The organism is Pseudomonas taiwanensis DSM 21245 (genome assembly GCF_000425785.1).
Taxonomy (GTDB): domain Bacteria; phylum Pseudomonadota; class Gammaproteobacteria; order Pseudomonadales; family Pseudomonadaceae; genus Aquipseudomonas; species Aquipseudomonas taiwanensis.
On record NZ_AUEC01000025.1, the window covers coordinates 54,452 to 110,784 of the forward strand.

Below are 56,333 nucleotides of genomic sequence, written 5' to 3' on the forward strand. Positions count from 1 at the left end.
GCCTGTACCTGGACGGCGGTGCCGACGGCGAAATCCTGCTGCCCAGGCGTTACATTCCCAAGGACACGCCGACCGAGGTCGATGACTGGCTCAATGTGTTCATCTACCTGGACAGTGAAGACCAGCTGATCGCCACCACCGAGCAGCCCAAGGTTCAGGTGGGTGGCTTCGCCAGCCTCAAGGTCAAGGACATCAACAATGCTGGCATCTTCTTCGACTGGGGCCTGTCCAAGGACCTGCTCATGCCTTATTCGGAAGAGTCGCGGCCATTGAAAATAGGCGACTACTGCGTGGTGCATGCTTACCTGGACAAACGCACCCGCCGTATCACCGCTACCGCCCGGCTGGATCGCTACCTGGACCGCACTCCGGCGGACTATTCGGTCGGTCAGCCGGTCGAGCTGCTGGTGGCCGGGCAGACGCCCATGGGCTACAAGGCCATCATCAATAACCGCCACTGGGGCCTGATTCACAAGAACGAGGTATTCAAGTTCCTGCGTTCGGGCATGCATGTGGAAGGCTTCATCAAGGAGGTGCGCCACGACGGCAAGATCGCCTTGAGCCTGCAACCGGTCGGCAAGGCGCTGGGCGATGACTTGCAAGAGCAGATCATGGCGCGTCTGGAGGCAGAGGGCGGGGTACTGGCCGTGTGCGACAAGAGCGCACCGGAGGTGATCAGCCAGCTGTTCAACGTCAGCAAGGGCAACTTCAAAAAGGCCATCGGCGCGTTGTTCAAGCAAGGCCGGATCGTCATCCATGACGATCGCATCGAACGGGCCTGATCAGGCCTGGACGAATGCCTTGAAATCCAGCTGCTCGCCGCCCGGGCGGGTGTCGCGCAGTAGCGAGTCGCGGTCGGCGCTCAGGGCCAGGCTGATGGTCGAGCGGCGCTTACCGGGGTTGCGCACTTCCATCTGCTCCTGATGGGCACGCAGGAAGTTGGTCGGCACCTTCAGGTGCTGCAAGTCGTCGTTTTCCGGGGTGTGCAGCAGCAGGTTGACCCAGTCGGGCTGGCCCTTGCGCAGCAAGGCTACCGGTACTTCGAACCACCACAGGTTACGTTTGCGATCGAGGATGGCGAACAGGGTATTGGTGCTGTTGAGCACCGGCTTGTCCAGCGCCTGGTTACGTCGGGCGATGGCGGCGGGTTTGTCGAGTTTCATGCAGGTTCCTGCGGGTTGACGCGTGATAAGGCCTGCATTGTGAGGGGTGGCCGGTAGCGGGGCAAGGTTTGATGGCCCTATCGCTTTCAGCAGTCGGCCTGCTGGCGACAGGGCCAATGGGTTCAGCGACTCAGTGGCCGGCTCAACTCCGACGTCGCACCCTCGGCGGTGGTTACCGTCGCGGTGAAGCTGAGGAGCTCCGCGGCGTTCTCCAGCGTCTGGGCAAATGTCGCCTTGCCGTCCTTGTCACTGCTCACCAGTACCTGGCCAAGATACTGCTGCGCCTCGGTTCCGTTGGCCTCGGCATTCCCGAACACCTCGACCCGCAACAGGCTGGATGCCGGCCCGCTAACTTCGCCTTGCAACTGTTCGCCTTGCAGGGCAGTCAGGCGGGGGGCTGGCTGGTTGTGGTTGGGCAACGGCTGGCATGGCTTGGGTTGGCCATTGCCATCGCAAATGATGGCCTGGTCTTTCTTCGCCAGGTCTGCACCTATCCCTCGTGAACCTACGTACAGCGCATGGGCCTGGGCCGGTACGCCAAAGACGATTGCACCGGTGCGCTGGTCAGGCACGCACGAGCCGCCGGCCTCGCAGCGGCGAATGTCCTGGCTGTTGCCCCAGATCCGATTGGCGGTCAGGCGGGTGGCGGTGACGTTCGGCTCCGGACGCAGCGCCACACCAATGCGGTTGCCGTGAATCAGGTTGCCATCGAGGATGTTGCCGTCGCCCGTGACGCTGACACCGTTGGAGTTGCCTGTGAAGGTGTTGGCACCGAGGTAGTTGCGGTTGCCCCAGTTGATCTGCAGCCCGTCGGAGTAGTTCTCGAAGCGGTTGCGTACCACGCTGTTGTCGTTGCCCAGCAGAATCTCGATGCCCTGGGACGGCTCCGGGTTGGCGGGTGTGGAGCGGAACAGGTTGTCGGCCACCAGGTTGAAGGCCGCGCCCCGGGTGAGCTCCAGACCGTCGCCGTTGTCGACCAACTGGTTGCGCAGCACCTTGTTGTTGACCGTAGTGGTCGCTGTCGGATTGCCGGCACCGTCGTCGCCGGTGAGCATGATCCCGGCCCCGCCTTTGTTGGCCACGATGCGGTTGTCTTCGATGACGTTGCCACTGGCGCGATTGACCAGGATGCCGATGCAGAAGTTACGCACTTCAAGACCGCTCAGGTGCACGCCTTGGGTGTCTCGCAGCACCAGGCCGGGGTGGGTGGTGGTACGCACATTGGTGCCGTATTGGCCGGGCAGGGCGCCGGGGCAGGTGTGAACGCCCTGGTCCTTGATATAGCCGGAGCCGTCGATGGCGATGTATTGGCCGTCTTGGGCCCACGACAGTCCAGTGATGCGCACCGGGCCCTTGATTTCCGGCAGCGGGCGAGTCGGACGGATGACATAGGGTGGTTTACCCACCGGGGCAATGTCGATCCGGTAGCGGCCAGGGTTCTGGTTGCTGGTCTCGATCGCCCAGCGCAGGCTGCCGGGCTGGCCATCGTCGTTGTAGCGGTCGACGCGAAGGGTTTCGCTGCTGGCCGGTGCGGCGGCAAGAGCGGGCAGGGGGAGCAGCGGCAGCAAGGCGGCCAGGAGGGGCATCAAACGCATGGGGCGGACCTTCCGAAAACGATTGTTCTTATCGAAGGCAGCCTGCTTGGGGTTGCCATTCGCCGGTGATTCTAAGGGGGCAGGGGCGGCGCTGCGCAGAGCCTGGTGGCCAATTCGGTGCGGTATTCGCCCCGAATCACCGCCCGGCACGCCGTGTGTGAATCCGGTGAAACTCTTGCAGAAGACGACCGGTCAACCCACTGTCGACACGATTCACGTGTCTCCACTTGCAGGAGATTTGCCATGAGCGGCACTAAAGACAAAGTCAAAGGTATGGCCAACGAAGCCATGGGCAACGTCAAGCAAGGCGTCGGCAAGGCGACCGACAACGAGAAGCTGCGCGCTGAAGGCAAGGCCCAGGAGCTCAAGGGCGAGGCGCAGCAGGTGAAGGGGGACGTCAAGGACGCGATCAAGAAGCCCTGAATGAGCCCTGAATGATCGTGCCTTGGCTGGCCTCATCGCCGGCAAGCTGCACCTGCAGGGCCCTGCATGGGGCCCTGCAGGCGATTATTTCTGAAAGTCGGCAGGGAGCGGTACATCAGTTGCGTGGTCTATTAGACTTTCCCCTGTACTGATCAAGCGGCGAAAGGAGACGCTATGATTTTCCCCGACCTGCGCGGCCTGCCCCTGCACCGCGTGCTGGTGCGTACCGTCAGCGAATTTCTCGATGACGAGATGTCTACCTATGCCTCGGCGCTGGCCTACCAGATGCTGTTTTCGCTGTTCCCTTTCCTGCTGTTCTTGATCGCCTTGATCGGTTTTCTGCACCTGCCGGACTTTTTCTCCTGGCTCCGCCTGCAATCGGAACTGGTGTTGCCGCCGCAGGCGCTGGAACAGGTCAACCCGGTGATCGACCAACTGCAGCAGTCCAAGGGCGGCTTGCTTTCAGTGGGTATCGTGATCGCGCTGTGGACTGCCTCGGCTGGCGTGCGCCTGATGATGAGTGCAATGAACGCCGCCTACGACGTGCCCGAGGGACGCCCGGTCTGGAAGCGCATTCCGCTGTCGATCATCTACACGGTGGGCATCGCTGGGATGCTGCTGGCAGCGGCGGCGTTGATGGTATTGGGGCCGCAGGTCATGGAGTGGATTGCCGCCCAGATCGGCATGCAAGAGGTGATCGTCACGGTGTGGACCATCCTGCGCTGGCCGGCGATCATCATCCTGATGATGGTGGCGGTGGCGCTGATCTATTACGTGATGCCGGACGTGAAGCAGAAGTTTCGCTTCATCACGCCAGGTTCGGTGCTGGCGGTGGTGGTGTGGATCATCGCTTCCCTGGGCTTTGGTTACTACGTAAAGACCTTCGCCGACTACAACGCGATGTACGGCAGTATCGGTGCAATCATCGTGCTGTTGCTGTATTTCTATATCTCCGCAGCCGTGCTGTTGCTGGGGGCGGAAATGAACGCCGTGATCGAGCACATGTCGACAGAGGGCAAGAACCCTGGCGAAAAGGATTTCGGCGGTGACAAGTCCAGGGAGACCCTGACAGTGCTGGGCCATGAACACCCGATATCGAGCGAGCCTCGACCTTCCGAGCCGACACCCCGATGATCCGCGACATTCTCAAGATGGGCGATGAGCGCCTGCTACGCATCGCCCCACCGGTGCCTGACGAACTGATCGGCAGTGCCGAACTGCAGCAACTGATCGACGACATGTTCGAGACCATGGCCCATGTAGGCGGCGTGGGTCTGGCCGCGCCACAGATAGGCATCGACCTGCAACTGGTCATCTTCGGATTCGAGCGCAGCGAGCGTTATCCGGATGCCGAGCCAGTTCCGCAGACCATCCTGCTCAACCCGGTGATCACGCCCATGTCGACCGAGATCGAGGACGGCTGGGAAGGCTGTCTGTCGGTGCCCGGCCTGCGCGGGGTGGTGCCGCGCTACAAGCATATTCGTTACGAAGGCATCGACCCTCAGGGCAATCCGATCAACCGCTTTGCGGACGGTTTTCATGCCCGCGTGGTGCAGCATGAGTGCGATCACCTGATCGGGCGGTTGTACCCCTCGCGCATTCAGGACTTTGCCAAGTTCGGGTTCACCGAGGTGCTGTTCCCTGGGCTGGATGCCAGCGACGACTGACCGCGCACCATGGCCACCAGGCGTTTACTGCGTTGGTAGCGCGCCAGCCGAGCGGCGAGGGCTTCTGGCAACTGGGCGGCGGTTTCGAAGGCCAGGTGTTGATAGAAGGGCGCCAGGTCGGGGTGGCAGAATAGCCAGATCGGGCCGCGTCCGCCTGCCAGTGCGGCATCGATCAATTGCCCCGCCACGCCCTGTTTGCGCTGCTGCGGGGCGACGAAAAGCCCTGTGAGCCAATGGCCATTCTCGACGGGCGCCAAGCTCAGCCCTGCGATGATTTCGGTACGCCGGGCTACCCACAGTTCCCCATCGCTGGCAGCCCGCATGCGTGAGCCGTGCTGGCGGTAGAAGTGGTCGAGCAGGCGGCGCTCGAGGGCGGTCAGTTGGGTGCAGTGCAGCAGGGGCATGCGCATTCCAAAGTCGAGTCGAAAAACGGCCGGGATGGCTCTACGCCAGCCTCTTGAGGCGATTTTGTCGCAGATTGTTGCAAATCCTGCAAGGGTGAATGTCTGACTTCGGGGTTCAACTATTCAAAGGCGGGAGTAGACTTTCAGACATCCCCCAGCAGTATGACGAAGCGGGATCGGTACTTCGTGTCATCTTCGTTGGAGATGACAACTTCTCCGCGCCATTGACGGCATATTGAAGTCAATCGATCAGCTTGATTGCTTTAAAGGCCAACTCACATGAAACCATTACTGATTCTTGCATTGGTCGGTATGTCCTCGTTCGCCCTTGCCGATGAGGCCAAACCTGTCTCCACCGAGCCTGTCGCCCAGCAGTACGACTATTCCATGAACCTGGACATCAAACGGGTGATCAGTCTGTCGACCCTTCCGAATGTCTGCGAAGTGGTGCCGGCGACCATGACCTATGAAGACCATCAGGGCCAGGTGCATACCATTCAGTACCGCGCCATGGGCGAGGGCTGCCAGCAAGGCTGATTGCCCCGACCCTTCGCGGCCAAGCCTGCTCCCGCGGACCGAACTGGGTCTGCGGGAGCGCAAGCCCTCAGCCTGCCAACACGCGACACACCCGTTCCAACCCCTCCTTCAGTTCAGCACGGCTACCCGCCGCCGACAGGCTGATACGCACCGCCTGCTCCTGGCCCGCGCCCACGGCGAATACGCTCGCCGGCACGATCTCCACGTGCTGTGCGCGACACTGCGCTACCACCCTGTCAGCCCCTCGTGAAGCGGCCACCCAGGCATGGGGGGCAGGTTCGCTGGCGTTGCACAAGGCACTGCCCAGCACCTTGCGCGCCAGGCGCCAGCGCTCGCAGACTTCCGTGCGCTGCCAGGCCAGGCGTCGGGCTGCCGTACCGTCTTCGATCCACTGGCAGGCAACCTGCAGGTTCAGGGGCGAAATCGACCAGTGACTGGCCTTGGCGTGGGGGTCGACCTGCTCCAGCAGGCGAGGGTCGGCTACGATCCAGCCCAGCCTCAGTCCCGCGGCCACCGTCTTGGACAGGCTGCTGATCAGGACGCCGTGCTCGCCCAACAGCGGGTAGAGCGGTGGGCGGTCGCTGAGGGCGCCATAGACATCATCCTCGATCACCAGCAGTCCCAGGCGTTTGACCACCTCGGCAATTGCCTGGCGGCGCGCGTCGTCCATGCAGGCGCCGGTGGGGTTGTGCAGGGTCGGTGTGGTCACCAGTACCCGTGCGCCGCTGGCACGGGCAACCCGGTCCAGTTCATCTGGCCGTAGGCCCTGCGTGTCCAGCGCCACACCGTGCACCGGCAAGCGCAACTGGCGGCACGCCGCCTTGATGCCCGGCGCGGTCAAAGCCTCGAGCATGACCGGCTCGCCGGCCTGGCAGAGCGACTGCAGCAGCAAGGTGAGCCCGTGCTGGGCGCCTGCGCACAGGAGCAACTCGTCAGCCGCCAGTGTCAGGCCGCGATTGGCCAGCCAGCGGGCGCCTTGGAGCCTGCCCAGCAGCAACTGCTGCGGCCCGAGGTAATGGTCGAGCAATTGGCTCTGGCGCTGTGCCAGCAAGGCTTGCAGGCTGAGGTGCAGGTCCTGGTTGGTCGGGTCGGCCACCGGCACATTGGTCGACAGGTCGATCAGCGTGCCGTGCGGGTCATGCTGCTTGAGGCGAAACAACGTCGCTTCCTGGCTACCGGCCAGCACGTAAGTGCCACGGCCGACCTCGCCCGCCACCAGGTGGCGAGCGGCGGCTTCACGGTAGGCCTGCTGCGTGGTGCTGGGATTCAAGCCCAGTTTCCAGGCCAGACGACGCTGGGGAGGCAGGCGATCGCCGACCTTGAGCGTTCCACATTCGATGGCGCTGGCGATGGCGTCGACCAGCGCCAGGTAACGGGGGCGGCCATCCTCGACGAGTTCAGGAACCCACATGAAATTGCTGCCCATGCAATATAAGGATTTACCCATACAATGCCCGGCGCATAGGATCGGATCAACCTCTTGACCCTAAAGGATGACCGTCATGTTCGACCTAGCCGCCCTGCGTGAAGCCGCTGAATTCGTCCACCAGCATATCCCCGCCACCGCGCAGCATGCCTGGCCTTTGCTGGCTGCCCGGCTGGGGTGCGAGGTATGGGTCAAGCATGAGAACCATGCGCCTACCGGGGCATTCAAGGTGCGCGGCGGGCTGGTGTACGTGCGCTCGTTGCTGGCCTGCGGCAACCCACCCCAAGGCCTGGTCACTGCGACCCGTGGCAACCATGGCCAGAGCATGGCGATGGCGGCGCGACGGGCAGGCTTGCCGTTGGTGATCGTGGTACCGGAGGGGAATTCCAGGGAGAAGAACGCTGCCATGCGAGCACTTGGCGCCGAGCTGGTCGAGCACGGCGCGGACTTCGACGTGGCCCGCGAAGAGGCCAGCCGAATAGCCGCGGCGCGTGGCTATACCATGGTGCCCGCGTTCCACCCGGAGCTGGTGCGCGGGGTGGCGACCTACGCCCTGGAGCTGTTCGAAGCGGTGGCTGAGCTGGACTGCGTGTATGTGCCGATCGGCATGGGCTCGGGCATTTGCGGGCTGATCCAGGCGCGCAACCTGCTTGGCTTGAAGACCGAGATCGTAGGTGTGGTTTCCAGTGCGGCCGATGCCTATGCACAAAGCTTCGAGCAAGGACGCATCGTTACCACCGCCACTGCCAATACTTTCGCCGATGGCATGGCCTGCCGGGTTCCCAATGCCGATGCCCTCGCCCTGGTGCGCGAGCATGCGGCACGTATCGTGCGCGTGGACGACAGTGAAATCGCCCAGGCGATGCGCCTGTACCACGAAGCGACCCACAATACCTCCGAAGGTGCTGGAGCCGCGCCGCTGGCAGCGTTGATGCAGGAGCGGGGCAGGCAGGCTGGCAAGCGTGTGGCGGTAGTGCTCAGTGGGGCGAATGTGGACCGCGATCTGTATGCGCGGGCTCTGGCTGGCATCGAGCAACTCTGAGCCCATGGCAGGTCCAGGGTATTCAAGGGCAAGCCAATCTGGCTTGAGCAAGCGCCATGGCTTCCCATACAGTGCGCCAGTGTGCGCGCCGTGAACGCGCCTGTCTTCAACCTGTAGTCGAGTTTCCGATGCCTTTCTCCAACGGTTTTCTTCTGAGCCTGTCCCTGTGCCTGGATATCGGGGTGGCCAACATCGCCATGATCACACTCGCCATGCAGCGTGGTTTTCTCCAGGGCTTCTGGCTGGGCCTTGGCACTTGCGTGGGCGACTTGATCTATGCCGTGGCGGCGTTGGCCGGGATGACCGTTCTGTTGCAGTTCGAAGCCGTGCGCTGGGCCTTGTGGCTAGGGGGCTCGGCCTTGCTGGTGTGGTTCGCGCTGAAGATGTTGCTGGCAGCCTGGCGTGGCGGGCACATGGAGGCGCGAGGGCAAGTGGTGGTGGAATCGGGCTGGCGGGAGTTCCTGCGGGGGATCTTCCTGGCCATGTCGTCGCCCAGCGCCATCCTGTGGTTCGCGGCAGTGGGCGGGGTGCTGATTTCCCGTTCCGGGGGCGGTACTGCGCTGGAGGCGGGGTTGTTCCTTGGTGGCTTCCTCGCTGCAGGCCTGGTCTGGTGCCTGACCCTCTGTGGTATCGCCAGTCATGGCGGACGCCTGCTGGGCGACCGCTTGTTGACCTGGTCCTACCTGCTGTCAGCGGCGATCTTTTGTTATTTCGCGGTGTATGTGGTCGTTTCCGGCTACCGCGAATTCATCCTGGCAAGCCCCCCCTTGTAAACCGTCGAGCCTGGGTGCGAACGGACAGCCGGTGGCAGGGCAGGGGCATGGGTCAAGTGCCAGGTGACGGATCTGCGCTACGCTATCGAACCAGCACGGGCCAGGCATGCTTGCCTGGGCTCGATCAATGAGGTGATGGACATGAGCACACTACCGATTCCCCCCGTACGCTACGAGGATGGCCGGGCGCTGACGCTTGTGGGTTTGTGCGAGCGTTTCAACCTGAGCAATCTTGCTGGGCTGCCCTTGCTGTGGCAGCGTTTCGTCGAACACGGTGGCGATACGCCGTGGCTGCTCGGCAAAGACAGTTACGGCGTGTGCTATCACCCCGACGAACGTGGCGGTTTCGACTACCTGGCGGCGGTCGAACTGAGTACCGACAGGACCCTTGCGCCAGGATTCACGACGCTGGCACTGGCACCGCAGCATTACGCTGTGTTCGAACATCATGGCAGCCTGCAAGCGCTGAAGGGGACCTTCCAGGGCCTGTTTGCCTGGTTGGCCCAGTCCGGCCTGCAGCAGGCCGATGCGGCGCTGTTCGAGCGCTACCCGGCAGGTTTCGACCCGACGGACCCAAACGCTGCGATGGAAATCTGGGTGCCGTTGCAACGCAAATAAATTCATCGCCCTGTCGATTTCCCCCGCTACCGTTCGACCAAGAGGTGAAGGCGCAGGAGATACCTGCGCCAAAATGCTCATGACCGAGCGCAGGAGTTCGCCGATGAACAGCGCAGCTGAAACCGAAATCCGTCAACTCATCGACACCTGGATGCAGGCCGTTCGCGACCGCGACCTGGATGGCATTGCCGCGCCCTATGCCGAGGATATCGTCGCCTTCGATGCCATCAAGGAACTGCAGTTCAAGGGCAAGGCTGCCTACCGGGCGCACTGGGAAATGTGCATGGGCTTTTGCACCGGGCCGATGATCTTCGAGTGTGCCGAACTCACCGTACACGCAGACGGTGACCTGGGCGTGGCCCACTGGCTCAACCGTTGCGGGCCATCGGACGATGAAAACCAATGTGGCTTCATGCGTGCCACGGTCGCCTATCGTCGGCGCGCCGGGCAATGGCAGGTTATTCACGAGCACTGGTCGGCGCCGTTCGACATGGAAACGCAAAAAGCACTGTTCGATCTCAAGCCCTGAGTCGATATCGCCAAACGCACTGCGCCCATCCCCTGGAGGCGACCATGAAATACCTGTGCCTGGTCTATTGTGACGAAGGGCTGTTGCACAGCCTGCCCGACAGCCCCGAAGACGCCGAATGCATGGCTTACGCACAGTCATTGCAGCACTCCGGGCGCATGCTGGCGGCCGAGGCACTCAAGCCTGTGCAGACCGCCACCACGGTACGCATGCGAGGCGGCCGCATGAGCCTGACCGATGGGCCGTTCGCCGAAACCAAGGAGCAACTGGCGGGTTTTTACCTGGTGGATGCCCGGGACTTGAACGAAGCCTTGAATATCGCCAAGGGTATCCCGGCGGCGCGGGTCGGCAGCGTGGAAGTGCGACCGGTGCGTGATCTGCAACCCTGACCTGAGCGGAGTACAACAATAATGACGCTGGCACCCCTTGCAGAAGCGAAACACGAACTTTCCATCAGCCGCCTGATCGATGCCCCGCCGGCCAAAGTGTTTCGTGCCTGGACCGAACCTCAATGGTTGATGCAGTGGTGGGGGCCGCACGGCATGACCACCCCGCAGTGCGAGATGCAGCTATGGGTGGGCGGCTTGTTCCGGACCCTGATGCGCGCACCCGATGGCAGCGAGTTCCCGACCCAGGGGGTGTTCCTCGAAATCGCAGCACCCCGACGCCTGGTGTTCACCGATGCCTTCGGACCGGGTTGGGTACCGTCGGACAAGGCATTCATGACAGCGGTGGTGACCTTCGACGAGGAACAGGGCAAGACCCGCTACACCGCACGCGCCTGGCACTGGAGTGCAGCCGATAGCCTGGCCCATGAAGAGATGGGCTTTCATCAGGGCTGGGGAGAAAGCCTGGACCGGCTGGTGGAGGTTGTGACTCAGCGGATGCCGGACTGATGGTCGAGCTTGCGCAGGTCCGTGCCGAAGTCGAAGCGGTGTACCGGCGCGATTCACGGCGCATCCTGGCCACCCTGATCCGCTTGCTCGGTGACTTCGACTTGGCCGAGGAGGCCATGCACGAGGCCTTCTTCATCGCCGTCGACCGTTGGCGGCAGGCGGGCATTCCCGACAACCCGCGGGCATGGCTGGTGTCGACCGGTCGTTTCAAGGCCATCGATGCCCTGCGCCGGCGTGCCCGTTTCGACCGCTCCCAGGCAGACCTCATCATGCTCATCGAAGGCCAGGTTCAGGACCCCAGTGAGGACGCGTTGCTCGCCGACGACCGCTTGCGGCTGATCTTCACCTGTTGCCACCCGGCGTTGGCTGCCGACGCTCAGGTACCCTTGACCCTACGTGAAGTCTGCGACCTGACCACCGAGCAGATTGCCCGGGCCTTTCTGCTAAGCCCAGCGACGATTGCCCAGCGCATCGTGCGCGCCAAGGCGAAGATCCGCGATGCTGGCATCCCTTACCAGGTCCCGGCGTTGAACGAACTGCCCGAGCGTCTGGAAAGCGTGCTGCGAGTGATCTACCTGGTGTTCAACGAAGGCTATTCGGCGTCATCCGGTGCATGGCTGCTGCAACAGGAACTGACCGATGAGGCGATCCGCTTGGGGCGGCTGCTGGTCGATCTGTTACCCGACCCTGAGGTGATCGGCCTGTTGGCCTTGATGCTGTTGCAGGCATCAAGGCAGCAGGCGCGCAGCGATGCCCAAGGCAACCTGGTGTTGCTGGAACAACAGGACCGCCGCTTGTGGAACCACCAGCAGATCGCCGAAGGCTGTGCCCTGGTGCGTCAAGCGCTGCGCAGCCGGGCTTTTGGCGCTTATACCTTGCAGGCTGCGATTGCCGCGGTGCATGCCGAAGCTACCTCGGCAGAGCAGACCGACTGGGCCGAGATTGTCGGGCTTTACGATGAACTGCTGCGGCGATGGCCGTCGGCTGTGGTTGGGCTCAATCGCGCGGTGGCGCTGGCCAAGCGCGATGGGCCGCAGGCCGGACTGCGGGCGCTTGAATCGGTGCTGGCCGACGGGGCGTTGCAGGACTATCACCTGGCGCATGCGGCGCGGGCTGAACTGCATCAGCAGTTGGGGCACGTGGAGCAGGCTCGCGCGGCCTGGAAGCAAGCACTGTCGCTAACGCGGCAGGAGCCAGAGCGGCGGCATATAGAAAGTCGCCTGCGCTCGCTTGGGTGATGGCGTTGCTGGACTTATCGCCGGCAAGCCGGCGCCTACAGGTCGAAACGATGAGGGTGTAGGCGCGGGCTTAACGGCGATGAGGCTATCGCAGACTTACCCGATCAGCAGGCCACGAAGTTCGGCGGCGACACCAGATCGACGGTCTGCTGCTTGCGCGGCGCCAGGATCTCGGCCTCACCCTCGACCACCAGTTCATCGTTCTGGTTGTACACGTTGGTGGCGATGCGCACCTTGAACTTAGGCAGCTTTTCGAGGATTTCCAGGCGCACGGTCAGGGTATCGCCAATTTTCACCGGCTTCTGGAAGCTCATTTTCTGGCCCAGGTAAATGGTGCCAGGGCCAGGCAGGGTGCAGGCCACCGCGGCGCTGATCAGGGCGCCGCTGAACATGCCGTGGGCAATGCGCTCGCGGAACATGCTCTTGGCGGCGAACTCGGCATCCAGGTGGACCGGGTTGTGGTCACCTGACATCGCGGCGAACAGCTGGATGTCGCGTTCTTCCACGGACTTTTCGTAGCTGGCCTTCTGGCCGACTTCAAGGGCTTCGTAAGGCGTGTTGGTGACCTGGGTCATCGGGGCTTCCTTAATGGACGGACGAGGCGGCTTTCATTCACTGCGGGCAGGGCGGTCCAGGACCAGCGCTTGTTCCAGCCAGCCGAGCAGATCGGCGGTAACCTCGTCACGATTGGTTTCATTGAGTACTTCGTGCCGCGCCTGAGCATACACGCGCAGTTGCACATGTCGATTGCCGGTCGCGCGCAGCGCGTCAGCCAGATGGGTGAGACGCTTGCCAGCACTCACCGGATCACATTCGCCGCCCATGACCAGTATCGGCAGGTTCGGGTCGATCTGCGCCAGGTGCTTGGCCTGGCTGATCTGTGCCAGTCCCTGCAGCAGATCGAGCCACAATTGGTTGGTGCAACGGAAGCCGCACAGCGGGTCATTCACATACAGGTCGACTTCCGAAGGGTCGCGGCTGAGCCAGTCGAAGGCGGTGCGATTGGGCTTGAACGCTTTGTTGAACGAGCCGAACGACAGCCAGTCGATCAGCGCGCTCTTGCCCAATGGGCCTTGGCGCCAGGCTTCCAGGCGGGCGATCAGGCGCGCCGCGCGATACAGCGCCGCTGGCTGGAAATTGGAGCCGCTCAGGATCGCCCCCTGAAGGCTGGCGCTGTGGTGCAACAGGTAAGCCTGGGCGATGTAGCTGCCCATGCTGTGTCCCAGCATGAACAGGGGGGTACCGGGGTATTGCTGGCCGATGTGCTGGGTAAGCACGCCCAGGTCGTTGAGTACGGCATTCCAGCCATGTTGCTTGGCGAACAGGCCAAAGTTACCCCCTTCGGCAGTACGGCCGTGGCCCCGCAAATCCGGTGCGAACAAGGCAAAACCTGCGTTGCACAGCGCTTGGCCCAGGCGCTGGTAGCGGCCGGCGTGCTCGGCCATGCCATGCACCAGCAGCACGGCGGCCTTGACCGGCGTGGCCGGCAACCATTGGTGCACATACAGGCTGCAATGCTCGCTGGCGGGGAGCCAGAAGGCGTCGTAAGGCATGGCGGGTCCTTTGCGCGGGGGTCAGAGCACAGTTTATGCACAACCGGCCAGATTGCAGGAAGGGCACAAATAAGATTCACAATGTTAATGGCGACACTTGGCGTGTATGCCACCTTGAACTTACCTGTTAACGTCAGATCAATGCCGTTTCGCCTCCGGGCGGAAGGGGCAAGGGACTAAAGGACAACGCGCCACATCGCGGGTCAAGGCAGAGGAACAATAATAAATGCAAGCCGAATTCTGGAATGACAAACGCCCGGCGGGCGTGCCATCCACCATCGACCTCAATGCTTACAAGTCTGTCGTCGAAGTCTTCGAGCGCTCATGCAAGCGCTTTGCCGACCGTCCGGCGTTCAGCAACCTGGGAGTGACCCTGACTTACGCAGAGCTGGAGCGGCACTCGGCAGCCTTCGCCGCCTGGCTCGAGCACCACACCGACCTGAAGCCGGGCGATCGCATCGCCGTGCAGATGCCCAACGTCTTGCAGTACCCCATCGCCGTGTTCGGCGCGCTGCGGGCCGGCCTGATCGTGGTGAACACCAACCCGCTCTACACCGAACGCGAGATGCGCCATCAGTTCAAGGACTCCGGCGCCCGTGCGCTGGTGTACCTGAACATGTTCGGCAAGCGTGTGCAGGAAGTGTTGCCCGATACCGCCATCGAGTACCTGATCGAAGCCAGGATGGGCGACCTGCTGCCTGCAGCCAAGGGCTGGTTGATCAACACCGTGGTCGACAAGGTCAAGAAGATGGTGCCGGCCTATCGGTTACCTCAGGCCGTGCCGTTCCGCCAGGTACTGCGCCAGGGGCGCGACCTGACCCACAAGCCGGTGGAGCAGGGGCTGGACGATATCGCCGTGCTGCAGTACACCGGTGGCACGACCGGGCTGGCCAAGGGCGCGATGCTGACCCACGGTAACCTGGTGGCCAACATGCTTCAGGTGCTGGCCTGCTTCTCCCAGCATGGCCCGGATGGCCAGCGCTTGATCAAGGACGGGCAGGAAGTGATGATCGCGCCGCTGCCGCTGTACCACATCTATGCCTTTACCGCGAATTGCATGTGCATGATGGTCACCGGCAACCATAATGTACTCATCACCAATCCGCGTGATATCCCTGGCTTCATCAAGGAGTTGGGCAAGTGGCGTTTCTCGGCGCTGCTGGGGCTGAACACGCTGTTCGTGGCATTGATGGACCACCCAGGGTTCAAGAACCTCGACTTCTCCGCACTGAAGGTCACCAACTCTGGCGGTACGGCCCTGGTCAAGGCCACCGCCGAGCGCTGGGAGAGTCTCACCGGCTGCCGCATCGTCGAGGGCTATGGCCTGACCGAGACTTCGCCGGTTGCCAGTACCAATCCTTATGGCCAGATGGCGCGCCTTGGCACCGTGGGAATTCCGGTGGCCGGCACGGCATTCAAGGTCATCGACGATGACGGCAACGAGTTGGCGCTGGGCGAGCGGGGCGAGCTATGCATCAAGGGGCCGCAGGTGATGAAGGGTTATTGGCAGCAACCTGAAGCCACCGCCCAGGCCCTGGATGCGGAGGGCTGGTTCAAGACCGGTGACATTGCGGTGATCGACCCGGATGGCTTCACCCGCATCGTTGACCGCAAGAAGGACATGATCATCGTCTCGGGTTTCAATGTTTACCCCAACGAGATCGAAGACGTGATCATGGGGCACCCGCAGGTAGCCAACTGTGCCGCTATCGGCGTGCCGGACGAGCGCTCGGGGGAGGCGGTGAAACTGTTCGTAGTCCCTCGGGAAAAGGGGTTGAGCGTCGACGAACTCAAGGCCTACTGCAAGGCCAACTTCACGGGCTACAAAGTGCCCAAGCACATCGTACTGCGAGATTCACTACCGATGACCCCTGTGGGTAAGATTCTGCGGCGGGAGCTGCGTGACATCGCCTGATTCCAGGGTGGCCTCTTCGCGGCAGAACCCGCTCCCCTGGGTAATGGTGGGGCGGGTTTACCCGCGTATGCCGTGGAGCCGCTCTAGAATGCACCTTCATGCGCACTTTGCGACATTTTGGATAAATACTCTAAAAATGACCTGTATCGTTCATTGAGTCATTTTTGTGACCATTGAGGCCGTTTTGGGCTCTAGGCGACCCTATTCAAAGCTGTTACTCTCGGCGCGCTTCCAGGTGATTCGGTTTGCAATGAACCGTCATCGCATATCAATAATAAACGCATCTACGCGTAAATGAACTTCGCTGTTGCTGAAGGAGTGGGCTTCCATGATCGAAAATTTTTGGAAGGATAAGTACCCAGCCGGGATTACGGCGGAAATCAATCCTGACGAATTCCCCAACATCCAGGCGGTACTGAAGCAATCCTGCCAACGCTTTGCAGATAAACCGGCCTTTAGCAACCTGGGCAAGACCATCACCTATGGCGAGTTGTATGCGCTGTCTGGCGCCTTTGCCGCCTGGCTGCAGCAGCATACCGACTTGAAACCGGGTGATCGCATTGCCGTGCAGTTGCCCAACGTCTTGCAGTATCCGGTCGCGGTATTTGGCGCCATGCGTGCCGGCCTGATCGTGGTCAACACCAACCCGTTGTACACCGCGCGGGAAATGGAACACCAGTTCAACGACTCCGGCGCCAAGGCGCTGGTGTGCCTGGCCAACATGGCCCACCTGGCCGAGAAGGTCGTGCCCAAGACCCAGGTCAAGCACGTCATCGTCACCGAAGTGGCCGACCTGCTGCCGCCGCTCAAGCGCCTGTTGATCAACAGCGTGATCAAGTACGTGAAGAAGATGGTGCCGGCATACAACCTGCCGGGCGCGGTGCGCTTCAACGACACCTTGGCGCTGGGCAAGGGCCAGCCGGTAACCGAAGCCAATCCACAACCTAACGATGTGGCCGTGCTGCAATACACTGGCGGAACCACCGGCGTGGCCAAAGGGGCGATGCTGACTCACCGCAACCTGGTGGCCAATATGCTGCAGTGCCGCGCGCTGATGGGCTCGAATCTGCACGAAGGTTGCGAGATCCTGATCACCCCGCTGCCGCTGTACCACATCTATGCCTTCACCTTCCATTGCATGGCCATGATGCTGATCGGCAACCACAACGTGCTGATCAGCAACCCGCGTGACCTGCCCGCCATGGTCAAGGAACTGGGCAAGTGGAAGTTCAGTGGCTTCGTGGGCCTGAACACGCTGTTCGTGGCCCTGTGCAACAACGAGGCGTTCCGTGCCCTGGACTTCTCGGCGCTGAAGATCACCCTGTCCGGTGGCATGGCCTTGCAATTGAGCGTGGCCGAACGCTGGAAGACCGTTACCGGCTGCGCCATTTGCGAAGGCTACGGCATGACCGAAACCAGCCCGGTGGCGGCGGTCAATCCGGCGGACGCCAACCAGGTCGGCACCATTGGCATCCCGGTGCCGTCGACCCTGTGCAAGGTCATCGACGACAATGGCCAGGAACTGCCGCTGGGCGAAGTGGGCGAGCTGTGCGTCAAGGGCCCGCAAGTGATGAAGGGCTACTGGCAGCGGGAAGATGCCACCGCCGAGATCCTCGACAGCGAGGGCTGGCTGAAGACCGGTGACATCGCGTTGATCCAGCAAGATGGCTACATGCGCATCGTCGACCGCAAGAAGGATATGATCCTGGTCTCGGGCTTCAACGTGTACCCCAACGAACTGGAAGATGTGCTCGCCAGTTTGCCGGGCGTGCTGCAGTGCGCGGCCATCGGCGTGCCGGACGAGAAGTCGGGCGAGGTGATCAAGGTGTTCATCGTGGTCAAGCCAGGCATGACCCTGACCAAGGAGCAGGTGATGGAGCACATGCGTGCCAATGTCACCGGCTATAAGGTGCCGCGCTACATCGAGTTCCGGGATGCGCTGCCGACCACCAACGTGGGCAAGATCCTGCGGCGTGAGCTGCGCGATGAAGAGTTGAAGAAGCAAGGGCTGAAGAAGATCGCCTGAACGACTTCTCTGGCCACTTCGCGGGTAACCCCGCTTCCACAGGTATCGCAAGAGCCCTGTTGAAGCGGGTTTATCCGTGCATGCTTCAGCGCATTTTTTCCAGCATCTGGTAGTACCACATCCCCGCCGCCAACAGCGGATTCCCCAGCAGATCGCCCATTGGCACCCTGATGTGCTTGCACGCTGCGAAGGTGTCGAACTTTTCGAGCGTTCCTGTCAATGCCTCGGCCATGATCTCGCCCATGATGTGGCTGGTGGCGATGCCATGCCCGGAATAACCCTGGCAGTACCACACGTTGTCCGAAAGCTTGCCCAGCTGTGGAATGCGGTTGACCACGATGCCCATGGCGCAACTCCACTGGAACTCGATCGGGATGCCCTTGAGTGCCGGGAAGGTCCGCTCGATGCAAGGGCGCAGCTCGCCCTCGATATCACGCGAATCCTTGCCCGAATAGTTGGCGCCGCCGCCGAACAGCAGGCGCTTGTCAGCCGTCAGACGGTAGTAGTCGAGCACGAATCGGCAGTCGTACACCGCCAGGTCTTGCGGGTTGATCTGCTCGGCCAGCTCGCCCAACGGCGCGGTGGTGACGATGCCGCCCATGGCTGGGAAGATCTTGCCCTTGAGCTGGCGCTTTTCCAGCTTGTGGTAGACATCGCCGGCCAGCATCACCTGGCGGGCCTCGATCCTCCCTTCGGCGGTGACCACCGCCGGACGCGGGCCATGGACGATCTCCAGTACCTCGGAGTTTTCGAAGACCAGAGCACCCAGGCTGTGGGCGGCACGGGCTTCGCCCAGGCACAGGTTGAGCGGATGCAGGTGCAGGTTGCGTCGGTTCTTCAGCGCACCCAGGTACAGCGGGCTTTGCAGGTGTCGGGAGACGGCCTGGCGGTCGAGCAGTTGCACCTGGTCCCCCATGCCACGACGTTGGGCTTCGGCTTCGAACCCGCGCAGTTCTGCCATGTGCGAGGGCTTCATGGCGGCATGCAGGTGGCCACGCTTGAGGTCGCAATCTATTCGATAGCGCTCGACGCGCTGTTCGATGATCTGGTGCCCTCGCCAGCGCAGGTGCCAGATGAAGTCGTCGACCTCGCTGCCGAGGCGTTTGCGCATCTGCGCGCGCATGGCCTCATCACCGGACAGGCTGCCGGTGACCTGGCCGCCGTTGCGCCCACTGGCACCCCAGCCGATGCGATTGGTTTCGACAATGGCAACTTTCAGGCCACGCTCGGCCAGCTCCACGGCGGTGGCCACGCCGGTGAACCCGCCGCCGATGATGGCCACGTCGACCTCCACCGTGCCCTTGAGGGTCGGGTACTGCGTGTGGTCGTTCAACGTGGCGCTGTAATAGGACGGCGCGCGCTGGGCTGGCCCGTTCTTCACTGCTGCGTTCATTGGGTGTTCCTTGTTCTTCAATAGGGTAGGGCTCAGGCCTGGTGCAGGTACCAGCGCCAGTCCTGTTCGCTGACTTCGGCCATGAACTGGCGATACTCGGCGCGTTTGACCTTCAAATAGACCCCCAGGAAAGCCTCGCCCAGCGCTTCGCGAGCCCAGTCAGAGCGTTCCAGACTGTCCAGTGCGGTCAGCCAGTCGGTGGGCAGGAATTCGGTGGCCTGGGCATAACCGTTACCTTCGATCGGCGCACCGGGGTCCAGCTGCTCGCGAATACCACGGTGGGTGGCAGCCAGAATGGCCGCCGCGGCCAGGTAAGGGTTGGCATCTGCGCCGCATATGCGGTGCTCGACATGCCGGCTGTTGGCCGGGCCGCCTGGCACGCGCAGGCTCACGGTGCGGTTGTCCACCCCCCAGGTGGGGGCCAGCGGCGCATAGCTGTTGGCCTGGAAGCGTCGGAACGAGTTGGCATTGGGGCAGAACAGCAACAACGACTCGCGCAAGTGGCGCAGCATGCCGGCCACGGCCTGGCGCAAGAGGGGGGTGCCGGCCTTGTCGTCGCTGGCAAACAGGTTGTTGCCAGCGCTATCGGCCAGGCTCAGGTGCATGTGCATGCCCGTGCCGGCCAGTTCGGCGAATGGCTTGGCCATGAAACAGGCCTGCATACCATGGGCGTGGGCCACACCCTTGACCAGGCGTTTGTAGCGCACAGCCTGGTCCATGGCGGTCAGGGCGTCACCGTGTTCCAGGGTGATTTCCACCTGGCCGGGCGCGTACTCGGAAATCGCGGTACGTGCCGGAATGCCCTGGGCTTTGCAGGCGGCGTACAGGTCGGCCAGGAACGGCTCGATCTGCTCCAGTTCACGCAGGCCGTAGACCTGGGTGGTACGCGGTCTGCCGCCATCGGCATCCAGCGCCGGTTGCGGGCGTCCTTGGGCATCGCGCTTTTGGTCAAGCAGGTAGAACTCCAGCTCGCAGGCCATCACCGGGTAATAGCCGTCGGCCTTCAGCGCATCGAGGGTGCGCAGCAGTACATGACGGGGGTCGGCAACGCTGGCAGGCAAGCCCTCGGTAGGGTGCATGCTGACCTGCACCGCGGCGGTCGGTACGCGGCGCCAGGGCAGGCGCACCAGCGAGCCGTCCAAGGGGTAGGCGCGGCAATCGATGTCGCCGACATCCCACACCAGCCCGGAGTTTTCCACGTCGTCGCCGTTGAGGGTCAGGCCAAGGATGGTGCTGGGCAGTGGGCGACCGCTGGCATAGACGGCCATCAGCTCATCGCGGTGCAGCAGCTTGCCGCGGGGCACGCCATTGGCGTCGAGGATGAACAGTTCGAACAGCTCGATATCGGGGTTTTCAGCCAGGAAGCGGCTGGCCTGCTCTGGGTGTGCAAAGTGCATATTGGTTCGCTCATGGGCGCACAGGACCGCCGCGCATGCGGGCGGTCGAGCTGGGTCAATCGGCCGATAGGGGCCGGTTCGGATCAGTCAAGCGTGAGCGAAGTATCCGGTGGGCGTGCGTGACGGCAGTGCCACAGGGCCCAGAAGGCAAGGATGATGTGGACCAGCGGATTTTCACCGGCACAGCTTCGGGCCTTCGGCAGCGAAGGGCGGGAGGACGGTGGGGCGAGGAGCTGGACGCAAGTCATGCCTTCGATACTCACATGCGGCGTAAGGTTGATTAAAGCAGTGAATGGCAACCTTCACATCTGGCTTCGCTAAACATTCGCAGGCGCGCGGACGCCGCGATAGCCATCGGAGCCTGCTTACCGGCGCTGGGACCGGTGCAGACAGCAAACAACCGTCAAATCTGCGACAATCGCGCATCTCTCGCATGCCGATCATGAAAAAGCAGGCTCACCTGCACGATTAAAAAGCCCCATGACAGACCACGCCATCGACCAATTGCTGAAAAACCTCGACCACGCCATGATCGCCGACCGCCATCGACTGCGGCGGCAGATCCATGAGCTGCGCAAGCGCCCTGACGAAGCCAAGCTGGCGCAATGGGTGGAAAAGGTCCAGGCATCCTGCGCCCAGGTCACCGCACGCCAGCAGAGCGTGCCGCACATCCGCTACGACGACAGCTTGCCGATTGCCGCCAAGCGCGACGAAATCAAGAAAGCCCTGTCCGAAAACCAGGTGCTGGTGATCGCAGGTGAGACCGGCTCGGGCAAAACCACCCAGCTGCCGAAGATTTGCCTGGAGCTTGGCCGTGGCAGCCATGGCCTGATCGCCCATACCCAGCCTCGGCGAATCGCTGCGCGCAGCGTTGCCGCGCGGGTGGCAGAAGAGCTGGGCACGCCGTTGGGCGGGTTGGTGGGTTATCAGGTGCGCTTCGAAGACCAGAGCGACAGCAACACCTTGGTCAAGCTGATGACCGACGGTATCCTGCTCGCTGAAACCCAGCACGACCGCTTCCTCGAACGCTACGACACGATCATCGTCGACGAGGCTCACGAGCGCAGCCTGAACATCGACTTTCTCCTGGGCTACCTCAAGACGCTGCTGCACCGTCGTCCCGACCTGAAACTGATCATCACTTCGGCGACCATCGACCTGGAGCGCTTCTCCAAGCACTTCGACGGCGCGCCGATCATCGAGGTGTCCGGCCGTACCTACCCGGTAGAAACCTGGTACCGCCCGTTGACCAGCGAGCAGGACGAGGAAGGCAACCAGGTCGAGGACGATCTCACGGTCGACCAGGCGATTCTCGCTACCCTGGACGAGCTGGCCCAGCATGAGCGCAGCGAAGGCAAGGGGCCGGGCGATGTGCTGGTGTTCCTGCCTGGTGAGCGCGAGATTCGCGATGCCGCCGACATCCTGCGCAAGGCCCAGCTTCGCCACACCGAGATCCTGCCGCTGTATGCCCGGCTTTCCCCGGCCGAGCAGCAGCGCATTTTCCAGCCCCATACCGGGCGCCGGGTGGTGCTGGCGACCAACGTGGCCGAAACCTCGCTGACGGTGCCGGGTATTCGTTACGTGATCGATACCGGTACTGCACGCATCAGCCGCTACAGCTACCGCGCCAAGGTGCAGCGCTTGCCGATCGAGGCCGTGTCCCAGGCCAGTGCCAACCAGCGCAAAGGCCGCTGCGGCCGCGTCGAGCCGGGTATTTGCGTGCGTCTTTACAGCGAAGAGGATTTCAACGGCCGGCCAGCGTTCACCGACCCGGAAATCCTGCGCACCAACTTGGCGGCCGTCATCCTGCAGATGCTGCACCTGCGCCTGGGCGCCATCGATGCCTTCCCGTTCATCGAACCGCCGGATGGCAAGGCCATCAGTGACGGCTTCAACCTGCTGCAGGAGCTGTCGGCGGTCAACCGCGAGAACCAGCTGACGCCGCTGGGCCGCCAGCTGGCGCGCTTGCCGATCGACCCGCGACTGGGCCGTATGCTGCTCGAAGGCGCGCGCCAGGGCAGCCTGCAGGAAATACTGATCGTCGCCAGTGCATTGTCGGTGCAGGACCCCCGCGAACGCCCACCCGAGCGACAGCAAGCCGCCGACCAGGCCCATGCCCAGTGGAAGGATGTCGACTCCGACTTCGCTGCCCTGGTCAATCTGTGGCGCGGTTTCGAGGAGCAGCGCCAGGCGCTGACCGCCAACCCGCTGCGCAACTGGTGCCGGAAAAACTTCCTGAATTACCTGCGTCTGCGTGAATGGCGCGATGCTCATCGCCAGTTGGCGCTGATCTGCCGCGACCTGCAATTGGCGGTGAACAAGGATCCGTCGGACTATCAGCGGATGCACAAGGCCATTCTCAGCGGATTGCTGAGTCAGATCGGCCACAAGACCGAAGATGGCGACTACCAGGGCGCCCGCCAGCGGCGTTTCTGGGTGCATCCGTCCTCGGGGCTGGGCCGCAAGCGCCCGCAGTGGGTGATGGCCGCCGAACTGGTGGAAACCACCAAGCTGTATGCGCGGATGGTGGCCAAGATCGAGCCCGACTGGATCGAACCGCTGGCCACGCACCTGGTCAAGAAGAACCATTTCGAACCGCATTGGGAGAAGAAGCGCGGGCAGGTGGTGGCCTACGAACAGATCACCCTGTACGGGCTGATCCTGGTGGGCCGCCGTCCGGTGCACTTCGGGCCCATCGACCCGGTGGCTTCGCGTGAGTTGTTCATTCGTGAAGCGCTGGTTGGTGGCGAGATCCAGTCGCGGGCCAAGTGCCTGTCGGCCAACAAGCGCCTGCTCGAAGAACTCGACGAGCTGGAAGCCAAGGCCCGCCGCCGTGACATCCTGGCCGACGAAGAGACCCTCTACGCCTTTTATGAAGCGCGGCTACCGGCAGAGATCCACCAGACCGCAACCTTCGACAGCTGGTACCGCATGGGCAGCCAGAAGGACCCCAACCTGTTGATCATGCGCGAGGAAGACGTGCTGGCCCGTGAAGCCAGCGAGGTCACCGCAGCGCAATACCCCGACAGCTTGCAGGTGGGTGACCTGCGCTTGCCGTTGAGTTACCACTTCGAGCCAGGCCACCCGCGCGATGGCGTGACCGTGCGGGTGCCCGCGCCGTTGCTGCCGAGCCTGCCGGGCGAGCGCCTGGAGTGGCTGGTGCCGGGCTTGCTGGAAGCCAAGTGCGTGGCCTTGGTGCGTAACCTGCCCAAGGCCCTGCGCAAGAATTTCGTGCCGGTACCCGACTTCGTCAAGGCATCGCTTGCCCGCATGACTTTCGGCCAAGGCGCATTGCCCCAGGCGTTGGGCCAGGAGTTGCTGCGCATGACGGGCGCTCGGGTGTCCGATGAGGCCTGGGACGAGTCGGTGCGCCTGGTCGAAGGGCACCTGCGGATGAACATCGAAGTGGTCGATGGCCAAGGCAAGTTCCTCGGCGAAGGGCGTGACCTGGCCGAGCTGACGGCACGTTTCGCTGCCGCCAGCCAGGCAGCGCTGGCCGTACCGCGCAACGACAAAACCGAGCAGCCGGTGCAGGCCAAGGCTTTCAGCGAAGTGGCGCAAACCGCCCAGCAGAAGATCGCGGGGTTGTCGATGACGGTCTACCCGGCGCTGGTCGAAGCGAACGGCACCGTGCGCGAGGCGCGCTTCTCGACCTTGGCCGAGGCTGAGTTCCAGCATCGTCGCGCCCTCCAGCGTCTGTTGCTGCAGCAGTTGGCCGAACCCGCCAAGTACCTACGTGGCAAGTTGCCAGGGCTGACCGAGTTGGGCTTGCTGTACCGCGAACTGGGTCGTATCGAGGCGCTGGTCGAGGACATTCTGTTGGCCAGTCTCGACAGTTGCATCCTTGAAGGGGAAGACCCGCTGCCGCGCGATGGCGCCGCATTGGCCGGCCTGGCCGAACGCAAGCGCGGTAGCTGGGCCGAGCATGCCGAGCGTCTGGCCCGCCAGGCCCTGGAGGTGCTTAAGTTGTGGCACGGCCTGCAAAAGCGCTTCAAGGGCAAGATCGACCTCAGCCAGGCGGTGTCGCTCAACGACATCAAGCAGCAACTGAGCAACCTGGTGTATCCAGGCTTCGTGCGCGAAACACCGGGAGTCTGGTTCAAGGAGTTGCCGCGCTATCTCAAGGCCGTCGAGCTGCGTCTCGAGAAGCTGGGCGCCCAGGTGCAGAAGGACAGGGTCTGGAGCGGCGAGCTGGGCAACCTGTGGGCACAGTACAAGGCGCGTGCCGACAAGCATGCCCAGGAGGGCAAGCGTGACGAGCAACTGACGCTGTACCGCTGGTGGCTGGAAGAGTATCGCGTATCGTTGTTCGCCCAGCAGTTGGGCACCAAGGTGCCAATTTCCGACAAGCGATTAAGCAAACAGTGGAGTCAGGTAGAGGGCTAAACTTCCCTGTTTGTGGCACACTTGGGTGAATTTTTGGGCCGTTTAGCGGCCTATCGCGGGCAACCCGCTCCTGAAGGAGCGGGGTTTGGCCGCGACGAGTGTGTAACCCTTTGTCTTTAAGTTGGCACTAAAGTGCCATTATCTGTCATGTTTCCAGCCAGCGCCCCGTGGCGATGGCCTTTGACCAGAGGAACGACCGTGCATAACGTCGTGATCAGCGGCACCGGCCTGTATACCCCGGCCCAGAGCATTTCCAACGAAGAACTGGTGGCGTCGTTCAACACCTGGGCGCAGCAGTTCAACCACGATAACGCAGCGGCCATCGAGCGTGGCGAGGTCGAGGCAGCACCGCTTTCCGATGCAGCTTTCATCGAAAAGGCTTCGGGCATCAAGAGCCGCTTCGTCATGGACAAGGCCGGCATTCTCGACCCTTTGCGCATGAAGCCGCGGCTGCCGGAGCGTAGCAATGACGAGCCGTCGATCCTCTGCGAAATGGCCGTGGCCGCAGCCCGACAGGCCCTGAAGCGCGCCGGTCGTACGGCGGCGGATGTCGACGGGGTGATCGTCGCCTGCTCCAACCTGCAACGCCCGTACCCGGCAATCGCCATCGAGGTGCAGAAGGCATTGGAGATTCAGGGTTTTGCCTTCGACATGAACGTGGCGTGCTCCTCGGCCACCTTCGGCATCCAGACCGCCGCCAACAGTGTGCAACTGGGCCAGGCCCGGGCGGTGCTGATGGTCAACCCGGAAGTCTGCACCGGTCACCTGAACTTCCGTGACCGCGATAGCCATTTCATCTTCGGTGATGCCGCCACTGCGGTGCTGATCGAACGTGCCGACCAGGCTACCTCCAGCCACCAGTTCGAGATTGTCAGCAGCAAGCTGTGGACCGAGTTCTCCAACAACATCCGCAACAACTTCGGCTTCCTCAACCGCGCGGCGGAAGAAGGCGAGGGCGCTGCGGACAAATTGTTCATCCAGGAAGGCCGCAAGGTGTTCCGCGAGGTGTGCCCGAAAGTGGCCGAACTGGTTGGTGCTCACCTTCAAGAAAATGGCCTTCAGCCGAGCGATGTGAATCGCTTCTGGCTGCACCAGGCCAACCTGAGCATGAACCACTTGATCGTCAAGAAGCTGTTGGGACGTGAGGTCGCTGAAGAAGAGGCACCGGTGATTCTGGACCGCTATGCCAACACCAGTTCGGCAGGCTCGGTGATTGCCTTCCACCTGTATCAGGATGATCTGGCCCCAGGTTCGCTGGGCGTGCTGAGCTCGTTCGGCGCGGGGTATTCGATTGGTAGCGTGATTCTGCGCAAGCGTTGAGTCTTGGGCTGACGGAACCGGTCTCTTCGCAGGTCAACCCGCGAAGAGACCGGTGCATTTCTACCCGGCATGAAAAAGGCGAGAAATGCTGGATGGGGTCAGCATTTCTCGCCTGGACGTAGAGCGAACCCTTAGAACTTGGCTTCCAGGTCGACCTGCAGGGTGTCGACGTCAGCATTGCTGTTCGGCAACTGCGACAGGTCGGTCTTGGCCATCAGGTAGGTAGCGCCCAGCGAGAAGTTCTTGTCGATCTCGTAACCGACCTTGAACTTGTGGCCACGCGAGCCGGTGTAGCCGTTGCCGAAGTCGGAATCAGTGAACAGGCTGACCACGGCGTTGCGCTGCACATCGCGGTAGTTGTAGTCCAGGCTCCAGGCTCCGAGCTTGGTCTTCAGACCGGCCAGCCAGGCCTGGTCTTCGCCGTCGGTGCTCTCGGTGTTCTTCACGTACTGGCCGTAAGCCGACAGCGGGATGGCGAAGCCGGTAAAGTCGATCTGGCCGAAGCCTTCGACCAGGTTGAACTCGTTGGTGGTGTTGCCGAACGACTGGAGGATGGCGGCTTCCTTGTCGTTGTCATAGCCGTAGATGCTCGCACCCACGGTGACTTTTAGGGCATCGACCGGCGCGAACTTGGTCCCCAACTGGCCGTGGTAGACCTGGGCGTCGTGCTTGTATTGCACGCCGTCACCATCGACGTTGTCCTTGAGGGTGTACTGACCGGCGCTGGCGAACACTTCGGCGCCGCCCAGGTCGGTTTTGTAGGTGGCGGCGAAGCCTTCCGGGTTGATGTCGCTGTCCCAGATGATGTCGCCCATGCTCACCCAAGGCTGCTGCATCTTGCCGCCGATCAGGTGCAGGTTCGGCACGCCGGTAGGGTGCCAGTCCAGGTAAGCCTGGTCGACCCACAGCGACTTCTTGTCGAAGTAGTTGTCGAAGCTCTGATTGGTCGAGCGACGGTCGGCGCTGCTGCCAGTGGCGATACGCACGCCTGCGTCGACTTGCGGGTTGATCTCGCTGTAGAAGCCAACGCGGGCACGGACGCGCTGACGATCCTGGTTGCCGCTGCTGCTGTTCGGATCGTCGACGTTGACGTCTTCGTAGCGCAGGCGTACATCACCTTTGATCTGGGTCTTGGCGGCCCATGCCACTTTCTGTTCGAAAGAACTCAGGCGGTCGGACTGAGCTTTCTGGTCGGCCTTTTCCTTGGTTTCCTTTGCCAGGTCGCCCTGCAGTTCGTTGTACTGCGCCTGATTGATCGAGCCATTGGCGCGGAGCATCTCGAGCAGCTTGGCGTCGACAGCAGCACTGGCCGGAGTACTCAGAGCCAGCATCATGCCGGTGAGGCTCACTCCGGTAAGTGTAGAAACAAGACGCATAAGGTTCTCCCTACTGAAAAAAATGGGGGAGGCTCTGCGCCCGCCCCTATGTTGGCATGTCTTCGGAAAGGGCCTGAATAGACAGGTTCTGAGGTTCCGGAAAACAGGCGCAAGTATTGCGGGGGCGAATGACAGATTAATGTCTAATTAGTGGCACTGTGGTTAAGTAATTGAGAATGAAAGGATAAGCGGGGGCCTGCACCATTTGAGCGACAGTGCGTCTTTCCGAGATACTGGCCCCCTCAAACCGAGAGTCGATACCGTGACCAGCCTCTACAGCCTTGCCCATTTGCGTGACTTGCCAGCGGCCACCTGGGATGCGTTGGTGCCTGCAGGCCAGCCCTTTCTACGCCATGCATTCTTGAGTTCGATGGAAGACAGCGGCAGCGTCGCACCCAGCACCGGCTGGGCTGCCGAGCACCTGGTGCTGGAGCGTGATGGAAAGGTGCGGGCGCTGCTGCCGGCCTACCGCAAATGGCATTCGTTCGGTGAGTACGTGTTCGACCATGGTTGGGCGGATGCCTGTGAGCGAGCCGGGATCGCCTATTACCCCAAACTGCTCGGTGCCGTGCCGTTCAGCCCGGTCAGTGGCCCGCGCCTGCTCGCCAGCGCGCCCGACGATGGCCTGGTGTTGCTTCAGGCGTTGCCGGAGTACCTGGGCAAGGGCGGCTTGTCCGGGGCGCATATCAACTTTACCGAGCCCGCGCTGGATGAGCAGATCGCCGGCTTGCCGGGCTGGATGGAGCGGTTGGGTTGCCAGTTCCACTGGCGCAACCGGGGTTATCGGGACTTTCAGGACTTTCTCGATACCTTGAGTTCACGCAAGCGCAAGCAGATGCGCAAGGAGCGTGAGCAGGTGGCCGGGCAGGGCATTGATTTTCAGTGGTATCGGGGCGATGAACTGGACGAGGCGCGATGGGACTTCGTCTATCGCTGCTACGCCAATACCTACGCAGTGCGTCGGCGTGCGCCCTACCTGACGAGGGAATTCTTCAGCCTGTTGGCGGAACGTATGCCGGCGTCGGTGCAGGTCGTCATGGCTCGTCAGGGCGGGCGTGACGTGGCCATGGCGCTGAGCCTGGTCGGTGGTGACAGCCTGTTCGGTCGCTACTGGGGTTGCCTGGATGAATTCGACCGGCTGCATTTCGAGACCTGTTTCTACCAGGGCATGGACTTTGCCATGGCCCAGGGACTCCAGCGATTCGATGCTGGCGCGCAGGGGGAGCACAAGTTGATCCGAGGCTTTGAGCCTGTGTTGACGCGGTCGTGGCACTACCTGCTGCATCCGGGCCTGCGCCGCGCGGTAGAGGACTTCCTCGGGCAGGAACGGCTAGGGGTGAGGGCCTATGCCGAGGAAGCACGGGGCATGTTGCCGTATCGGCGGGATTGATCGCATCAGCTCTGTGGGCGCGGTCAGTCGACGCCGACGAATCCTCCGGTCTGGTGATGCCACAAGCGCGCGTACAGGCCCTGCTGTTCCAGCAGCTCGCTGTGGCTGCCACTTTCGACGATACGCCCCTTGTCCAGCACGACCAGCCGGTCCATTCGCGCGATGGTCGATAACCGGTGGGCAATGGCGATCACGGTCTTGCCTTGCATCAAGGTTTCCAGGCTTTCCTGGATCGCCGCCTCGACCTCCGAGTCCAGCGCCGAGGTGGCTTCGTCCATGATCAGAATAGGAGCGTTCTTCAGTAGCACGCGGGCGATGGCGATCCGCTGACGCTGACCGCCTGAGAGCTTGACCCCGCGCTCGCCGACATGGGCGTCGAAGCCGGTGCGACCCTGGGCGTCCGAGAGCTGCGGTATGAACTCGTCGGCGCGGGCGCGGCGCACGGCTTCGTGCAACGCCAGCTCGCTGGCATCGGGGCGGCCATACAGCAGGTTGTCGCGGATCGATCGGTGCAACAGCGAGGTGTCCTGGGTAATCATGCCGATCTGCGCCCGCAGGCTGGCCTGGCTCACTTCGGCGATATCCTGGCCATCGATGAGAATGCGCCCGCCCTGCACGTCGTAAAGGCGCAGCAACAGGTTGACCAAGGTGGATTTGCCAGCGCCGGAGGGGCCGATCAGGCCGATCTTTTCTCCTGGGCGAATGTCCAGGTTCAGCCCATCGATCACGTTGCGGCCCTTGCCATAATGGAAGTCGACGTCATCGAAGCGTACGGCGCCGCGGCTGACCTTCAGCGCGGGCGCATTGGGCTTGTCGGTGACGGTCACGGGCTGGGCGATGGTCTGCAGGCCGTCCTGGACCATGCCGATGTTCTCGAAAATGCCGTTGACCACCCACATGATCCAGCCTGACATGTTGACGATGCGAATCACCAGGCCCGTGGCCAGGGCGATGGCGCCGACAGTGATCAGCGACTGGCTCCACAGCCACAGTGCCAGGCCGGTGGTGGTGACCACCAGCAGGCCATTGAGGCTGGTGATGACGACGTCCATGCTGGTGATGACGCGGGAGGCCAGCTGGGTTTTCTCGGTCTGTTCGCGGATGGCGTCGCGGGCGTACTGCTGCTCGAAGTCGGTGTGGGCGAACAGCTTCAGGGTGGCGATGTTGGTGTAGCCATCGACGATTCTGCCCATCAGCTTGGAGCGGGCGTCGGAGGAAATTACCGAGCGTTCCTTGACCCGTGGCACGAAGTAACAGAGCGCGGCGATGTAGCAGGCGATCCAGGCCAGCAGTGGCAGCATGAGGCGCCAGTCGGCCTCGGCGAACAGCACCAGCGAGCTGATGGCGTAGATCAGCACATGCCATAGGGCATCCACCGCCTGCACGGCTGAATCGCGAAGGGAGTTGCCGGTCTGCATGATGCGCTGGGCGATGCGCCCGGCGAAGTCGCTCTGGAAGAAGTTCAGACTCTGCTTGAGCACATAGGTATGGTTTTGCCAACGGATCAGGCTGGTCATGCCGGGGTTGATGGTCTGGTGCACCAGCAGATCGTGCAGGCCGAAGAACAGCGGCCGCAGCACCAGGATCACCACCAGCATCCAGATCAGTTCGCCACTGTGCTCGCTGAAGAAGTTAGCATTGGCAGTGCCCTGGGCCAGGTCGATGATGCGGCTCAGGTAGCTGAACATCGCCACTTCGATGACCGAGGCGACCAGGCCGACCACCAGTAGGGCGAGGAAACTCGGCCATACCTGGCGCAGGTAGTACAGGTAGAACGGCCAGACCTGGCTGGGAGGCGCCTCGCTCGGCGCCTCGCGGAAGATATCGATCAGTTGCTCGAAACGGCGATACAGCATGGGTGACGGCACTCCTGTTCCATCCGACCCTCAGGCGGTTTCACGTCCCTGTGAAGCCTGGGGTCAGTCGATGCGTTTGGCGGACTTGATGTACACCGGGTCGGCCGGGACATCGCGCATGCCCTTCTTGATGGTGGTCGGCGAGTTGACGATCTGGTCGACCACCTCCATGCCCTTGGTGACCTTGCCGAACACGGCGTAGCCGCGGTCACGGCCAGGGTTGAGGAAATCGTTGTCGGCCACGTTGATGAAGAACTGGCTGGTGGCCGAGTTCGGGTCCGAGGTGCGGGCCATGGCCAGGGTGCCACGGGTGTTCTGCAGGCCATTGCCGGCTTCGTTGGTGATCGGCGCGCGGGTGCTCTTTTGCACCATCTGGTCAGTGAAGCCGCCGCCTTGGGCCATGAAGCCTGGGATCACACGGTGGAAGATGGTGTTGTTGTAGAAGCCGCTGTCGACGTATTCGAGGAAGTTCTTGGTACTGATCGGCGCCTTCTCGGCATTGAGCTCGATTTCGACCGGGCCGAAGCTGGTGTCGAGCAACACGTGAGGGGTCTTGTCGGAAGCCATGACGCTTGTGGCGAACGCGACCGAGCAGGCGGTGAGCAGGAGTTTTTTCAGCATGGGCTCAAAGATCCTTGAGAGGTTGAGGCGGCTGCAAGGAAGTGCAGCAGGGTCTGGTTGAAGACCTCGGGTTGATCGAGGGGTGTAGCGTGCCGGGAATCGTCGATGACTACCAGCTTTGCCTGGGGCATCAGGGCGACGTAGCGCTCTTTGAGTTGTATCGGGGTGTAATCCTGGTCGGCGGCGATCACCAGGGTAGGACAGCGGATCTGCCCGATGCGTTCCTGTACACCCCAGTCGACGATGGCGTCGAAGCTCTTGAGGTAGGCGCGTTTGTCGTTGCGAGCCCAGCGTTGGGCCATGGTTTGACGCAGCTCGGCTTGCTGGGGTTTGGGGAACAGCCGCTCGGCCAGGCCCTTGCCGACCGTTTCGACACTCAGGATGCGCGCCAGGCCCCAGCGCTTGAGCCACCAGATCCAGTCGCTGCGGGTACGGCGCTTGACTTCGGGGGCACTGTTGACGATGCACAGGCTGCGCAGCCATTGCGGATGATCGACAGCGAACTGGAAGCCGACCATGCCGCCCATGGACAGGCCGACGAAATGCACCGGCCCGGTCTGAAGGTGTTCGAGCAGGGCCAGCAGGTCGGCGCTGAAGGTGGCGATCTGGTAGCCGTCGCGGGGTTTGTCGGAGCGCCCGTGGCCCCGGATGTCCATGACAATCACGCGATAATGAAGGCTCAGCACGGGTACCTGCAGTTCCCAGTCCTGGCTGCTAGACCCCAGTCCGTGCAGCAACACCAGGGGGGCGCCCTGGCCATATTCCTCGTAATGCAGTGAGCATCCCTGGTGTTCGAAATAGGCCATGGGCGCGGTCCTCTCAGGCTTGTGGGGGGGCTGCGAAGGGCACGTCCAGTGGCGCGGTATCGAAGTTGCGCAGCAATTCGATGAGGATCTGCGTAGCCGGGCCCAGGGTCTTCTCTTTGCTCGAATAAAGGTAGAACAGTGGATGGCGGCTGCCACCCTGATCCAGTGGCAACGGCTTGAGCACGCCCTCACGCAGCTCCCGTTCGATCATGTGCCGTGGTAGCCAGGCGAAGCCCAGGCCGCTGCTGACGAAGGTCGCGGCGGTGCCCAGGCTGCCGACGGTCCAGCGCTGCTCGGCGCCCAGCCAGCCGACATCGCGCGGCTGGGCGCGCCCGGAGTCGCGGATCACCACCTGCAACTGGCTTTCCAGGTCCTGGAAGGTGATTTCCCGTCCCAGACGATGCAGGCTGTGCTCGGGGTGGGCGACTGCGATGAACTCCACCGCGCTGAGCTCGCTGCCCAGGTAACCACCGATGCTGTAGCTGCTGATGGCGAGGTCGGCAATGCCTTCATGCATGACTTCCTCGACACCGGACAGCACTTCCTCGCGCAGGCGCACCCGGCAACCGCGGCTCTGCGGCATGAAGGCGGCCAGGGCACGCACCAGACGAGCGCTGGGGTAGGCGGCATCGACCACCACGCGCACCTCGGCCTCCCAGCCTTGTTCCATGTGGTGCGCCAGGTCTTCGAGCTGGCTGGCCTGCTTCACCAGGTGGCGGGAACGGCGCAGCAGCACATTGCCCGCTTCGGTCAACACCGCCTTGCGTCCATCAATGCGCAGCAGGGGCACGCCCAATTGTTCCTGCATGCGTGCCACGGTATAGCTCACCGACGACTGCGAGCGGTGCAGGGCCTCGGCAGCCTGGGCGAACCCGCCGTGATCGACCACTGCCTGCAGGGTTCGCCACTGATCCAGGGTCACGCGCGGCGCTTTCATCTTTGGCTCCTGTTGTCCTAAGCTGCGCTCTTTCAAGGAGAGCGCCCCATGAAGAAATGTTGTGCGGCTTTACTGATGTGCCTGCCCCTCGGGGCCATGGCTTATCCCATCGACGTGGAGAAGGAACTGACGGGGGTCAAACTCGACTACACCGCCTACGACACGGCCTATGACATCGGTGCCATTACCCTGAACAACTATGGGCAGGTACCGGCGGCGTGCAAGGTGATGTTTCGCAATGGCCCGGAAGCGCCACGGGTGCGCCGGGTGAACGTTCCGGCAGGTAAAAGCGTGGATGTCACCGCCAAGTTCAACCGGGAGATCATCAAACTGCGCATCACCTTGGACTGCAACGCTCAATAAAACTGATTGTTCGATAGATTGCACCCACTTTTTACGCTTTTTTATCGATAGGTCAAGCCTTAATCTTCCCTCCATCGAATCGCAACCCTTTTTGCCGATGGAGGCACCCCATGTCCCGCGTACTGATCATCGAAAGCAGCGCCCGCCAGCAGGATTCCGTTTCCCGTCAACTGACCCGCGACTTCATTCAGCAATGGCAGGCTGCGCACCCCGCCGATGAGATCACCGTACGCGACCTGGCCGTGACCCCGGTGCCGCACCTGGATGCCAACCTGTTGGGTGGCTGGATGAAGCCCGAGGAGCAACGCAGCGCCGCTGAACTGGAAGCTCTGGCCCGTTCCAACGAACTGACCGATGAGTTGCTGGCCGCTGACGTGCTGGTGATGGCCGCGCCGATGTACAACTTCACCATCCCCAGCACCCTCAAGGCCTGGTTGGACCATGTGCTGCGCGCCGGTATCACCTTCAAATACACCCCGACCGGCCCGCAAGGCCTGCTGGCTGGCAAGCGCGCCATCGTCCTGACTGCCCGTGGCGGCATCCATGCCGGTGCCCTCAGCGACCATCAGGAACCCTACCTGCGCCAGGTGATGGCCTTCATCGGCATCCATGACGTGACCTTCATCCATGCCGAAGGCCTGAACATGAGCGGTGACTTCCACGAGAAGGGCATCAACCAGGCCAAGGCCAAGCTGGCCTCGGTGGCCTGAGTCGTAGCGCATTCCCAACCCTGACACCTTTGTTGCTCCTTTAGGTGTACCTGCCCGGCCTCGATGGCCGGGTTTTTTTTGCGCCCGTCATGACATTATCGTCGTTCGTCAGATCGAGCCCCCTCAGTTTCGGATCGTAGGCGTGAGCCTTACTCGCGATAGGCCGATTGACGCGCCCCCCTCAAGACCTGGGCCAGGCACCTTCCTCACATTCCTCATGGTTGAACTCACCGGCTGCAACCCGCTAAGGTCGCCGCCTTGATCCACGAGAGGCAACCATGGGCTACCTGATAATCGTCGCGCTGATCCAGGCGTTTTCCTTCAGCTTGATCGGCGAGTACCTGGCCGGACACGTCGACAGCTACTTTGCCGTGCTGGCAAGGGTCGTGCTGGCGGGGCTGGTGTTCCTGCCGCTGACCCGCTGGCGCCAGGTCGAGCCGCGCTTCATCCGCTCGATGCTGCTGATCGGCGCGCTGCAGTATGGCATCACCTACGTCTGCCTGTACCTGAGCTTTCGCGTGCTCACCGTCCCAGAAGTGCTGCTGTTCACCATCCTCACACCCCTGCATGTGACATTGATTGAAGATGCCCTGAACCGCCGCTTCAACCCCTGGGCGCTGTTTGCTGCCCTGGTCGCGGTGGCCGGTGCCGCAGTGATCCGCTTCGACACCATCAGCGGCGAGTTCTTCATCGGCTTCCTGCTGCTGCAATTGGCCAACTTCACCTATGCCACCGGCCAGGTGCTGTACCGTCACCTGGTTGCTCGACACCCTAGCGACCTGCCGCATTACAAGCGTTTCGGCTATTTCTACCTGGGCGCGCTGATCGTGGTGCTGCCCGCGTTCCTCTTGTTCGGAAATGCCCAGCACCTGCCTAGCACCGACGTGCAGTGGTTGGTGTTGCTGTTCCTCGGCCTGTGTCCGACCGCCTTGGGCCTGTACTGGTGGAACAAGGGCGCGTGCCTGGTTTCCGGGGCGACGCTGGCGGTGATGAACAACCTGCATGTGCCGGTGGGGCTGCTGCTCAACTTGCTGATCTGGAACCAGCACGAGCCGCTGGGAAGGCTGTTCATCGGCGGCGCGATCATCCTGGCCTCGGTATGGATGACTCGCCTGGGCGGGCTCCGCAAGGCGGTTCATCCCTGAAGAGGCGGTGAACGGGTGGGGGCGGCTTGGGTTTGCCCAAAGCCGCCCCCACGGTTTCAGGCGTCGCTCATTTCCCTCAGGCCGTGCACTGCCGGCGCCAGGTGGCTCCGAGCCGCCAGCCCCACCCGCATGTCAGTGCCACTGGGCTGCTGATAAAGGCTCAGGCCGAACTCCGGCAGCACGGCCAGGAGGTAGTCGAAGATGTCCCCCTGGATCCGCTCGTACTCGGCCCACACCGTAGTGGTGGTGAAGCAGTAGATCTCCAGCGGCACGCCTTCGGCAGTGGTCTGCATCTGACGGACCATGCAGGTCATGCCCTGGTGCACGTTGGGGTGATTCTTCAGGTAGGCCAGGGCAAAGGCGCGGAAGGTACCGATATTGGTCAGCTTGCGTCGATTGGCCGACAGCTCAGCCACCGGCCCCAAAGCCTCGTTCCAGGTTTGCAGTTCCTGGCGTTTTCCAGCCAGGTAGTCACCGAGCAGGCGTACCTGGGTCAGGCGCTGTTCTTCCTCGCGTGTCAGAAAGCGCACGCCGGCGGCGTCGATGAACAGGCTGCGCTTGATGCGCCGTCCACCGGATTGCTGCATACCCCGGTAGTTGCGAAACGATTCGCTCATCAGGCGCCAGGTGGGAATCGAGACGATCGTCTTGTCGAAGTTCTGCACCTTGACCGTATGCAAGGTAATGTCCACCACGTCACCATCAGCGCCGACCTGGGGCATTTCGATCCAGTCGCCCACGTGCAGCATGTCGTTGCTGGTCAGTTGCACGCTGGCGACGAACGACAGCAGGGTGTCCTTGTACACCAGCAGCAGAACCGCCGACATGGCGCCCAGGCCGGAAAGCAACAACAGTGGCGAGCGGTCGATCAGGGTGGCGACGATGATGATCACGGAGAAGATCCATAGCATCATCTTGGCCAGTTGCACGTAGCCTTTGATCGAGCGGGTGCGAGCGTGTTCGGTGCGGGCATAGATGTCCAGCAGCGCATCGAGCAGGCACGACAGCGCCAAGGTCATGAACAGCAGGGTGAAGGCCAGGGCGACGTTGCCGAGGAAGTGCTGGGCGGTGTCGGACAGTTCCGGTACCAGTTTCAGGCCGAACTGGATCACCAGCGAGGGGGTGGTCTGGGCCAGGCGCTGGAACACCTTGTTGTGGCGCAGGTCATCGAACCATCTGAGGGCACTCTGGCGCGCCAGCAGGCGTGTGGCGTGCAGCACGAAGAAGCGGGCCAGGCGACCAACCACCAGGGAAGCGATCAGCAACACCACCAGGCCGAGGGCGGCGTGGAGCATGGGGTGTTGATCGAGGGTGCCCCACAGATCGAGGGTATCGCGCCAGATTTGTTGAATATCCATAAGCGTACAAGCAGGTCTTTATTGCAAAACGAAGGGCCATTAGAACGCGCATGACCGCCCTGATGCCAAAAGAAATTCGGCTAAAACGGCAGAAAACGTTACCCTATGCAACTGAATTTCCCCGCACTTGCCTGAGGTTACCTCCGTGTTCTCCCAATTCGCCCTGCACGAACGCCTGCTTAAAGCCGTGGCCGAGCTTAAATTTGTCGAGCCAACTCCGGTGCAGGCTGCGGCCATCCCCCTGGCCCTGCAAGGGCGCGACCTGCGTGTTACCGCACAGACCGGCAGCGGCAAGACCGCCGCGTTCGTCCTGCCGCTGCTTAACCGCCTGGTCGACCTGCGTGCGCCTCGGGTGGAGATCCGCTCGCTGATCCTGCTACCGACCCGTGAACTGGCCCAGCAGACCCTCAAGCAAGTGCAGCTGTTCTCCCAGTTCACCTACATCAAGTCGGGCCTGGTGACAGGCGGCGAAGACTTCAAGGAACAGGCCGCGCTGCTGCGCAAGGTGCCAGACGTGCTGGTCGGCACCCCGGGCCGTCTGCTCGAACACCTCAACGCCGGCAACCTCGACCTGTCTCATGTGCAGGTATTGGTGCTGGACGAGGCCGACCGCATGCTCGACATGGGCTTTGCCGAGGACATGGAGCGCCTGTGCAAGGAGTGCGAGAACCGCGAGCAGACCTTGCTGTTCTCCGCCACCACTGGCGGTGCGGCCCTGCGCGATGTCATTGGCAAGGTGCTCAAGGACCCGGAGCACCTGATGCTCAACAGCGTCTCGCAACTGGCCGAGGGCACTCGCCAACAGATCATCACCGCCGACCACGACCAGCACAAAGAGCAGATCGTTCAGTGGTTGCTGGCCAACGAGACCTTCGACAAGGCGATCATCTTCACCAATACCCGTGCGCTGGCCGACCGCATTTACGGCCACCTGGTGGCCAAGGATGTGAAGGCTTTCGTCCTGCACGGCGAGAAGGACCAGAAAGACCGCAAGCTGGCCATCGAGCGCTTCAAGCAGGGCAGTTCCAAGGTCTTGGTTGCCACCGATGTGGCGGCCCGCGGCCTGGACATCGAAGGCCTGGACCTGGTGATCAACTTCGACATGCCGCGCAGTGGTGACGAGTACGTTCACCGCGTGGGCCGCACTGGCCGTGCCGGTGGCGAAGGCCTGGCGATCTCGCTGATCACCCACAACGACTGGAACCTGATGTCGAGCATCGAACGCTACCTCAAGCAGCAGTTCGAGCGCCGTGTGATCAAGGAAGTGAAAGGCACCTACAACGGGCCGAAGAAGGTCAAGGCATCGGGCAAGGCGGCTGGTACCAAGAAGAAAAAGGTCGAGAAGAAGACTGGCGACAAGAAGGCCGCTGCCAAACGCAAGCCGGCCGCCAAGCCGAAGGCCAAGGCACCGCTGGCCAGCAGCGATGGCATGGCGCCGCTGAAAAAGCGCAAGCCTGTGGCTGAGTAACGCGGCTGCACTGACCTCTTCGCGGGTGGTTGGCAGCCGCAATGCTGAGCTGCCACGATCCTGATCAGTGCGCGTTTACGGTAGGAGCGTGTTTACCCGCGATGAGGCCGGCTCTGCCGGCCCCGACCGTTACGATTCAGCCTTGTTCTGCGCCTCCTTGAGCTCCTTAATCCGCTTGTCGATCAGCTGACATTTATCGGGCAAGTCCTTGCTCGCCGTGCCCAGGTCCATTCCCTGTAGCTCGTCATTGATCTCTTTGGCCTTTTGCGGGTTCTGTTCGGTCAATCGGCTGACCAGCCCGGCCAGTTCCTCCCGTTTCTGAGTCGCTTCTTCCGGTGTGCAGGCCCAGGCGGGCAGGCTGCAGAACAGGGCAGTCGCACAAACGATGCGCAGCAGCGGTTTCATCCTTTCTCCCTCCGGCGATGGTGGTGCCCGGTGGAGGTATCTGCGCGGCGTTTAGTTCAGCGTCAACGACCGGTGGGTGTGCAAACGGTTGCCTCGGCTGTGGAGCACCGCCACTGATGCAGTTAGCCCAAGGTCGTTTTAAGGGTGGCATGAGCGACCATTGAAATCCGATAATCGGTCTTCCGTGTCCACTGCCGAGTTCGAATCCATGACTTTCACAGCAACAGGATCGCGCCCATGAGCGCGACCCGCAAGAATCCCGACGCCTTCGCCTTCCAGGTCATGCTGGGGTTGTGCCTCATCTGGGGCTGCCAGCAAGTGCTGATCAAGACGGCGGCGGTCGACATCGCCCCGGTGATGCAGGCCGCCATGCGCAACTTCATTGCCGCGGTGCTGGTTGGCTTACTGGTCTGCTGGCGTGGTGGCTGGGAGCAGTTGGGAAGCACCTGGAAAGCCGGCGCGGTGGCGGGTGGGTTGTTTGGCCTGGAGTTCCTGTTCATCGCCGAGGGGCTCAAGCTGACTTCGGCGGCGCATATGTCGGTATTCCTCTACACCGCACCGGTATTTACCGCGTTGGGGCTGCATTTCCGGTTGGCCAGCGAGCGGCTGCGGTTGTTGCAGTGGCTGGGCATCCTGTTGGCGTTCGGCGGAATAGCCACCGCCTTTGCCGGTGGCATGTCGTTCGAGCAGATGGATGGACGCACCTTGTTGGGCGACGCCATGGGGGTACTGGCCGGACTGGCTTGGGGCGCGACCACGGTGGTGGTGCGCTGCTCTCGGTTGTCGGAGGCGCCCGCGACCCTGACGTTGTTCTATCAATTGGCAGTCGGCTGTGTCGGGTTGGTGCTGATCGCCTTGCTCAGTGGGCAAATCGCGGCAGTGACGTGGACCCCGTTGGCACTTGGTAGTGTGCTGTTCCAAGGGATCGTCGTGTCGTTCATCAGTTACCTCACCTGGTTCTGGTTGCTGCGCAAGTACCTGGCCTCGAACCTGGCGGTGTTCTCGTTCATCACCCCGTTGTTCGGGGTGACATTCGGGGTGGTGCTACTGGGTGAGCCATTGAGTGCCAATTTTGTACTGGGGGCTGTCATGGTCTTGCTGGGCGTGATCCTGGTGAGTGCCGAGCCGTGGGTGAAGCTGCAACTGCGCAAGTGGGTCGGGTAGCGGTTGGCGGTACGGGCTCCATCGCCGGCAAACCGGCTCCTAGAGGTATTCCGACTCGGGTCTTAGGAGGCTGTCTGGGCCTTCGGCGGGCAGGATGGCAGACGCCGGCCCTCCATCAGCACCAGTACCCCCGCCAGGCCCAGCCCCGTCGCTGCCAGCACCAGTGCTGGCGCCAGGCTGGCGCTGTAGTGGCTGCTGACCGCTGCCAGCAGAGGTCCGCTCAACTGGCCCAAGGCGAAGCACGCCGTGAGCAGACCGGCATTACGCTGCGTCGCTTGCGGCGCCAGCTCGCGGGAACGTTGCATCACCAGTTGCATGCAGGCCAGGAACGGGGTGCCGCACAGCACCACGCCCAGTGCCAGGCCGATTCCATCGCCCAGCAGGCATGCAAGCACACCGAACCCCTGCAACCAAAGCGTGGCCGTTAGCCAGGCCGAGGTCCGCCCAGGGCGACGCAAGCTCACCAGCAGCACCCCCAGTGCCGCGGCCAGGCCGAACGCTGGCCAGAACAGGTCGGCCATCCAGTGTCCGCGAAACTGCTGGCTGGCCATTTGCGACAAGAAGGTGGCCGGGAGGATGTATCCGATGCCATACAAGGCATAGACCAGGCCGAGTCGGCCAATGCCAGCGCTGCGGTTGGCTCCTGGTTGAGGCACCGCGGGCGCTAGCGCCGGTTGCAGCGCCTGGGGTAGCCAGGGCCGGGCGGCCAGCAACATGATCAGCGCAGCCACGGCATAGATCATCCACAACGCTGCCGAACCGAGTCCCGACAGGTGCGCAGCCAGTGCCAGCAGACCGGTCAGGGCGATCCCCAGGCCTGGCCCTGCGAACACCAGAGCCCCGTACCGTTGCTGCCCGTGCGCATTGGCGACCTGTTGGCTGAGGCTGGTGATCATCACCAGCACCCAGGCGCTGGCCACGCCGGTACCGAAGCGCAATGCCAAGTGGCTCCAGAACCCATCGGCGGCCCATGAGGCCAAGGTCAGCAGCACGCACAGCCACAGCCCGCCGTGCAGGCGCAGGCGAACCTGTGCAGGCTTGCGGGCGAACATCGCATCCACCGCGCCGAGGAAATAGCCCAGGTAGTTGGCGGCGGCAACCAGCCCGGCGGCGGTGAGGTCGAACTGGCCTTCGGCGATCAGTTGCGGCAGTTGCGGGGTGAGGGCGAAGCGGCCAATGCCCATGGCCATCATCAGGGCCACGGCACTGGCCAGCAGTTGTACGAGCGGCGACATGAGGATACTCCTGCGCGAATGTAAGCGATGGATGGCAGGGTAGGGCTGATTGACTTTCAATAAAATTGAATAATGATGATGAAGTTATTCTGTTTTGGAGAATGCAATGGAGTTCAGCCAATTGCGCATCTTCCAGGCTGTGGCCGAGGAAGGATCGGTGACCCGTGCCGCCGAGCGCCTGCATCGAGTGCCTTCGAACCTGTCCACGCGCCTGCGGCAACTCGAGGAGCAACTGGGTGTGGAGCTGTTCCTGCGCGAGCGCCAGCGCCTGCAACTGTCGCCCGCCGGTAAGGTGCTGCTGGACTACGCCAACCGCCTGGCTGCGTTGCATGACGAAGCGCTGTCGGCGGTGCAGGGCGGGCAGCCGGCCGGCGACTTCGTGCTGGGGACCATGTACAGCACGGCGGCCACCCATCTACCGGCGCTGCTGGCCCGCTATCACCAGGCCTACCCGGCGGTGAACCTGCAGGTACGAGCTGCACCCAGTGGCGAGTTGTTCGAAGGACTGCTTAGCCATCGCCTGGACGCCGCGCTGGTAGACGGCCCACTGAACCTGGCCGGATTGGACGGTATACCGCTGTGCGAAGAAGAGTTGGTGCTGATCACCAGCCCGGAGCACCCCGTGGTGCACACCGCCAAGGACGTTGCTGGCAAGGCGGTGTTCACCTTCCGCCAGGGCTGCTCCTACCGCATGCGGCTGGAGGCGTGGTATGCCCATGCCCACACGCCGATGGGGCGCGTGATGGAGATCGAGTCTTACCAGAGCATGCTGGCCTGCGTGATTGCCGGGGCAGGGGTGGCCATGATGGCCCGCTCGATGCTCGACAGCCTGCCAGGGCGCGACCGTGTGCGGGTGCACCGCTTGCAGGCGCCATTCGATGAGGCGGTCACCTGGTTGATGTGGCGTCAGGGCATGCGCGGCGCGAATTTAGAGGCGTGGATCGATTTGCAACAAAGCGAAACGATTAACCAGTCGTCGGAATACGGCATTTCGGCTTGATCCGGGTCAAACTGGCCCTTATCTGTAAGGGCAGAGGCATGCGTAATACAGGACATCGGACTATGATCTGTATGAAACATCGCAAGATTTGAAATTGCCGTGAGGCTGACCCGTAAAAGGGGGCATTTATGAACGACCGACTTTACAACTGGCTCCACGACCTCGCTGTCGCCTTGGGCTTGCTCCCTCCGCCGCTGCAGCCAGTGCCGATCCCGACCGACGAAGAACAACGCAAGCGCCAACCGCGTCGTCGCTGAATGAAAAAAAGGCCGCTGCATCACTTGCCGATGCCGCGGCCTTTTTGATTCTGGGGGGGCGTGGTGTTCGTAGTGGCCGTGTCGCCGGTCCCTGCAAGCACCAACCTTGCAGGAACCGGCTTTCCGGCGATCGCGGCCAACCCGCGTTACAGGCTCACGCCAGCTTTGCCGCCGCCACCGACTTGCGCGACATCAGGCTCACCACCACGAAGCTCACCAGACCGACGGCCAGGCTGTAGTAGATCGGCGTGTTGGCATCCAGACCATCCTTGAACATGAAGAACAGTGCGGTGGCAAAGCCCAGCGACATGCTGGCGATGGCCCCTGCGGTGGTCGCACGCTTCCAGAAGATGGCACCGATCAGCGGGATCAGCATGCCGCCGACCAGCAGGTTGTAGGCCAGGGTCAGGGCGCTGATCACATCGTTCACCGCCAGCGCGATAGCCAGTACCACCAGGCCAGTGAGCAGGGTGAACAGGCGGTTGACGCCCAGGCTCGACTGCTTGCCACCACGCAGTTTAGGCAGCAGGTCCTCGGTCAGGGTGGTCGAGGCAGCCAGCAGGCCGGCACTGGCGGTAGACATCATCGCGGCCAGGGCAGCCGCCATCAGCAGGCCACGAATGCCATCGGGCAACTGGCTCTTGATCATTTCGGCGAAGGCGTTGTTCGGGTTCGCCAGGTCCGGCATCAGCACATGGGCGGCCATGCCGATCAGCGCGCAGGCCAGGCCGTACAGCACGCAGTAGACACCAGCAGTGGTACCGGCGCGCTGGCAGACTTTCTCGTCCCGGGCGGTGAACACCCGCTGCCAGATGTCCTGGCCGATCAGGATGCCGAAGAAGTAAATCAGGAAGTAGGTGATGATGGTGTCCCAGCCGATGGTGGTCCAGCTGAAGCTGGCTGCCGGCAGCTTGGCTACCAGAGTGTCCCAACCACCGGCCTTGTACAGGCACACTGGCAGCAGGATGAACATCAGGCCTACGGTCTTGATCACGAACTGGACGATGTCGGTCAGGGTCAGCGACCACATGCCGCCGATGGTCGAATACACCACCACCACGCCACCACCGAACAGCAGGGCCATCCAGAACGGCACGTCGAGCAGCACCTGCAACACGGTCCCCATGGCCAGGGTCGAGGTGACGCCGATCATCAGCGCGTAGGCCAGCATGATCGCCGCGCTGGCCTGGCGCGCCATCGGGTTGTAGCGGCGCTCCAGAACCTGGGTCACGGTGAAGATCTTCAGGCGCAGCAGCGGTTTGGCGAGGAACAGGTTCAGGGCGATGATGCCCAGGCCCAAGGCTGCACACAGCCAGAAACCGGAGATACCGTGAACATAACCCAGGCGTACGGTGCCTACGGTCGAGGCGCCGCCGAGAACGGTGGTTGCCATGGTGCCCATGTACAGGGTCGGGCCGAGGTTGCGCCCGGCCACCAGGTAGTCTTCGTGGGTTTTTGCACGGCGCATGCCGTACCAGCCCAACCCGAGCATGCCGGCGGCATAGATCAGTACAACGATGATGTCCAAGGCCATTGGGGGTCTCCCGATTATCTTTATTATGGCGAGATCGACCACGCGGGCGGGTTCACGGCGCCCGGCGGTCTTGTCTTGTGTTGGCGGGCCTCTATGGCCCTCCCAGATGGCTCCTGCCAGTTCTATCAGTCCATCGCCGCGTGCTGTCCGCTCCCACGATCCAGCAGTGCAGCGTTGATCAGCGACGCACGACGCCCGGCAGCACGCAGAGCATTTCGAACAGCAGGTTGGCACCGAGCAACGAGGTGTTGCCGGTGGTGTCGTAAGGCGGGGAGACTTCGACGAGGTCACAGCCGATCAGGTCGAGGCCGTGGCAGCCGCGAATGATCTCCATCGCCTGGATGGTGGTCAAGCCGCCGATTTCCGGCGTGCCGGTACCTGGCGCCCAGGCCGGGTCGATACCGTCGATGTCGAACGACAGGTACACCGGGCCACCGCCGACCTTTTCACGCACCTCGGCCATGAGCGGTTCCAGCGATTTGTGCCAGCACTCTTCGGCCTGCACCACGCGAAAGCCCTGGCGACGGCTCCAGTTGAAGTCGTCGGCGGTGTAGCCTTGGGCGCGCAGGCCGATCTGCACCACGCGGTCGCAATCGAGCAGGCCTTCTTCCACGGCACGGCGGAACGTGGTGCCGTGGGCGATCTTCTCGCCGAACATGTGGTCGTTGACGTCAGCATGGGCATCGATGTGCACCAGGCCGATCTTGCCGTGCTTCTTGTGCAGTGCGCGCAGGATCGGCAGGGTGATGGTGTGGTCGCCGCCCAGGGTCAGCGGGATGATGTTGTGCTCGAGGAGTTCGTCGTAGGCCTCTTCGATGATGCGCACGGCGTCAAGCAGGTTGAAGGTGTTGATCGCTACGTCACCGATGTCGGCCACCGACAGCGAGTCGAACGGGGCGGCACCGGTGGCCATGTTGTACGGGCGGATCATCACCGACTCGGCGCGGATCTGCCGTGGGCCGAAACGGGTACCTGAGCGCAGCGAGGTGCCGATGTCCAGCGGTACGCCGATGAACGCGGCATCCAGGCCTTCGGCGCTTTGCAGGTGGGGAAGACGGAGCATGGTGGCGATGCCGCCGAAACGCGGCATTTCGTTGCCGCCCAGTGGTTGGTGGAGAATCTTGTCCACGGTGGGCCTCATCAGTCGGTCGATTGTTCTGTTTGTTCGAACCTGTGCCGCCGCGCGCCTCGATAGTGTGGTTCTGCTGGCGGGCAGGGACATTTCGGCCAAGTCTGCTCAAGGCTGTGCGCGGGAAGAATCGCTACCGGCAAATACTTACTTCAGGAATTTCTGAACTAATGGCCGCAAGACCGGTTAGACTGCGCGAAAATTCTCCTGCGGAACCGTTGCACCATGGCCTCGACACTGCCTGACCTGAAACTGCTGCGCATCTTCGTGAGCGTCGTGCGCCACCAGGGCTTCGCCAATGCCCAGCGTGAGCTGAACCTGTCGACATCAGCCATCAGCACCTACATGAGCCAACTGGAAGGGGCGTTGGGGATCGTGCTGTGTCACCGCGGGCGAGGCGGTTTCAGCCTGACCAGCAAGGGCGAGCTGTTCCATCAGGAGACATTGCGCCTGCTGGCCGAACTGGATGGATTCGAGCAATACGCCGCCGCCCTCAAGGGCGAACTGCGTGGCACGCTCAACCTGGGGGTGATCGACTCGACCGTCGGCGATCGGGCGCTGCCGTTGGCCGAGGCGATCGGCGCCTACAGCCAGGAGCACCCGGCGGTCCACCTGCACCTGTCGGTTTCCAGCCCTTACGAGCTGCAACTGGGGGTGCAGGACAACCGCCTGGACCTTGCCATTGGCGCCTTTTCGTCGCGCATGAGCGGCTTGGTCTACCAGCCGCTGTACCGCGAGCAGCACTGGCTGTACTGCAGCAGCCGACATCCGTTGTTCGCCGAACGGCGCATCCCCGAGCAGGTGGTGACCCAGCAGCGCATGGTCGGGCGTGGCTACTGGAGCCAGGCGGAGCTGGCCCGCCATGGTTTCAAGCACAGTGCGGCAACGGTAGAGAGCATGGAGGCGCAGCTGATTCTTATTCTCTCAGGCGCCTACATCGGTTACCTGCCCGAACATTACGCCCAGGCCTGGGTGGACAAAGGCGACCTGCGGGTATTGTCGCCGGCGACCTTTGGCTATCAGGCGCCATTTTCCTTGATCATTCGTCGCGGTCGCAGCCGCGAACCCTTGATCCAGACGTTCCGTGACCTGCTCAAGAGCCAGCTCATCGTCGGCTGAGTCAGACGACATTTCGGACATTCCGTCGGGACGAGCCATTTTCCTGCACAACCTGGCCACTACCATGGTGGCGCTCTGCTAAACCTCTACTTGCTTTGATGATTTTCCCCTTCATCTACACAAGCAAGGATCGCCCAAGATGCGCATGAATTTGCCCGTCACTGAGCATGAAAGAACCTTCCCCAGCGAACAGCGCCTGATCTCCACCACGGACCTAAACAGCCGAATCACCTACTGTAACGACGCCTTCGTAGCCATCAGCGGGTTCACCTACGATGAACTGGTCGGGCAACCGCACAACCTGGTGCGGCACCCGGACATGCCGCCTGCGGTCTTCGGGCATATGTGGGACACCATCAAGCAAGGCAAGCCCTGGATGGGCGTGGTCAAGAACCGCGCCAAGAACGGCGATTTCTACTGGGTCAGCGCCTATGTCACGGCGATTTACGAAAATGGCCGGGTCAGTGGTTATGAGTCGGTGCGCTCGGTGCCTACCCGTGAGCAGATCCGCCGCGCCGAAGCGCTGTATGCGCGACTGCGCGCAGGCCGTTCGCCCGTGTCGTGGGCGGCGCGTTTGGGGCATGGGTTGGGGCATGGCTGGCCATTGATCGGAGCCGGCGTGCTCTCGGCTGCCGGTTACCTCTGGTTGCCCACCTACGCCGCATTAGGTGTTCTGATGGCCAGCCTGCTGGTTGCCTGGTACTGGGTCGAGCATCGACAAAACCTGGCCATACGCCGCACCCTGGACGAGCATCCCAAGGCCTTTACCAGCCCGTTGGTGGCGTTGACCTACAGTGACAATCCAGGGCTGCAGGGGCAACTGGACCTGGCAATCATCAGCGAGGAGGCGCGCCTGCAGACCGCCTTGACCCGGCTGGTGGATGCCGGGGTCGGGGTCAAGTCACGGGCGGCCCAGTCCGCCGACCTGTCCGATGCCCAGGCGCAGATGCTCGACCGCCAGCGTAGCGAAACCGACCAGTCGGCCACGGCCATCGCGCAGATGGCCGCGACCATCCAGGAGGTCACCCATAACGTGCAAAGCACCGCCCATGCCGCCGGCGATGCCGACCAGCTGGCCCAACAGGGCAGCGAGCTGGCGCAGCAGAGCCTCAAGGCCATGGGCAGCATGAGCGTTGCGGTAAGCGACATCGGCCAGGCCGTCAATGCCCTCGCCGAGCAGACCCAGAGCATCGGCAGCGTGGTGGACACCATCACCTCAATCGCCGAGCAGACCAACCTGCTGGCGCTCAATGCGGCCATCGAGGCGGCCCGCGCTGGCGAGCAAGGCCGGGGGTTCGCCGTGGTGGCCGATGAGGTGCGCTCCCTGGCCCAACGCACGCGGTCGTCCACGGATGAAATCCACCACATCATCGCGTCGTTACGTGCTGGCGCCGAACGCGCGGTGAGCACCGCCAGTCGTGGCGAGCAAATTTCCCGTGACAGCATGCAGAGCGTCGAAGCGGTGCAGTCGGCGTTGGCCGGGATTGTCCAGGCGGTCAGCCGCATCACCGGTATGAGTCAGCAGATGGCAACCGCGTCGGAGCAGCAAAGCCACGTCGCCGAAGACATCAACCAGCAGATCGTGCGTATCGCCCAGTTGTGTGACCAGAGCGCCGGGCAGGCCAAGCAAGGTGCCGAGATCAGCCAGGACCTCGAACGCATGGCCGAATACCTGCACAGTCTGGCGGAGCGTTTCAACCGCTGAACCCACGACTCTCCCACAGGGATGTGGGCCTTTTATCGGGTGGCTATGGCACACTGGCGCCAGCCAGGAGAACCCGATGTCCAGACCCCGCTGCGAACGCTGCCTGCGTCCGCAAGACCATTGCCTTTGCTCACTGATCCCTCATCTCGACAGCCGCACCCGCGTCCTGGTGTTGCAGCACGCGAGCGAAACCACCCACGCCCTCAATACAGCCCGATTTGTCGCATTGGGGCTGGCGAACGCCCAATTACGGGTCGGCGAGGTGTTCGAGGATCTGGCCGATTTGCTCGCCACTCCCGGTTACCGGCCGGTAATACTGTTTCCAGGGGATGGCGCCGAAGCGCTGAGCGCCTATGGCGATGCACAGGACACGCCGCTGCTGCTGATCGTTCCGGACGGTACCTGGCGCAAGGCGCGCAAGCTGCTCTACCTCAACCCATTGCTGCAGGCCTTGCCGCGTGTGACGCTGGGGCAGGTGACGCCTTCACGCTACCGGTTGCGCAAGGCGCCGGAGCCTGGGGCGCTGTCGACCATCGAGGCGGTGGTGCAGGCGTTGAATGCACTGGAAGCACCAGAGTGTTTCGACCCGTTGCTGCAACCGTTCGAGGCACTGATCGAAGGGCAGATAGCTGCAATGGGCCGGGAGACATTCCAGCGCAACCATGGTCAAGACCAATAGGCCAGGAGCGCGCCTGAAGGCGCCGGCTTGCCGGCGATAAGCGGCCCACTTACTACTTGCATTCCAAGGCCTGTATTCCCTGTTTTGGTTCACGCCTTATTCAATACGCTACAACGAGCCCTTATTGAGTGCGTTTACCTTGACAACCTAGGTGAACCTGCACCGCGAGAGGCCACGGTTTGCGGGGTGGCGCCTGTTTCGGCATCGCTATTGCTAGGTAACGACTGCAGGGATAACAGTTGTACTTAGTGTGTGGGGAGTTGCGTATGCCTCGGGCCTTTTTCAATGAAATGTATGATGCGGCCGGTGAGTGTCGTCCGCATTATCAAGAGTTTGCGCGTTGGCTGGCGAATACCCCCTTGGAGTTGCTCGATCAGCGTCGTCGTGAAGCGGACTTATTGTTTCATCGCGCAGGCATTACGTTCACGTTGTATGGGGATGAACAAGGCACCGAGCGGTTGATTCCGTTCGATATCATTCCTCGCAGTATCAAGGCCAGTGAATGGCGAACCGTGGAGCGCGGTTGTATCCAGCGTGTCCAGGCACTGAACCTGTTCCTTGACGATATCTACCACGGGCAACGGATTCTCAAGGAGGGCATCATTCCACCCGAGCAGGTCCTGGCGAACGATGGTTACCAGGTGGCCATGCAAGGCCTGGATTTGCATCGCGGTATTTATGCCCACATCGCCGGCGTCGACCTGGTGCGTGATGGCGATGGCAGTTACTACGTACTGGAAGATAACTTGCGAACCCCAAGCGGCGTGAGCTACATGCTCGAAGACCGCAAGATGATGATGCGTCTGTTCCCCGAGTTGTTCGCTGCTCAACGCGTCGCAGCCATCGACCATTATCCCAACTTGTTGCTCGATACCCTGAAGAGTTCGAGCCCGCTGGATAACCCGACAACCGTTGTACTGACCCCCGGTCGATTCAATAGCGCCTATTTCGAACACGCTTTCCTGGCCCGTGAAATGGGTGTGGAATTGGTCGAAGGCGCTGACCTGTTCGTGCGCGACAACCATGTCTTCATGCGCACGACTTCTGGTCCACGTGCGGTCGATGTCATCTACCGACGCCTCGACGATGCCTACCTCGACCCGCTGTCCTTCAATCCCGACTCCCTGCTTGGCGTGCCAGGGCTCGTTACGGCCTACCGTGCCGGCAATGTGGTGCTGGCCAACGCGGTGGGTACCGGGGTGGCTGATGACAAGTCGATCTACCCCTACGTCGACGACATGATCCGCTTTTACCTTTCAGAGGAGCCGATTCTCAAGAATGTGCCGACCTGGCAGTGCCGCAAGCCTGCCGAACTGTCCCATGTGCTGGCCAACCTGCCGGAACTGGTGGTCAAGGAGACCCAGGGCTCGGGCGGTTACGGCATGTTGGTCGGGCCGGCCGCGAGCAGAGCGGAGATCGAAGAGTTTCGTGCCAGGATCAAGGCCCGCCCGGAGGCTTACATCGCCCAACCGACGCTGTGTCTGTCGACCTGCCCAACCTTCGTGGAAAACGGCATCTCGCCAAGGCACATCGACTTGCGCCCGTTCGTGCTGTCAGGCAAGGAAACCCGCCTGGTGCCAGGCGGATTGACGCGGGTGGCCTTGCGCGAAGGCTCGCTGGTGGTGAACTCGTCCCAGGGCGGCGGCACCAAGGACACCTGGGTTGTGGAGGACTGAATCATGCTTTCAAGGACTGCCTCGGACCTGTATTGGATGTCCCGTTACCTTGAGCGCGCGGAGAACCTGGCGCGCATGCTCGAGGTCAGCTATTCGCTTTCGCTGATGCCCCAGGCTGGGCGCAGCGATGGGCGGCCTGAGCTGGCGATGTCATTGCTGGCAGCGGGCACGCTGGACGACTACAACCGCCGTTACGGCGAGCTCAATGTCGAGCACATGCTGCATTTCTTCGCCCTGGACGAGACCAACCCCGGCAGCATCTATTGCTGTCTGCGGGCCGCGCGCAGCAATGCACACGCGGTGCGTGGGCGAATTACCGCCGACATGTGGGAGAACATCAACGCCACTTGGCTGGAGATGCGCAACATCGCCAACAAAGGCCTGGCACGCTACGGTATCAACCACTTCTGCGAATGGGTCAAGGAGCGGTCGCACCTGTTCCGGGGTGCCACCGCTGGCACCATCATGCGCAATGAGGCCTATGGGTTCATCCGCCTGGGCACCTTCCTGGAGCGGGCGGACAACACCCTGCGTTTGCTCGACGCGCGCTACGAAATGTTCGGCGAGGAATCGGAAGAAGTCAGCGACAACTCCGCACGCGGCTACTACCAATGGAGCGCCTTGCTGCGCGCGCTGTCCTCCTTTGAAGCGTTCAACGAAATCTACCGCTGCGCACCGGCGGCCGAGCAGGTCTCCGAAATGCTATTGCTGCGCGCGGATGTACCACGCTCGCTGCATGCCTGCGTCGAGGAGCTGGCGCAGTTGCTGGCCGGTTTGCCGGGTGAAAACGGGCGTCCGGCGCAACGTCTGGCAGCCGAACTCAGTGCCCGTCTGCGCTTCACTGGTATCGAAGAGATCCTTGAGTCTGGGCTGCATCAGTGGTTGACCCACTACATCGGCCAGATCAATCACTTGGGACAGAACGTTCACGAATCCTACCTGGAGGTAGTATGAGACTGTCTATCCGCCACGACACCACCTACCACTACTCCAACGACGTGTGCATGAGCATCCAGTTGCTGCGCCTCACACCCAAGAGCAGTGAACGCCAGCAGATACTGGAATGGCATCTGGATCTGCCACGTCCGGTAGGTAGCCAGCTGGATCCCTATGGCAATGTCCTGCATTTGCTGACCATCGACGAACCCCATGACGCCCTGATGCTCAGTGCCCATGGGGACGTGGACATCGACCAGACGCTGGAAGTGGAGCACGACACGCAGTCCGCGCTGCCATTTCTGCGTTCGAGCAAACTGACCGCCATCGACGATGCACTGCGGGGCTTCGCCATTCGACACTGTGGCGCCAGACGCGACCGGACGGCGCTGATCGATCTGATGAACGGGTTGGCCGATCACATTGCCTACACCCCTGGCGCAACGGCGGTGGACACGGTGGCGGCGGAAGCCTTCGCCAACCGCGCCGGCGTCTGTCAGGACCATACCCATGCGTTCCTGGCCTGCGCGCGTAGCCTGGGCATCCCTGCGCGCTACGTGTCGGGCTACCTGTGCACCGAGGACGAAAGCCACCTGGCAAGCCACGCCTGGGCCGAAGCCTGGCTGGGCGATGGCTGGTACAGCTTCGATGTCACCAACCGCCTGGCCAGGCCGGAACGGCACCTGAAGCTGGCGGTGGGGCATGATTATCTCGATGCCTGCCCGGTGCGTGGCATGCGCCGTGGCGGCGGGGCGGAGTCGATGCTGGCGCGGGTGCAGGTCAGCTCGCTACCACAGGCACAACAGCAATGACCTATTGCGTTGCGATGCACCTGGCGGACGGGTTGGTCTTCATATCGGACTCACGGACCAATGCCGGAATCGACCAGATCTCCACGTTCCGGAAGTTGTTCGTGTTCAATGTGCCGGGTGAGCGCCTGATCGTGCTGCAAACGGCCGGCAACCTTGCGACCTCGCAGTCGGTGGTGAGTTTGCTCAGGCAGCGTTGTGACAGTGAGGGCGCGCATCTGTTGAACGTACCGACGCTGTACGACGCCACGGCGCTGGTGGCCGACACCATTCGAGAGGTGATCAACCGGGACTGCACCAAGCTGTCTGGCAAGGTGGACCTGAGCTGTTCGTTCCTGGTGGGGGGGCAGATCCTGGGCCAGCCCATGGGCGTGTACAACATCTATCCGCAAGGCAACTTCATCCAGGCAACGGAGGACACGCCGTTCATGCAGCTGGGCGAGAGCAAGTACGGCAGGCCGATACTCGATCGCAACCTGCTCTACCACACGCCGCTGGGCGAGGCACTGCGCTGCGGCCTGATCTCGTTCGACTCGACCATGCGCAGCAACCTGTCGGTGGGTATGCCGCTGGATCTGCTGGTGTACCGCAAAGACTGCCTGGATGAGGTGAAATGCCACCGTATCACGGCCCATGACCCTTACTTTCAGCGTATCCGGTCGCAATGGTCCGATGGCTTGCGGGATTTGCTCGCAGCGTTGCCGGACCCGCCTGCGGCATACGTCCAGTAGAGCCTGGGCCGGTTCCTGCATGCAGCGCTGTAGGAGCCGGCCTGCGGGCGACTCAACGCTCGCGCATCGCCTCTGTCCGCGCCTTGAGCACTGGCTTCAAGAGATAGTCCAGCACGCTTTTCCGGCCGGTGATGATGTCCACCGTGGCCACCATCCCCGGGATGATCCGCAACGGTTTGTTGTCCCTGCCGAGGTGATTCTGCTCGGTACGAACCTGGATCAGGTAGAACGCATTGCCCTTGTCATCGGTCACCGTGTCGGCACTGATCAGCCCGAGCTTGGCCTTCAACCCACCGTAAATCGTGTAGTCATAGGCACTGAACTTGACCATCGCCGGCTGCCCCGGATGCAGGAACGCCACATCCTGCGGCCGCACCCTGGCCTCGATCAGCAGGTTGTCCTCGACCGGCACGATCTCCACCAGGTCACTGCCCGGCTGCACCACGCCGCCAATGGTGTTGACCTCGAACGCATGGCCGAATACCTGCATAGTCTGGCGGAGCGGTTTAACCGTTGAGGCCGTTGGGGCTGCTTGGCAGCCCATCGCCGGCAAAGCGGGCCCAGCATATCGGCATATGGCAAAATACTCCGCCAACGGAGAACACCATGCCCAGACCTCGCTGCGAACGCTGCCAGCGCCCGCTTGACCATTGCCTCTGCCCACTGATTCCCAGCCTCGACAGCCGCACCCGCGTGGCCCTGCTGCAGCATCCCAGTGAAACCGACCACGCGCTGAACACCGCGCGACTGGCCGCCTTGGGCCTGGTCAATGCCGAGCTGCGGGTTGGGGAAGTGTTCGCCGATCTTGCCGAGCTGTTGGCCAAACCGGGCTATCGGCCCGTGCTGCTGTTCCCGGGCGAGCAGGCACAAGCGCTGGCAGCCTACGATGAAACGGACGATAGGCCATTCATGCTGATCGTCCCCGACGGCACCTGGCGCAAGGCCCGTAAGCTGCTGTACATGAACCCGTTGCTGGAGGCGCTGCCCAGGGTGACACTGGCCGAGGTCGCGCCCTCTCGCTACCGCCTGCGCAAGGCACCGGAGCCGGGCGCGGTGTCGACCATCGAGGCAGTGGCACAGGCGTTGAACGTGCTGGAGCAGCCAGCCAGTTTCGATGAGCTGCTACGGCCATTCGAGGCGTTGATCGAAGGGCAGATCAAGGCGATGGGTGTTGATGTATTCGAGCGAAATCATGGTTGCTCAAGCAGCACGCCGCCCCGATCATGAAATGCGACTTCCCATGACAAGGACGGTCGTGCCTCTGGCTGACGGCCTCAGGGCATCATTTTTTCAATGCCAAGCTGATGCCTTCGTCGTCGCTCTCGTATCGGCAAATGATTGAGGTCGTGGTCTCTTTCTGATTTAGCAGTTTGAATTCATCGGCCTTCGATTCTTTTGCATTGGGTGTGAAACCCGACCATTGACCATCCTCATTCGTGGCGCTGTAAGCGATCCCATCCATGTCGTCTTGTGTATCAGCTTTTTGGCTGATGCTGGATGGCTCCGGACATGTAGCCGCAAGTGCGTTCCCCACAGCCAGAACGCCTGCAATACCTACAATCGCAAAAAATCGCATGTGATCTGCTCCTTCAGGTAATTGGAGCCTTCAGGATGTAATCCTTCGCCATTTGTTTCTACTGGCAAAAATGCTAGGCCTTCAGCAACACGACACGGCAGCAAGGCTGCCGTTATCAGGAGTGGAGAGGGCGAATTCCCACAGGTTTTGTGGCTAATAGAAGAGGACTTGCCGCTTGCGGTTCCCGGGCCAATCACTCCTGTGGAGGCTCCACTGTCCGCCGTGTTTGCTCGTTTCGATATTGAGGTGGGCGCAACCGCTTTTCATCAGTCTTCAGTCATGCATCAAGGCGGCCAGCCTAACTGGCACAGGATAGACTCGCCCGAAACAGACTGTGGGAGCCTTGCTCGCGATGCTCTTTTTGTTCGCCGATATGGGGCCGGTGTAGGATCAAGCGCCGCTTACGCGACGCATCGCGAGCAAGGCTCGCTCCTACGGTTGTTTCACACCAATCAAGGTAGGGGCGGGCTTGCCCGCGATGCGCCGCGCGGGCGGCGCTCGATCTCACAGGCGCTGAAAATGTGGCGACATCACGCAATCCAAACCCTTCACCGCTCGCGTAGCGCCTCGGTCCGTGCCTTGAGCACCGGCTTGAGCAGATAATCCAGCACGCTTTTCTGGCCGGTGATGATGTCCACCGTGGCCACCATCCCCGGGATGATCAGCAACGGTTTGTTGTCCCCACCCAAGTGATTTTTGTCGGTGCGCACCTGGATCAGGTAGAACGCATTGCCCTTGTCATCGGTCACCGTGTCGGCACTGATCAGCTCGAGCTTGGCCTTCAACCCACCGTAAATCGTGTAGTCATAGGCACTGAACTTGACCATCGCCGGCTGCCCCGGATGCAGGAACGCCACATCCTGCGGCCGCACCCTGGCCTCGATCAGCAGGTTGTCCTCGATCGGCACGATCTCCACCAGGTCACTGCCCGGCTGCACCACGCCGCCAATGGTGTTGACCTTGAGCAGCTTGACGATACCACGCACCGGCGACACCACGGTGGTGCGGTTGACCCGGTCGTCGATGGCGATGCTGGTGGCGGTGATCTTCGAGAGTTCAGTGCGTTTGTCGTTGAGCTCCTTGGCTGCTTCGGAGCGGAAGGTGGCGTCGGACTCCTGGATCTTGCTCTTGATTTCCGCCACCGCCGCCTCCGCCCGGGGAATGGCCAGGCTGGTGGCATTGAGCTGGCCGCGCGCCTCGACGGTACGTTGTTTCAGACGCAGGATTTCCACCGGCGAGATCGCCCCAGTGCCCACCAGCGGTGTCGACATGTTCAGCTCCTGCTGCAATAGGCCCAGGGCCGAGCGGTACTGTTCGACCTTCGAGCGGAATTCGGCGAGCTCCTGGGTCTTTTGCCGCAGCTGTTCGTTGAGCGTCTGTTTTTCGCTGGCCAGGCGCCGTTGGCGGGATTCATACAGCGCGATTTCGTCTTCGGCAACTTGCGGAGCCTTGGCCCGCACTTCATCCGACAGCTCGAAGGGGCGCCCCTCGGACTCGGCGGCGAGGCGCTCGACCTGGGCGGTCAACGCATACCGATCCGCTTCGCTCTCGCCTTTGTTCGACTTGAAACGGGTGTCATCCAGGCGCAGCAGGGTGGCGCCTTTCTCGACCATTTGACCTTCACGTACGAAGATCTCGGTGACGATACCGCCTTCCAGGTTCTGCACGACCTGTACCTTGCTCGACGGGATAGCCTTGCCTTCGCCTACCGTCACTTCATCGAGCACCGCCAGGCTGGCCCAGGCCAACGCCACCAGCAGCAGTGCGGCGGCCAGCCACACGGTCAGGCGCGACAGGCGGGGTGAGTCCTGCAAAGTGGCGCCGGCCAGCTCCGGCATATAGTCGCGCTCGGCTCGTTTGTCGTTGCCCTGGTTGCTGCGCACGCTTTGCATGAGAGGCATGGTGAACTCCTACATTGCCGCGCCAATGCGGCCTTTGCGCAGGGCGTCGATGACCGCGTCCTTTGGCCCGTCGGCGACGATCTTGCCGTTGTCCAGCACCAGTAGACGGTCCACCAGGCTGAGCATCGAGGTGCGGTGGGTCACCA

At 62.3% G+C, this 56,333-nt stretch carries 52 protein-coding genes and 3 pseudogenes (2 of these 55 running past the window's edge); 33 read left to right on the forward strand and 22 right to left on the reverse strand.

Going from position 1 to position 56,333, the window contains the following annotated elements:
- A protein-coding gene (locus tag H620_RS0112260; RefSeq protein ID WP_023381724.1) for a CvfB family protein crosses the window boundary here: on the forward strand, positions 1–782 show its 3' portion. Its footprint begins 55 nt before the window's first position; the window shows 782 of its 837 coding nt (coding positions 56–837); the start codon falls outside the window, past its left edge; its stop codon occupies positions 780–782.
- On the opposite strand, the gene H620_RS0112265 is transcribed toward H620_RS0112260, so the two are convergent.
- Together H620_RS0112265 and H620_RS0112270 are read right to left on the reverse strand one after the other, a co-directional pair.
- Positions 783–1,163 (reverse strand): hypothetical protein, encoded by a 381-nt coding sequence (locus tag H620_RS0112265; protein WP_023381723.1) that lies wholly within the window; start codon positions 1,161–1,163, stop codon positions 783–785.
- A gap of 122 nt (positions 1,164–1,285) precedes the next feature.
- Entirely contained in the window at positions 1,286–2,758 is a 1,473-nt protein-coding gene (locus tag H620_RS0112270) for a right-handed parallel beta-helix repeat-containing protein (protein ID WP_027907435.1), read from the reverse strand.
- A gap of 243 nt (positions 2,759–3,001) precedes the next feature.
- Here H620_RS0112270 and H620_RS0112275 point away from each other — a divergent pair, with 243 nt between their 5' ends.
- From H620_RS0112275 to def, 3 genes are all read left to right on the forward strand, one after another.
- Positions 3,002–3,181 carry a CsbD family protein gene (locus tag H620_RS0112275; protein WP_023381721.1) on the forward strand — a complete coding sequence of 60 codons (180 nt, stop codon included), beginning with the start codon at positions 3,002–3,004 and terminating at the stop codon, positions 3,179–3,181.
- A 174-nt stretch (positions 3,182–3,355) separates the two neighbouring features.
- Entirely contained in the window at positions 3,356–4,315 is a 960-nt protein-coding gene (locus H620_RS0112280) for a YihY/virulence factor BrkB family protein (RefSeq protein WP_023381720.1), read from the forward strand.
- Positions 4,312–4,848: a peptide deformylase gene (gene def, locus H620_RS0112285; protein ID WP_023381719.1), complete on the forward strand. Its 537-nt coding sequence runs from the start codon at positions 4,312–4,314 to the stop codon at positions 4,846–4,848. The genes H620_RS0112280 and def overlap by 4 nt, the downstream gene beginning before the upstream one ends.
- Here def and H620_RS0112290 read toward each other — a convergent pair.
- Complete coding sequence (locus tag H620_RS0112290; RefSeq protein ID WP_049818782.1) at positions 4,782–5,171, reverse strand: GNAT family N-acetyltransferase; 390 nt, start codon at positions 5,169–5,171, stop codon at positions 4,782–4,784. The genes def and H620_RS0112290 overlap by 67 nt on opposite strands.
- A 360-nt stretch (positions 5,172–5,531) precedes the next feature.
- Here H620_RS0112290 and H620_RS0112295 point away from each other — a divergent pair, with 360 nt between their 5' ends.
- Complete coding sequence (locus tag H620_RS0112295) at positions 5,532–5,789, forward strand: DUF2790 domain-containing protein (protein ID WP_023381717.1); 258 nt, start codon at positions 5,532–5,534, stop codon at positions 5,787–5,789.
- 67 nt (positions 5,790–5,856) lie between these two features.
- On the opposite strand, the gene H620_RS0112300 is transcribed toward H620_RS0112295, so the two are convergent.
- Positions 5,857–7,200, reverse strand: a complete 1,344-nt coding sequence (locus H620_RS0112300) for an aminotransferase-like domain-containing protein (RefSeq protein ID WP_027907437.1) — start codon at positions 7,198–7,200, stop codon at positions 5,857–5,859.
- Between the two features lie 91 nt (positions 7,201–7,291).
- On the opposite strand from H620_RS0112300, the gene H620_RS0112305 reads away from it, so the two are divergent.
- The 7 genes from H620_RS0112305 to H620_RS0112335 all read left to right on the forward strand — a co-directional run bounded on the left by H620_RS0112305 (position 7,292) and on the right by H620_RS0112335 (position 12,311).
- Positions 7,292–8,257, forward strand: coding sequence for a threonine dehydratase (locus H620_RS0112305; protein WP_023381715.1), 966 nt, complete (start codon positions 7,292–7,294; stop codon positions 8,255–8,257).
- Positions 8,258–8,385: 128 nt separating this feature from the next.
- Positions 8,386–9,030: a LysE family translocator gene (locus tag H620_RS0112310; protein WP_027907438.1), complete on the forward strand. Its 645-nt coding sequence runs from the start codon at positions 8,386–8,388 to the stop codon at positions 9,028–9,030.
- A 141-nt stretch (positions 9,031–9,171) separates the two neighbouring features.
- On the forward strand, positions 9,172–9,648 hold the full coding sequence (locus tag H620_RS0112315) for a GyrI-like domain-containing protein (RefSeq protein WP_049818779.1): 477 nt from the start codon (positions 9,172–9,174) through the stop codon (positions 9,646–9,648).
- 103 nt (positions 9,649–9,751) lie between these two features.
- On the forward strand, positions 9,752–10,177 hold the full coding sequence (locus tag H620_RS0112320; RefSeq protein ID WP_023381712.1) for a YybH family protein: 426 nt from the start codon (positions 9,752–9,754) through the stop codon (positions 10,175–10,177).
- Between the two features lie 44 nt (positions 10,178–10,221).
- Positions 10,222–10,566, forward strand: coding sequence for a YciI family protein (locus H620_RS0112325; protein WP_023381711.1), 345 nt, complete (start codon positions 10,222–10,224; stop codon positions 10,564–10,566).
- 21 nt (positions 10,567–10,587) lie between these two features.
- A complete protein-coding gene (locus H620_RS0112330; RefSeq protein ID WP_023381710.1) occupies positions 10,588–11,073 on the forward strand; it encodes an SRPBCC family protein in 486 nt (161 codons plus the stop codon).
- Positions 11,073–12,311, forward strand: coding sequence for an RNA polymerase sigma factor (locus H620_RS0112335; RefSeq protein ID WP_023381709.1), 1,239 nt, complete (start codon positions 11,073–11,075; stop codon positions 12,309–12,311). The genes H620_RS0112330 and H620_RS0112335 overlap by 1 nt, the downstream gene beginning before the upstream one ends.
- 104 nt (positions 12,312–12,415) lie before the next feature.
- On the opposite strand, the gene H620_RS0112340 is transcribed toward H620_RS0112335, so the two are convergent.
- Positions 12,416–12,886, reverse strand: coding sequence for a MaoC family dehydratase (locus H620_RS0112340; RefSeq protein ID WP_023381708.1), 471 nt, complete (start codon positions 12,884–12,886; stop codon positions 12,416–12,418).
- A 33-nt stretch (positions 12,887–12,919) separates the two neighbouring features.
- Complete coding sequence (locus H620_RS0112345; protein ID WP_027907440.1) at positions 12,920–13,864, reverse strand: alpha/beta hydrolase; 945 nt, start codon at positions 13,862–13,864, stop codon at positions 12,920–12,922.
- Positions 13,865–14,090: 226 nt separating this feature from the next.
- On the opposite strand from H620_RS0112345, the gene fadD2 reads away from it, so the two are divergent.
- Complete coding sequence (gene fadD2, locus H620_RS0112350; RefSeq protein ID WP_023381706.1) at positions 14,091–15,779, forward strand: long-chain-fatty-acid--CoA ligase FadD2; 1,689 nt, start codon at positions 14,091–14,093, stop codon at positions 15,777–15,779.
- Positions 15,780–16,107: 328 nt separating this feature from the next.
- The gene (fadD1, locus tag H620_RS0112355) at positions 16,108–17,805 is read left to right on the forward strand and encodes a long-chain-fatty-acid--CoA ligase FadD1 (protein ID WP_023381705.1); all 1,698 of its coding nucleotides are present in this window, start codon (positions 16,108–16,110) and stop codon (positions 17,803–17,805) included.
- Positions 17,806–17,890: 85 nt separating this feature from the next.
- Here the strand turns inward: fadD1 and H620_RS0112360 are convergent, their stop codons facing one another.
- Together H620_RS0112360 and H620_RS0112365 are read right to left on the reverse strand one after the other, a co-directional pair.
- Positions 17,891–19,198, reverse strand: coding sequence for an NAD(P)/FAD-dependent oxidoreductase (locus H620_RS0112360; RefSeq protein ID WP_023381704.1), 1,308 nt, complete (start codon positions 19,196–19,198; stop codon positions 17,891–17,893).
- Between the two features lie 32 nt (positions 19,199–19,230).
- Entirely contained in the window at positions 19,231–20,595 is a 1,365-nt protein-coding gene (locus tag H620_RS0112365) for a glutamine synthetase family protein (protein WP_027907441.1), read from the reverse strand.
- 480 nt (positions 20,596–21,075) lie between these two features.
- Here H620_RS0112365 and hrpA point away from each other — a divergent pair, with 480 nt between their 5' ends.
- Both hrpA and H620_RS0112380 read left to right on the forward strand, forming a co-directional pair.
- Positions 21,076–24,981 (forward strand): ATP-dependent RNA helicase HrpA, encoded by a 3,906-nt coding sequence (gene hrpA, locus H620_RS0112375; RefSeq protein WP_023381701.1) that lies wholly within the window; start codon positions 21,076–21,078, stop codon positions 24,979–24,981.
- Between the two features lie 198 nt (positions 24,982–25,179).
- Complete coding sequence (locus H620_RS0112380) at positions 25,180–26,301, forward strand: beta-ketoacyl-ACP synthase III (protein ID WP_023381700.1); 1,122 nt, start codon at positions 25,180–25,182, stop codon at positions 26,299–26,301.
- 131 nt (positions 26,302–26,432) lie between these two features.
- On the opposite strand, the gene H620_RS0112385 is transcribed toward H620_RS0112380, so the two are convergent.
- A complete protein-coding gene (locus H620_RS0112385; RefSeq protein ID WP_023381699.1) occupies positions 26,433–27,677 on the reverse strand; it encodes a putative porin in 1,245 nt (414 codons plus the stop codon).
- Between the two features lie 262 nt (positions 27,678–27,939).
- On the opposite strand from H620_RS0112385, the gene H620_RS0112390 reads away from it, so the two are divergent.
- A complete protein-coding gene (locus H620_RS0112390; RefSeq protein WP_023381698.1) occupies positions 27,940–29,067 on the forward strand; it encodes a GNAT family N-acetyltransferase in 1,128 nt (375 codons plus the stop codon).
- Positions 29,068–29,090: 23 nt separating this feature from the next.
- Here the strand turns inward: H620_RS0112390 and H620_RS0112395 are convergent, their stop codons facing one another.
- The 4 genes from H620_RS0112395 to H620_RS0112410 form a co-directional block, all read right to left on the reverse strand.
- On the reverse strand, positions 29,091–30,923 hold the full coding sequence (locus tag H620_RS0112395; RefSeq protein WP_023381697.1) for an ABC transporter ATP-binding protein: 1,833 nt from the start codon (positions 30,921–30,923) through the stop codon (positions 29,091–29,093).
- 63 nt (positions 30,924–30,986) lie between these two features.
- Positions 30,987–31,544: a peptidylprolyl isomerase gene (locus H620_RS0112400; protein ID WP_023381696.1), complete on the reverse strand. Its 558-nt coding sequence runs from the start codon at positions 31,542–31,544 to the stop codon at positions 30,987–30,989.
- Entirely contained in the window at positions 31,538–32,350 is an 813-nt protein-coding gene (locus H620_RS0112405) for an alpha/beta fold hydrolase (protein WP_023381695.1), read from the reverse strand. Before H620_RS0112405 ends, H620_RS0112400 begins: the two co-directional genes overlap by 7 nt.
- 13 nt (positions 32,351–32,363) lie before the next feature.
- Positions 32,364–33,287, reverse strand: coding sequence for a LysR family transcriptional regulator (locus tag H620_RS0112410; protein WP_023381694.1), 924 nt, complete (start codon positions 33,285–33,287; stop codon positions 32,364–32,366).
- Positions 33,288–33,335: 48 nt separating this feature from the next.
- On the opposite strand from H620_RS0112410, the gene H620_RS0112415 reads away from it, so the two are divergent.
- The 3 genes from H620_RS0112415 (at position 33,336) to H620_RS0112425 (ending at position 35,505) form a co-directional block, all read left to right on the forward strand.
- Positions 33,336–33,650, forward strand: a complete 315-nt coding sequence (locus H620_RS0112415; protein ID WP_023381693.1) for a hypothetical protein — start codon at positions 33,336–33,338, stop codon at positions 33,648–33,650.
- Positions 33,651–33,760: 110 nt separating this feature from the next.
- Positions 33,761–34,360: an FMN-dependent NADH-azoreductase gene (locus H620_RS0112420; protein ID WP_023381692.1), complete on the forward strand. Its 600-nt coding sequence runs from the start codon at positions 33,761–33,763 to the stop codon at positions 34,358–34,360.
- Between the two features lie 278 nt (positions 34,361–34,638).
- Positions 34,639–35,505, forward strand: coding sequence for a carboxylate/amino acid/amine transporter (locus H620_RS0112425; protein WP_023381691.1), 867 nt, complete (start codon positions 34,639–34,641; stop codon positions 35,503–35,505).
- A 56-nt stretch (positions 35,506–35,561) separates the two neighbouring features.
- On the opposite strand, the gene H620_RS0112430 is transcribed toward H620_RS0112425, so the two are convergent.
- Positions 35,562–36,863 (reverse strand): mechanosensitive ion channel family protein, encoded by a 1,302-nt coding sequence (locus tag H620_RS0112430; RefSeq protein WP_027907443.1) that lies wholly within the window; start codon positions 36,861–36,863, stop codon positions 35,562–35,564.
- 145 nt (positions 36,864–37,008) lie between these two features.
- Between H620_RS0112430 and H620_RS0112435 the strand changes: the two genes are divergently transcribed.
- Complete coding sequence (locus H620_RS0112435; RefSeq protein ID WP_023381656.1) at positions 37,009–38,331, forward strand: DEAD/DEAH box helicase; 1,323 nt, start codon at positions 37,009–37,011, stop codon at positions 38,329–38,331.
- Between the two features lie 129 nt (positions 38,332–38,460).
- Here H620_RS0112435 and H620_RS0112440 read toward each other — a convergent pair whose 3' ends face one another.
- Positions 38,461–38,736 (reverse strand): hypothetical protein, encoded by a 276-nt coding sequence (locus H620_RS0112440; RefSeq protein WP_023381655.1) that lies wholly within the window; start codon positions 38,734–38,736, stop codon positions 38,461–38,463.
- A gap of 237 nt (positions 38,737–38,973) precedes the next feature.
- On the opposite strand from H620_RS0112440, the gene H620_RS0112445 reads away from it, so the two are divergent.
- Positions 38,974–39,900: a DMT family transporter gene (locus tag H620_RS0112445; RefSeq protein WP_023381654.1), complete on the forward strand. Its 927-nt coding sequence runs from the start codon at positions 38,974–38,976 to the stop codon at positions 39,898–39,900.
- Between the two features lie 62 nt (positions 39,901–39,962).
- On the opposite strand, the gene H620_RS0112450 is transcribed toward H620_RS0112445, so the two are convergent.
- Positions 39,963–41,135: an MFS transporter gene (locus H620_RS0112450; protein WP_023381653.1), complete on the reverse strand. Its 1,173-nt coding sequence runs from the start codon at positions 41,133–41,135 to the stop codon at positions 39,963–39,965.
- Positions 41,136–41,241: 106 nt separating this feature from the next.
- Here H620_RS0112450 and ptrR point away from each other — a divergent pair, with 106 nt between their 5' ends.
- Entirely contained in the window at positions 41,242–42,135 is an 894-nt protein-coding gene (gene ptrR, locus H620_RS0112455) for a putrescine utilization regulator PtrR (protein ID WP_023381652.1), read from the forward strand.
- Positions 42,136–42,263: 128 nt separating this feature from the next.
- Complete coding sequence (locus H620_RS27590; RefSeq protein WP_023381651.1) at positions 42,264–42,392, forward strand: PA1414 family protein; 129 nt, start codon at positions 42,264–42,266, stop codon at positions 42,390–42,392.
- Between the two features lie 154 nt (positions 42,393–42,546).
- Here the strand turns inward: H620_RS27590 and H620_RS0112465 are convergent, their stop codons facing one another.
- Together H620_RS0112465 and speB are read right to left on the reverse strand one after the other, a co-directional pair.
- Positions 42,547–43,926: a sodium:solute symporter family protein gene (locus H620_RS0112465; protein ID WP_023381650.1), complete on the reverse strand. Its 1,380-nt coding sequence runs from the start codon at positions 43,924–43,926 to the stop codon at positions 42,547–42,549.
- Between the two features lie 178 nt (positions 43,927–44,104).
- Positions 44,105–45,055: an agmatinase gene (gene speB / locus H620_RS0112470; protein ID WP_023381649.1), complete on the reverse strand. Its 951-nt coding sequence runs from the start codon at positions 45,053–45,055 to the stop codon at positions 44,105–44,107.
- A gap of 225 nt (positions 45,056–45,280) precedes the next feature.
- Here speB and H620_RS0112475 point away from each other — a divergent pair, with 225 nt between their 5' ends.
- The 8 genes and pseudogenes from H620_RS0112475 (at position 45,281) to H620_RS0112505 (ending at position 52,710) form a co-directional block, all read left to right on the forward strand.
- Positions 45,281–46,174 carry a LysR family transcriptional regulator gene (locus H620_RS0112475; protein ID WP_023381648.1) on the forward strand — a complete coding sequence of 298 codons (894 nt, stop codon included), beginning with the start codon at positions 45,281–45,283 and terminating at the stop codon, positions 46,172–46,174.
- 145 nt (positions 46,175–46,319) lie between these two features.
- A pseudogene (locus H620_RS27795) lies at positions 46,320–46,619 on the forward strand (PAS domain-containing protein); the annotation flags it as partial.
- Positions 46,620–46,904: 285 nt separating this feature from the next.
- Positions 46,905–47,879: pseudogene (locus H620_RS27800) on the forward strand (methyl-accepting chemotaxis protein); the annotation flags it as partial.
- Positions 47,880–47,955: 76 nt separating this feature from the next.
- Positions 47,956–48,558 (forward strand): tRNA-uridine aminocarboxypropyltransferase, encoded by a 603-nt coding sequence (locus tag H620_RS0112485; RefSeq protein ID WP_023381646.1) that lies wholly within the window; start codon positions 47,956–47,958, stop codon positions 48,556–48,558.
- 266 nt (positions 48,559–48,824) lie between these two features.
- Positions 48,825–50,234 carry a circularly permuted type 2 ATP-grasp protein gene (locus tag H620_RS0112490; RefSeq protein ID WP_023381645.1) on the forward strand — a complete coding sequence of 470 codons (1,410 nt, stop codon included), beginning with the start codon at positions 48,825–48,827 and terminating at the stop codon, positions 50,232–50,234.
- A 3-nt stretch (positions 50,235–50,237) separates the two neighbouring features.
- On the forward strand, positions 50,238–51,188 hold the full coding sequence (locus H620_RS0112495; RefSeq protein WP_023381644.1) for an alpha-E domain-containing protein: 951 nt from the start codon (positions 50,238–50,240) through the stop codon (positions 51,186–51,188).
- Positions 51,185–51,982 (forward strand): transglutaminase family protein, encoded by a 798-nt coding sequence (locus H620_RS0112500; protein ID WP_023381643.1) that lies wholly within the window; start codon positions 51,185–51,187, stop codon positions 51,980–51,982. The genes H620_RS0112495 and H620_RS0112500 overlap by 4 nt, the downstream gene beginning before the upstream one ends.
- Positions 51,979–52,710: a proteasome-type protease gene (locus tag H620_RS0112505; protein WP_023381642.1), complete on the forward strand. Its 732-nt coding sequence runs from the start codon at positions 51,979–51,981 to the stop codon at positions 52,708–52,710. Before H620_RS0112500 ends, H620_RS0112505 begins: the two co-directional genes overlap by 4 nt.
- Positions 52,711–52,762: 52 nt before the next feature.
- Here the strand turns inward: H620_RS0112505 and H620_RS0112510 are convergent.
- Positions 52,763–53,176: pseudogene (locus tag H620_RS0112510) on the reverse strand (beta-barrel domain-containing protein); the annotation flags it as partial.
- A 140-nt stretch (positions 53,177–53,316) separates the two neighbouring features.
- Between H620_RS0112510 and H620_RS0112515 the strand changes: the two are divergent.
- Positions 53,317–53,937 (forward strand): tRNA-uridine aminocarboxypropyltransferase, encoded by a 621-nt coding sequence (locus tag H620_RS0112515; protein WP_023381640.1) that lies wholly within the window; start codon positions 53,317–53,319, stop codon positions 53,935–53,937.
- A gap of 55 nt (positions 53,938–53,992) precedes the next feature.
- Here the strand turns inward: H620_RS0112515 and H620_RS0112520 are convergent, their stop codons facing one another.
- The 3 genes from H620_RS0112520 to H620_RS0112530 all read right to left on the reverse strand — a co-directional run.
- The gene (locus H620_RS0112520) at positions 53,993–54,286 is read right to left on the reverse strand and encodes a DUF3757 domain-containing protein (protein ID WP_023381639.1); all 294 of its coding nucleotides are present in this window, start codon (positions 54,284–54,286) and stop codon (positions 53,993–53,995) included.
- A 548-nt stretch (positions 54,287–54,834) separates the two neighbouring features.
- Positions 54,835–56,187 carry an HlyD family type I secretion periplasmic adaptor subunit gene (locus tag H620_RS0112525; RefSeq protein ID WP_081669692.1) on the reverse strand — a complete coding sequence of 451 codons (1,353 nt, stop codon included), beginning with the start codon at positions 56,185–56,187 and terminating at the stop codon, positions 54,835–54,837.
- 9 nt (positions 56,188–56,196) lie between these two features.
- Positions 56,197–56,333 carry the 3' end of a type I secretion system permease/ATPase gene (locus H620_RS0112530; protein ID WP_023381637.1) on the reverse strand. The gene runs 1,999 nt beyond the window's last position, so only the last 137 of its 2,136 coding nucleotides appear in the window; its start codon lies beyond the right edge, outside the window — the gene reads right to left on this strand; the stop codon is at positions 56,197–56,199.

Excerpts from the sequence above, each read along its gene's own strand:
- H620_RS0112425 (WP_023381691.1), top strand. The coding sequence starts at position 34,639 with ATGGGCTACCTGATAATCGTCGCGCTGATCCAGGCGTTTTCCTTCAGC.
- H620_RS0112325 (WP_023381711.1), top strand. The coding sequence starts at position 10,222 with ATGAAATACCTGTGCCTGGTCTATTGTGACGAAGGGCTGTTGCACAGC.
- H620_RS0112385 (WP_023381699.1), bottom strand. The coding sequence starts at position 27,677 with ATGCGTCTTGTTTCTACACTTACCGGAGTGAGCCTCACCGGCATGATG.
- H620_RS0112395 (WP_023381697.1), bottom strand. The coding sequence starts at position 30,923 with ATGCTGTATCGCCGTTTCGAGCAACTGATCGATATCTTCCGCGAGGCG.
- H620_RS0112310 (WP_027907438.1), top strand. The coding sequence starts at position 8,386 with ATGCCTTTCTCCAACGGTTTTCTTCTGAGCCTGTCCCTGTGCCTGGAT.
- H620_RS0112445 (WP_023381654.1), top strand. The coding sequence starts at position 38,974 with ATGAGCGCGACCCGCAAGAATCCCGACGCCTTCGCCTTCCAGGTCATG.
- H620_RS0112280 (WP_023381720.1), top strand. The coding sequence starts at position 3,356 with ATGATTTTCCCCGACCTGCGCGGCCTGCCCCTGCACCGCGTGCTGGTG.
- H620_RS0112330 (WP_023381710.1), top strand. The coding sequence starts at position 10,588 with ATGACGCTGGCACCCCTTGCAGAAGCGAAACACGAACTTTCCATCAGC.
- H620_RS0112335 (WP_023381709.1), top strand. The coding sequence starts at position 11,073 with ATGGTCGAGCTTGCGCAGGTCCGTGCCGAAGTCGAAGCGGTGTACCGG.
- H620_RS0112300 (WP_027907437.1), bottom strand. The coding sequence starts at position 7,200 with ATGTGGGTTCCTGAACTCGTCGAGGATGGCCGCCCCCGTTACCTGGCG.
- H620_RS0112465 (WP_023381650.1), bottom strand. The coding sequence starts at position 43,926 with ATGGCCTTGGACATCATCGTTGTACTGATCTATGCCGCCGGCATGCTC.
- H620_RS0112340 (WP_023381708.1), bottom strand. The coding sequence starts at position 12,886 with ATGACCCAGGTCACCAACACGCCTTACGAAGCCCTTGAAGTCGGCCAG.
- H620_RS0112475 (WP_023381648.1), top strand. The coding sequence starts at position 45,281 with ATGGCCTCGACACTGCCTGACCTGAAACTGCTGCGCATCTTCGTGAGC.
- H620_RS0112515 (WP_023381640.1), top strand. The coding sequence starts at position 53,317 with ATGCCCAGACCTCGCTGCGAACGCTGCCAGCGCCCGCTTGACCATTGC.
- H620_RS0112490 (WP_023381645.1), top strand. The coding sequence starts at position 48,825 with ATGCCTCGGGCCTTTTTCAATGAAATGTATGATGCGGCCGGTGAGTGT.
- H620_RS0112520 (WP_023381639.1), bottom strand. The coding sequence starts at position 54,286 with ATGCGATTTTTTGCGATTGTAGGTATTGCAGGCGTTCTGGCTGTGGGG.
- H620_RS0112430 (WP_027907443.1), bottom strand. The coding sequence starts at position 36,863 with ATGGATATTCAACAAATCTGGCGCGATACCCTCGATCTGTGGGGCACC.
- H620_RS0112365 (WP_027907441.1), bottom strand. The coding sequence starts at position 20,595 with ATGCACTTTGCACACCCAGAGCAGGCCAGCCGCTTCCTGGCTGAAAAC.
- H620_RS0112505 (WP_023381642.1), top strand. The coding sequence starts at position 51,979 with ATGACCTATTGCGTTGCGATGCACCTGGCGGACGGGTTGGTCTTCATA.
- H620_RS0112315 (WP_049818779.1), top strand. The coding sequence starts at position 9,172 with ATGAGCACACTACCGATTCCCCCCGTACGCTACGAGGATGGCCGGGCG.
- H620_RS0112440 (WP_023381655.1), bottom strand. The coding sequence starts at position 38,736 with ATGAAACCGCTGCTGCGCATCGTTTGTGCGACTGCCCTGTTCTGCAGC.
- H620_RS0112410 (WP_023381694.1), bottom strand. The coding sequence starts at position 33,287 with ATGAAAGCGCCGCGCGTGACCCTGGATCAGTGGCGAACCCTGCAGGCA.
- H620_RS0112265 (WP_023381723.1), bottom strand. The coding sequence starts at position 1,163 with ATGAAACTCGACAAACCCGCCGCCATCGCCCGACGTAACCAGGCGCTG.
- fadD2 (WP_023381706.1), top strand. The coding sequence starts at position 14,091 with ATGCAAGCCGAATTCTGGAATGACAAACGCCCGGCGGGCGTGCCATCC.
- H620_RS0112275 (WP_023381721.1), top strand. The coding sequence starts at position 3,002 with ATGAGCGGCACTAAAGACAAAGTCAAAGGTATGGCCAACGAAGCCATG.
- H620_RS0112420 (WP_023381692.1), top strand. The coding sequence starts at position 33,761 with ATGTCCCGCGTACTGATCATCGAAAGCAGCGCCCGCCAGCAGGATTCC.
- H620_RS0112295 (WP_023381717.1), top strand. The coding sequence starts at position 5,532 with ATGAAACCATTACTGATTCTTGCATTGGTCGGTATGTCCTCGTTCGCC.
- hrpA (WP_023381701.1), top strand. The coding sequence starts at position 21,076 with ATGACAGACCACGCCATCGACCAATTGCTGAAAAACCTCGACCACGCC.
- H620_RS0112405 (WP_023381695.1), bottom strand. The coding sequence starts at position 32,350 with ATGGCCTATTTCGAACACCAGGGATGCTCACTGCATTACGAGGAATAT.
- H620_RS0112290 (WP_049818782.1), bottom strand. The coding sequence starts at position 5,171 with ATGCGGGCTGCCAGCGATGGGGAACTGTGGGTAGCCCGGCGTACCGAA.
- H620_RS0112415 (WP_023381693.1), top strand. The coding sequence starts at position 33,336 with ATGAAGAAATGTTGTGCGGCTTTACTGATGTGCCTGCCCCTCGGGGCC.
- H620_RS0112485 (WP_023381646.1), top strand. The coding sequence starts at position 47,956 with ATGTCCAGACCCCGCTGCGAACGCTGCCTGCGTCCGCAAGACCATTGC.
- H620_RS0112270 (WP_027907435.1), bottom strand. The coding sequence starts at position 2,758 with ATGCGTTTGATGCCCCTCCTGGCCGCCTTGCTGCCGCTGCTCCCCCTG.
- fadD1 (WP_023381705.1), top strand. The coding sequence starts at position 16,108 with ATGATCGAAAATTTTTGGAAGGATAAGTACCCAGCCGGGATTACGGCG.
- H620_RS0112400 (WP_023381696.1), bottom strand. The coding sequence starts at position 31,544 with ATGCTGAAAAAACTCCTGCTCACCGCCTGCTCGGTCGCGTTCGCCACA.
- H620_RS0112320 (WP_023381712.1), top strand. The coding sequence starts at position 9,752 with ATGAACAGCGCAGCTGAAACCGAAATCCGTCAACTCATCGACACCTGG.
- H620_RS0112495 (WP_023381644.1), top strand. The coding sequence starts at position 50,238 with ATGCTTTCAAGGACTGCCTCGGACCTGTATTGGATGTCCCGTTACCTT.
- H620_RS0112500 (WP_023381643.1), top strand. The coding sequence starts at position 51,185 with ATGAGACTGTCTATCCGCCACGACACCACCTACCACTACTCCAACGAC.
- H620_RS0112345 (WP_027907440.1), bottom strand. The coding sequence starts at position 13,864 with ATGCCTTACGACGCCTTCTGGCTCCCCGCCAGCGAGCATTGCAGCCTG.
- def (WP_023381719.1), top strand. The coding sequence starts at position 4,312 with ATGATCCGCGACATTCTCAAGATGGGCGATGAGCGCCTGCTACGCATC.
- H620_RS0112525 (WP_081669692.1), bottom strand. The coding sequence starts at position 56,187 with ATGCCTCTCATGCAAAGCGTGCGCAGCAACCAGGGCAACGACAAACGA.
- ptrR (WP_023381652.1), top strand. The coding sequence starts at position 41,242 with ATGGAGTTCAGCCAATTGCGCATCTTCCAGGCTGTGGCCGAGGAAGGA.
- H620_RS0112305 (WP_023381715.1), top strand. The coding sequence starts at position 7,292 with ATGTTCGACCTAGCCGCCCTGCGTGAAGCCGCTGAATTCGTCCACCAG.
- H620_RS0112360 (WP_023381704.1), bottom strand. The coding sequence starts at position 19,198 with ATGAACGCAGCAGTGAAGAACGGGCCAGCCCAGCGCGCGCCGTCCTAT.
- H620_RS27590 (WP_023381651.1), top strand. The coding sequence starts at position 42,264 with ATGAACGACCGACTTTACAACTGGCTCCACGACCTCGCTGTCGCCTTG.
- H620_RS0112450 (WP_023381653.1), bottom strand. The coding sequence starts at position 41,135 with ATGTCGCCGCTCGTACAACTGCTGGCCAGTGCCGTGGCCCTGATGATG.